The sequence below is a fragment of the Streptomyces sp. NPDC002851 genome, from assembly GCF_053591935.1.
This window is the reverse complement of sequence record NZ_JBSFUT010000001.1, coordinates 1-57,004: the sequence shown is the minus strand read 5'-3', so window position 1 is coordinate 57,004 and position 57,004 is coordinate 1. Positions and strand designations below refer to the sequence as shown.

The 57,004-nt window shown below is 69.3% G+C and carries 52 protein-coding genes and 4 tRNA genes (1 of these 56 cut by a window edge); 17 read left to right on the top strand and 39 right to left on the bottom strand.

All coding sequences use genetic code 11. The features are described from left to right. From rpsJ to rpsL, 5 genes are all read right to left on the bottom strand, one after another. Nucleotides 1-302, bottom strand: the 5' portion of a protein-coding gene (rpsJ, locus tag ACWD10_RS00280; protein WP_004571821.1) for a 30S ribosomal protein S10. Its footprint begins 7 nt before the window's first position; 302 of the gene's 309 nt are visible here — the first part of the coding sequence; it begins with the start codon at nt 300-302; its stop codon lies beyond the left edge, outside the window. Nucleotides 303-883: 581 nt separating this feature from the next. Continuing rightward, entirely contained in the window at nt 884-2,077 is a 1,194-nt protein-coding gene (tuf, locus tag ACWD10_RS00275; protein WP_451085314.1) for an elongation factor Tu, read from the bottom strand. A 156-nt stretch (nt 2,078-2,233) separates the two neighbouring features. Beyond that, entirely contained in the window at nt 2,234-4,354 is a 2,121-nt protein-coding gene (gene fusA, locus ACWD10_RS00270; RefSeq protein WP_451085312.1) for an elongation factor G, read from the bottom strand. A 41-nt stretch (nt 4,355-4,395) separates the two neighbouring features. Further along, on the bottom strand, nt 4,396-4,866 hold the full coding sequence (gene rpsG, locus ACWD10_RS00265) for a 30S ribosomal protein S7 (protein ID WP_111663838.1): 471 nt from the start codon (nt 4,864-4,866) through the stop codon (nt 4,396-4,398). A 2-nt stretch (nt 4,867-4,868) separates the two neighbouring features. Then, nucleotides 4,869-5,240 (bottom strand): 30S ribosomal protein S12, encoded by a 372-nt coding sequence (gene rpsL, locus ACWD10_RS00260; protein ID WP_007265893.1) that lies wholly within the window; start codon nt 5,238-5,240, stop codon nt 4,869-4,871. A gap of 488 nt (nt 5,241-5,728) precedes the next feature. On the opposite strand from rpsL, the gene ACWD10_RS00255 reads away from it, so the two are divergent. From ACWD10_RS00255 to ACWD10_RS00230, 6 genes are all read left to right on the top strand, one after another. Beyond that, a complete protein-coding gene (locus ACWD10_RS00255) occupies nt 5,729-6,463 on the top strand; it encodes a Crp/Fnr family transcriptional regulator (RefSeq protein ID WP_451085859.1) in 735 nt (244 codons plus the stop codon). A 184-nt stretch (nt 6,464-6,647) separates the two neighbouring features. Beyond that, entirely contained in the window at nt 6,648-7,529 is an 882-nt protein-coding gene (locus ACWD10_RS00250) for a hypothetical protein (RefSeq protein WP_451085310.1), read from the top strand. Beyond that, entirely contained in the window at nt 7,526-9,757 is a 2,232-nt protein-coding gene (locus ACWD10_RS00245) for a hypothetical protein (protein WP_451085308.1), read from the top strand. Before ACWD10_RS00250 ends, ACWD10_RS00245 begins: the two co-directional genes overlap by 4 nt. Nucleotides 9,758-9,879: 122 nt before the next feature. After that, nucleotides 9,880-11,334 (top strand): hypothetical protein, encoded by a 1,455-nt coding sequence (locus ACWD10_RS00240; RefSeq protein WP_451085306.1) that lies wholly within the window; start codon nt 9,880-9,882, stop codon nt 11,332-11,334. Beyond that, nucleotides 11,331-11,864 (top strand): Pycsar system effector family protein, encoded by a 534-nt coding sequence (locus ACWD10_RS00235; RefSeq protein ID WP_451085304.1) that lies wholly within the window; start codon nt 11,331-11,333, stop codon nt 11,862-11,864. Before ACWD10_RS00240 ends, ACWD10_RS00235 begins: the two co-directional genes overlap by 4 nt. A gap of 45 nt (nt 11,865-11,909) precedes the next feature. Then, nucleotides 11,910-13,139: a M48 family metalloprotease gene (locus ACWD10_RS00230; RefSeq protein ID WP_451085302.1), complete on the top strand. Its 1,230-nt coding sequence runs from the start codon at nt 11,910-11,912 to the stop codon at nt 13,137-13,139. Between the two features lie 132 nt (nt 13,140-13,271). Here ACWD10_RS00230 and ACWD10_RS00225 read toward each other — a convergent pair whose 3' ends face one another. From ACWD10_RS00225 to ACWD10_RS00180, 10 genes are all read right to left on the bottom strand, one after another. Further along, nucleotides 13,272-17,186 (bottom strand): DNA-directed RNA polymerase subunit beta', encoded by a 3,915-nt coding sequence (locus ACWD10_RS00225; protein WP_451085300.1) that lies wholly within the window; start codon nt 17,184-17,186, stop codon nt 13,272-13,274. Nucleotides 17,187-17,281: 95 nt separating this feature from the next. Next, on the bottom strand, nt 17,282-20,764 hold the full coding sequence (gene rpoB, locus ACWD10_RS00220) for a DNA-directed RNA polymerase subunit beta (protein ID WP_451085298.1): 3,483 nt from the start codon (nt 20,762-20,764) through the stop codon (nt 17,282-17,284). A 585-nt stretch (nt 20,765-21,349) separates the two neighbouring features. Further along, complete coding sequence (rplL, locus tag ACWD10_RS00215) at nt 21,350-21,739, bottom strand: 50S ribosomal protein L7/L12 (protein ID WP_451085296.1); 390 nt, start codon at nt 21,737-21,739, stop codon at nt 21,350-21,352. A 113-nt stretch (nt 21,740-21,852) separates the two neighbouring features. Further along, nucleotides 21,853-22,380, bottom strand: a complete 528-nt coding sequence (gene rplJ / locus ACWD10_RS00210; protein WP_451085294.1) for a 50S ribosomal protein L10 — start codon at nt 22,378-22,380, stop codon at nt 21,853-21,855. 351 nt (nt 22,381-22,731) lie between these two features. Continuing rightward, nucleotides 22,732-23,697 (bottom strand): hypothetical protein, encoded by a 966-nt coding sequence (locus ACWD10_RS00205; protein ID WP_451085293.1) that lies wholly within the window; start codon nt 23,695-23,697, stop codon nt 22,732-22,734. A gap of 199 nt (nt 23,698-23,896) precedes the next feature. Next, nucleotides 23,897-24,619 carry a 50S ribosomal protein L1 gene (gene rplA, locus ACWD10_RS00200; RefSeq protein ID WP_451085291.1) on the bottom strand — a complete coding sequence of 241 codons (723 nt, stop codon included), beginning with the start codon at nt 24,617-24,619 and terminating at the stop codon, nt 23,897-23,899. Nucleotides 24,620-24,703: 84 nt separating this feature from the next. Beyond that, complete coding sequence (rplK, locus tag ACWD10_RS00195; protein ID WP_451085289.1) at nt 24,704-25,138, bottom strand: 50S ribosomal protein L11; 435 nt, start codon at nt 25,136-25,138, stop codon at nt 24,704-24,706. Between the two features lie 186 nt (nt 25,139-25,324). Further along, the gene (nusG, locus tag ACWD10_RS00190) at nt 25,325-26,230 is read right to left on the bottom strand and encodes a transcription termination/antitermination protein NusG (RefSeq protein ID WP_451085287.1); all 906 of its coding nucleotides are present in this window, start codon (nt 26,228-26,230) and stop codon (nt 25,325-25,327) included. A 75-nt stretch (nt 26,231-26,305) separates the two neighbouring features. Further along, nucleotides 26,306-26,593: a preprotein translocase subunit SecE gene (gene secE / locus ACWD10_RS00185; RefSeq protein WP_451085285.1), complete on the bottom strand. Its 288-nt coding sequence runs from the start codon at nt 26,591-26,593 to the stop codon at nt 26,306-26,308. Nucleotides 26,594-26,701: 108 nt separating this feature from the next. Next, nucleotides 26,702-26,774, bottom strand: a tRNA-Trp gene (locus ACWD10_RS00180). Nucleotides 26,775-26,967: 193 nt separating this feature from the next. Here ACWD10_RS00180 and ACWD10_RS00175 point away from each other — a divergent pair. Both ACWD10_RS00175 and ACWD10_RS00170 read left to right on the top strand, forming a co-directional pair. Continuing rightward, the gene (locus tag ACWD10_RS00175; RefSeq protein WP_451085283.1) at nt 26,968-28,191 is read left to right on the top strand and encodes a pyridoxal phosphate-dependent aminotransferase; all 1,224 of its coding nucleotides are present in this window, start codon (nt 26,968-26,970) and stop codon (nt 28,189-28,191) included. 139 nt (nt 28,192-28,330) lie between these two features. After that, a complete protein-coding gene (locus tag ACWD10_RS00170) occupies nt 28,331-29,347 on the top strand; it encodes an adenosine deaminase (RefSeq protein WP_451085281.1) in 1,017 nt (338 codons plus the stop codon). A gap of 6 nt (nt 29,348-29,353) precedes the next feature. Here ACWD10_RS00170 and ACWD10_RS00165 read toward each other — a convergent pair whose 3' ends face one another. Continuing rightward, nucleotides 29,354-29,947: a TetR/AcrR family transcriptional regulator gene (locus ACWD10_RS00165; RefSeq protein WP_451085279.1), complete on the bottom strand. Its 594-nt coding sequence runs from the start codon at nt 29,945-29,947 to the stop codon at nt 29,354-29,356. Between the two features lie 95 nt (nt 29,948-30,042). On the opposite strand from ACWD10_RS00165, the gene ACWD10_RS00160 reads away from it, so the two are divergent. Beyond that, nucleotides 30,043-30,687: an NAD(P)-dependent oxidoreductase gene (locus tag ACWD10_RS00160; RefSeq protein ID WP_451085277.1), complete on the top strand. Its 645-nt coding sequence runs from the start codon at nt 30,043-30,045 to the stop codon at nt 30,685-30,687. A gap of 19 nt (nt 30,688-30,706) precedes the next feature. Here the strand turns inward: ACWD10_RS00160 and ACWD10_RS00155 are convergent, their stop codons facing one another. From ACWD10_RS00155 to ACWD10_RS00125, 7 genes are all read right to left on the bottom strand, one after another. Further along, nucleotides 30,707-31,762 carry a UDP-N-acetylmuramate dehydrogenase gene (locus ACWD10_RS00155; protein ID WP_451085275.1) on the bottom strand — a complete coding sequence of 352 codons (1,056 nt, stop codon included), beginning with the start codon at nt 31,760-31,762 and terminating at the stop codon, nt 30,707-30,709. A 93-nt stretch (nt 31,763-31,855) separates the two neighbouring features. Further along, nucleotides 31,856-32,020 (bottom strand): TetR family transcriptional regulator, encoded by a 165-nt coding sequence (locus ACWD10_RS00150; RefSeq protein WP_451085273.1) that lies wholly within the window; start codon nt 32,018-32,020, stop codon nt 31,856-31,858. A 38-nt stretch (nt 32,021-32,058) separates the two neighbouring features. Continuing rightward, nucleotides 32,059-32,520, bottom strand: coding sequence for a MaoC family dehydratase (locus ACWD10_RS00145; protein ID WP_451085271.1), 462 nt, complete (start codon nt 32,518-32,520; stop codon nt 32,059-32,061). A 2-nt stretch (nt 32,521-32,522) separates the two neighbouring features. Next, nucleotides 32,523-32,975 carry an FAS1-like dehydratase domain-containing protein gene (locus tag ACWD10_RS00140; RefSeq protein WP_451085269.1) on the bottom strand — a complete coding sequence of 151 codons (453 nt, stop codon included), beginning with the start codon at nt 32,973-32,975 and terminating at the stop codon, nt 32,523-32,525. Nucleotides 32,976-33,128: 153 nt separating this feature from the next. Continuing rightward, entirely contained in the window at nt 33,129-33,293 is a 165-nt protein-coding gene (gene rpmG / locus ACWD10_RS00135) for a 50S ribosomal protein L33 (protein ID WP_003956487.1), read from the bottom strand. Between the two features lie 94 nt (nt 33,294-33,387). After that, nucleotides 33,388-33,460: transfer RNA gene (locus tag ACWD10_RS00130), tRNA-Met, on the bottom strand. A gap of 44 nt (nt 33,461-33,504) precedes the next feature. Beyond that, nucleotides 33,505-33,577: transfer RNA gene (locus ACWD10_RS00125), tRNA-Thr, on the bottom strand. Between the two features lie 278 nt (nt 33,578-33,855). Between ACWD10_RS00125 and ACWD10_RS00120 the strand changes: the two genes are divergently transcribed. Next, entirely contained in the window at nt 33,856-35,115 is a 1,260-nt protein-coding gene (locus ACWD10_RS00120) for an amidohydrolase family protein (RefSeq protein WP_451085267.1), read from the top strand. 185 nt (nt 35,116-35,300) lie between these two features. Then, nucleotides 35,301-35,957: an SDR family oxidoreductase gene (locus ACWD10_RS00115; RefSeq protein WP_451085265.1), complete on the top strand. Its 657-nt coding sequence runs from the start codon at nt 35,301-35,303 to the stop codon at nt 35,955-35,957. A 100-nt stretch (nt 35,958-36,057) separates the two neighbouring features. Here ACWD10_RS00115 and ACWD10_RS00110 read toward each other — a convergent pair whose 3' ends face one another. Then, nucleotides 36,058-36,867: a hypothetical protein gene (locus tag ACWD10_RS00110; RefSeq protein WP_451085263.1), complete on the bottom strand. Its 810-nt coding sequence runs from the start codon at nt 36,865-36,867 to the stop codon at nt 36,058-36,060. Between the two features lie 1,231 nt (nt 36,868-38,098). Then, nucleotides 38,099-38,410 (bottom strand): hypothetical protein, encoded by a 312-nt coding sequence (locus ACWD10_RS00105; protein WP_451085261.1) that lies wholly within the window; start codon nt 38,408-38,410, stop codon nt 38,099-38,101. A 300-nt stretch (nt 38,411-38,710) separates the two neighbouring features. Between ACWD10_RS00105 and ACWD10_RS00100 the strand changes: the two genes are divergently transcribed. Then, nucleotides 38,711-38,932: a hypothetical protein gene (locus ACWD10_RS00100; protein WP_451085259.1), complete on the top strand. Its 222-nt coding sequence runs from the start codon at nt 38,711-38,713 to the stop codon at nt 38,930-38,932. 274 nt (nt 38,933-39,206) lie between these two features. Here ACWD10_RS00100 and ACWD10_RS00095 read toward each other — a convergent pair. Then, nucleotides 39,207-39,288 (bottom strand) — tRNA-Tyr (locus ACWD10_RS00095). A 189-nt stretch (nt 39,289-39,477) separates the two neighbouring features. Here ACWD10_RS00095 and ACWD10_RS00090 point away from each other — a divergent pair. Beyond that, nucleotides 39,478-39,966 (top strand): YajQ family cyclic di-GMP-binding protein, encoded by a 489-nt coding sequence (locus ACWD10_RS00090; RefSeq protein WP_451085257.1) that lies wholly within the window; start codon nt 39,478-39,480, stop codon nt 39,964-39,966. 124 nt (nt 39,967-40,090) lie between these two features. On the opposite strand, the gene ACWD10_RS00085 is transcribed toward ACWD10_RS00090, so the two are convergent. From ACWD10_RS00085 to ACWD10_RS00025, 13 genes are all read right to left on the bottom strand, one after another. After that, on the bottom strand, nt 40,091-40,360 hold the full coding sequence (locus tag ACWD10_RS00085; RefSeq protein WP_451085255.1) for a GlsB/YeaQ/YmgE family stress response membrane protein: 270 nt from the start codon (nt 40,358-40,360) through the stop codon (nt 40,091-40,093). 174 nt (nt 40,361-40,534) lie between these two features. Continuing rightward, nucleotides 40,535-40,948: a YccF domain-containing protein gene (locus tag ACWD10_RS00080; protein ID WP_451085253.1), complete on the bottom strand. Its 414-nt coding sequence runs from the start codon at nt 40,946-40,948 to the stop codon at nt 40,535-40,537. Beyond that, nucleotides 40,945-41,805 (bottom strand): zinc metalloprotease HtpX, encoded by an 861-nt coding sequence (htpX, locus tag ACWD10_RS00075; protein WP_451085251.1) that lies wholly within the window; start codon nt 41,803-41,805, stop codon nt 40,945-40,947. The genes ACWD10_RS00080 and htpX overlap by 4 nt, the downstream gene beginning before the upstream one ends. Nucleotides 41,806-42,015: 210 nt before the next feature. Continuing rightward, a complete protein-coding gene (locus ACWD10_RS00070; RefSeq protein ID WP_451085249.1) occupies nt 42,016-43,542 on the bottom strand; it encodes an NADH-quinone oxidoreductase subunit N in 1,527 nt (508 codons plus the stop codon). Continuing rightward, nucleotides 43,539-45,113 carry a complex I subunit 4 family protein gene (locus ACWD10_RS00065; RefSeq protein ID WP_451085247.1) on the bottom strand — a complete coding sequence of 525 codons (1,575 nt, stop codon included), beginning with the start codon at nt 45,111-45,113 and terminating at the stop codon, nt 43,539-43,541. The genes ACWD10_RS00070 and ACWD10_RS00065 overlap by 4 nt, the downstream gene beginning before the upstream one ends. Nucleotides 45,114-45,116: 3 nt before the next feature. Further along, a complete protein-coding gene (locus ACWD10_RS00060; protein ID WP_451085245.1) occupies nt 45,117-47,123 on the bottom strand; it encodes an NADH-quinone oxidoreductase subunit 5 family protein in 2,007 nt (668 codons plus the stop codon). Continuing rightward, a complete protein-coding gene (gene nuoK, locus ACWD10_RS00055) occupies nt 47,120-47,527 on the bottom strand; it encodes an NADH-quinone oxidoreductase subunit NuoK (RefSeq protein WP_451085243.1) in 408 nt (135 codons plus the stop codon). Before nuoK ends, ACWD10_RS00060 begins: the two co-directional genes overlap by 4 nt. Beyond that, on the bottom strand, nt 47,527-48,129 hold the full coding sequence (locus ACWD10_RS00050; protein WP_451085241.1) for an NADH-quinone oxidoreductase subunit J family protein: 603 nt from the start codon (nt 48,127-48,129) through the stop codon (nt 47,527-47,529). The genes nuoK and ACWD10_RS00050 overlap by 1 nt, the downstream gene beginning before the upstream one ends. Next, nucleotides 48,126-48,827, bottom strand: coding sequence for a NuoI/complex I 23 kDa subunit family protein (locus tag ACWD10_RS00045; protein ID WP_451085240.1), 702 nt, complete (start codon nt 48,825-48,827; stop codon nt 48,126-48,128). The genes ACWD10_RS00050 and ACWD10_RS00045 overlap by 4 nt, the downstream gene beginning before the upstream one ends. Next, the gene (locus ACWD10_RS00040; protein ID WP_451085239.1) at nt 48,827-49,795 is read right to left on the bottom strand and encodes a complex I subunit 1/NuoH family protein; all 969 of its coding nucleotides are present in this window, start codon (nt 49,793-49,795) and stop codon (nt 48,827-48,829) included. The genes ACWD10_RS00045 and ACWD10_RS00040 overlap by 1 nt, the downstream gene beginning before the upstream one ends. Then, nucleotides 49,792-51,225, bottom strand: coding sequence for an NADH-quinone oxidoreductase subunit C (locus ACWD10_RS00035; protein ID WP_451085237.1), 1,434 nt, complete (start codon nt 51,223-51,225; stop codon nt 49,792-49,794). Before ACWD10_RS00035 ends, ACWD10_RS00040 begins: the two co-directional genes overlap by 4 nt. Next, a complete protein-coding gene (locus ACWD10_RS00030) occupies nt 51,222-51,971 on the bottom strand; it encodes an NADH-quinone oxidoreductase subunit B (RefSeq protein WP_451085235.1) in 750 nt (249 codons plus the stop codon). Before ACWD10_RS00030 ends, ACWD10_RS00035 begins: the two co-directional genes overlap by 4 nt. Next, complete coding sequence (locus tag ACWD10_RS00025) at nt 51,962-52,354, bottom strand: NADH-quinone oxidoreductase subunit A (protein WP_451085233.1); 393 nt, start codon at nt 52,352-52,354, stop codon at nt 51,962-51,964. The genes ACWD10_RS00030 and ACWD10_RS00025 overlap by 10 nt, the downstream gene beginning before the upstream one ends. Nucleotides 52,355-52,637: 283 nt before the next feature. On the opposite strand from ACWD10_RS00025, the gene ACWD10_RS00020 reads away from it, so the two are divergent. The 4 genes from ACWD10_RS00020 to ACWD10_RS00005 all read left to right on the top strand — a co-directional run. After that, nucleotides 52,638-53,864 (top strand): sensor histidine kinase, encoded by a 1,227-nt coding sequence (locus ACWD10_RS00020; RefSeq protein ID WP_451085231.1) that lies wholly within the window; start codon nt 52,638-52,640, stop codon nt 53,862-53,864. Nucleotides 53,865-53,995: 131 nt separating this feature from the next. Then, complete coding sequence (locus ACWD10_RS00015; RefSeq protein ID WP_451085229.1) at nt 53,996-55,375, top strand: sensor histidine kinase; 1,380 nt, start codon at nt 53,996-53,998, stop codon at nt 55,373-55,375. A gap of 197 nt (nt 55,376-55,572) precedes the next feature. Further along, nucleotides 55,573-56,232 carry a response regulator transcription factor gene (locus ACWD10_RS00010; RefSeq protein ID WP_451085857.1) on the top strand — a complete coding sequence of 220 codons (660 nt, stop codon included), beginning with the start codon at nt 55,573-55,575 and terminating at the stop codon, nt 56,230-56,232. A gap of 299 nt (nt 56,233-56,531) precedes the next feature. Continuing rightward, nucleotides 56,532-57,004: 2-oxoacid:acceptor oxidoreductase family protein (locus ACWD10_RS00005; protein ID WP_451085227.1), on the top strand; the 473-nt coding region annotated here is incomplete at its 3' end.

Here is a 57,004-nt window from a genome sequence, read left to right as displayed (position 1 = left end):
TTGATCTCGATGTCGACACCGGCCGGGAGGTCGAGTCGCATCAGAGAGTCAACGGTCTTGGGGGTCGGGTCGAGGATGTCGATCAGGCGCTTGTGCGTGCGCATCTCGAAGTGCTCGCGCGAGTCCTTGTACTTGTGCGGCGACTTGATGACGCAGTACACGTTCTTCTCAGTGGGCAGCGGCACCGGGCCCGCGACCGACGCACCAGTACGGGTCACCGTCTCGACGATCTTCTTCGCCGACGTGTCGATGACCTCGTGGTCGTAGGCCTTGAGCCGGATGCGGATCTTCTGTCCCGCCATGGCTACTTCGTAGTCCTGTCTCTCGTAACGCTCTGGAACCCGGTGACTCCGGCCCTCTTCTCCGACCCACGCGGTCGGGCGTGTCGCAGTCCCGTCGACATGGATCTCCCAAAGGGATTTCCCTGCTAGGGGTGCGGGCCGTAAGACCGCGAGCCGGGGAAGCCTGCAACGTGAGCGGCTTGGCCACCGGATGCCTGGCTGAAGGCACCCCGCTGACGCTTCCCGGAAGATTCCCGTACGTCCGCCACAGCGCTGCCCTTACGGCAGTTGGGGCGACGAGTACTGTGGGACTCGCTTCCGGTCCTCCCGGCGGGAGGCGCGCAGCATCGGCACTCAACCGAGCAACCTGGACAGTGTGCCATATGGGCCGTGTCGGGCGCCAATCAGGGCGAGGAAGCGTACCCCCCAAGGCCCCCTTGTCAAACCCATGTGCCCGCACGGCGCCGCGCATTCGGCTGCCGACGCGCAGCCGCGTACGAGCCGACGCACAGCCGCACACGACCGGAGCCCCCGTACACACGAGGTGTACGGGGGCTCCGGCTTGAGCTGGTGCTCGGCGAGCTACCAGGTCAGATCGTCAATTACTTGAGGATCTTGGTGACCTGGCCGGCGCCGACGGTCCGGCCACCCTCACGGATGGCGAACTTCAGGCCCTCCTCCATGGCGACGGGCTGGATGAGCTGAACCTTCATCTCAGTGTTGTCGCCGGGCATGACCATCTCGGTGCCCTCGGGGAGCTCCACAACACCGGTCACGTCAGTCGTACGGAAGTAGAACTGCGGGCGGTAGTTGTTGAAGAACGGCGTGTGGCGGCCACCCTCGTCCTTGGAGAGGATGTAGGCCTGCGCCTCGAACTCGGTGTGCGGGGTGACCGAGCCCGGCTTGATGATGACCTGGCCGCGCTCGACGTCCTCGCGCTTGATGCCGCGGAGCAGCAGACCGACGTTCTCACCGGCCTGGCCCTCGTCGAGCAGCTTGCGGAACATCTCGATGCCGGTGACCGTGGTGGTGGTCTTCTCGGTCTTGATGCCGATGATGTCGACGGTCTCGTTGACCTTCAGGACACCACGCTCGATACGGCCGGTGACGACCGTACCGCGACCGGTGATCGTGAAGACGTCCTCGATCGGCATGAGGAACGGCTTGTCGACGTCGCGCTCCGGCTCCGGAATGGCGGTGTCGACGGCGTTCATGAGCTCGAGGACCGAGTTGCCCCACTCCTTGTCGCCCTCGAGGGCCTTCAGGGCGGAGACCTTGACGACCGGAACGTCGTCGCCCGGGAACTCGTACTCGGAGAGGAGCTCACGGACCTCGAGCTCGACGAGCTCCAGGATCTCCTCGTCGTCCACCATGTCGGCCTTGTTCAGGGCGACAACGATGTACGGAACGCCGACCTGGCGGGCCAGGAGCACGTGCTCCTTGGTCTGCGGCATCGGGCCGTCGGTCGCGGCGACCACCAGGATCGCGCCGTCCATCTGGGCGGCACCGGTGATCATGTTCTTGATGTAGTCCGCGTGACCGGGGCAGTCGACGTGGGCGTAGTGACGCGTCTCGGTCTGGTACTCGACGTGCGCGATGGAGATGGTGATACCGCGCTGACGCTCCTCGGGCGCCTTGTCGATCATGTCGAAGGCCGAAGCCTCGTTCAGGTCGGGGTACGCGTCGTGCAGCACCTTGGTAATGGCGGCCGTGAGGGTCGTCTTACCGTGGTCAATGTGACCGATGGTGCCGATGTTGACGTGCGGCTTAGTCCGCTCGAACTTCGCCTTCGCCACTGGGGTCCTCCTGTGGAGTGGTTCTGTACGCCTTACTCATCGGCGCCAGGTGATCTTTGCTGGGATGCCCGGGGCCCAGGGGCATTACCTTCCGGTTGGGGAGGTAATGCCCCCTTAAGGCTCCGGTGACAAGCCTAAAGCTTGAACTCGGGTGAGTTACTCGCCCTTGGCCTTCGCGATGATCTCCTCGGCGACGTTCCGGGGAACCTCGGCGTAGGAGTCGAACTGCATCGAGTAGCTTGCGCGACCCGAGGTCTTGCTGCGGAGGTCGCCGACGTAGCCGAACATCTCCGACAGCGGCACCAGGCCCGTGACGAGCTTGGCACCGTGGCGGTCTTCCATGGACTGGATCTGACCGCGACGGGAGTTGATGTCACCGATGACGTCACCCATGTAGTCCTCGGGCGTCGTCACCTCGACCTTCATCATCGGCTCGAGCAGGGCCGGGGACGCCTTCTTCGCGGCCTCCTTGAAGGCCATCGAACCGGCGATCTTGAAGGCCATCTCCGAGGAGTCGACCTCATGGTAGGCACCGTCGAGCAGGATGACCCGGACACCCGTGAGCGGGTAGCCGGCGAGCACACCGAACTCCATGGCCTCCTGGCAGCCCGCGTCCACGGACGGGATGTACTCCCGCGGGATGCGGCCACCGGTGACCTTGTTCTCGAACTCGTAGCCGTCGCCCTCAAGGGGCTCGAGCGCGATCTGCACCTTGGCGAACTGACCGGAACCACCGGTCTGCTTCTTGTGCGTGTAGTCCAGGCGCTCGACCTGCTTGCGCAGGGTCTCGCGGTACGCCACCTGCGGCTTACCGACGTTGGCCTCGACCCGGAACTCGCGCTTCATGCGGTCGACGAGGACGTCCAGGTGGAGCTCGCCCATACCGGCGATGATCGTCTGGCCGGTCTCCTCGTCGGTCTTGACGCGGAAGGACGGGTCCTCCTCGGCCAGGCGCTGGATGGCGACACCCAGCTTCTCCTGGTCGCCCTTGGACTTGGGCTCGATCGCGACCTCGATGACCGGCGCCGGGAAGTCCATGGACTCCAGGATGACCTGGTTCTTGTCGTCGCAGAGCGTCTCACCGGTGGTGGTCTGCTTCAGGCCCATGACGGCGACGATGTCGCCGGCGCCCACCGACTCGATCTCCTCACGCTTGTTCGCGTGCATGCGGTAGATCTTGCCGATGCGCTCCTTCTTGCCCTTCACGGAGTTCAGCACCGCGGTGCCGGACACCAGGCGGCCCGAGTAGACCCGGATGAAGGTGAGCTTGCCCAGGTGCGGGTCGGAAGCGATCTTGAACGCGAGGGCGGAGAGCGGCTCGTCCTCGGACGGCTTCCGCTTGACGACCTCGTCGGGGTTGTTGACCGCGTGGCCCTCGATCGCCTCGATGTCGAGCGGCGACGGGAGGAAGCGGACAACGGCGTCGAGCAGCGGCTGGACACCCTTGTTCTTGAACGCGGTACCGCAGAACACCGGGGTGACGGTGGTGCCCTCGCTCTTGCCGGACGCGATGGTGATACGACGGATCGCGGCGTACAGCTGCTCCACGGAGGGCTCCTCGCCCTCCAGGTACAGCTCCATGATCTCTTCGTCGTTCTCGGCCACGGCCTCAAGGAGCTTGCCGCGGTACTCCTCGGCGGCCTCCTTGTGGGTGTCCGGGATGTCGACGGTGTCGTACATCTCGCCCTTGGTGGCCTCGGCGGACCACACGAAGGCCTTCATCGTGACCAGGTCGACGACGCCCTTGAAGTCCGCCTCGGCACCGATCGGCAGCTGCATGACCAGCGGCTGCGCGCCCAGGCGGTCGGTGATCATGTCGACGCAGCGGTGGAACTCGGCGCCGGTGCGGTCGAGCTTGTTGACGAAGCAGATACGCGGAACGCCGTAACGGTCCGCCTGCCGCCAAACGGTCTCGGACTGGGGCTCGACACCGGCCACACCGTCGAACACCGTCACGGCACCGTCGAGCACGCGCAGGGAGCGCTCCACCTCAACGGTGAAGTCGACGTGCCCCGGGGTGTCGATGATGTTGATGGTGTGGTCGACGTTTTCGAGCGGCCAGTGACAAGTGGTGGCTGCGGAGGTGATGGTGATACCACGCTCCTGCTCCTGCTCCATCCAGTCCATCGTGGCAGCGCCGTCGTGGACCTCACCGATCTTGTACGAAACACCGGTGTAGAACAGGATCCGCTCGGTGGTCGTCGTCTTGCCCGCGTCGATGTGGGCCATGATGCCGATGTTGCGCACCTTGGCCAGGTCAAGCGAAGTGGTAGCCATAAGGCTTCAGTCTTCTCTCGGTCTCTCGATGTGGGTTTCGACTACCAGCGGTAGTGCGCGAAGGCCTTGTTGGACTCGGCCATCTTGTGCGTGTCCTCGCGCTTCTTCACGGCTGCGCCGAGGCCGTTGGAGGCATCGAGCAGCTCGTTCATCAGACGCTCGGTCATGGTCTTCTCGCGGCGGGCGCGGGAGTAACCCACGAGCCAGCGGAGCGCGAGGGTGTTGGCGCGGCCGGGCTTGACCTCAACCGGAACCTGGTAGGTCGCACCACCGACACGGCGGGACTTGACCTCGAGGGTCGGCTTGATGTTCTCGAGCGCGCGCTTGAGCGTGATGACCGGGTCGTTGCCGGACTTCTCGCGCAGACCCTCCATGGCGCCGTACACGATGCGCTCGGCGGTGGAGCGCTTGCCGTTCAGCAGCACCTTGTTGATGAGGGAGGTCACCAGAGGAGAACCGTAGACCGGGTCGATGATGACCGGGCGCTTCGGGGCGGGGCCCTTACGAGGCATTCTTACTTCTCCTTCTTGGCGCCGTAGCGGCTGCGGGCCTGCTTGCGGTTCTTGACCGCCTGGGTGTCGAGCGCACCCCGGATGATCTTGTAGCGAACACCCGGCAGGTCCTTCACACGACCGCCGCGCACGAGCACGATGGAGTGCTCCTGCAGGTTGTGCCCCTCACCCGGGATGTAGGCCGTGACCTCGATGCCGGAGGTCAGACGCACACGCGCGACCTTACGGAGGGCCGAGTTCGGCTTCTTCGGGGTGGTGGTGAACACACGCGTGCAGACGCCACGGCGCTGGGGCGAAGCCTCCAGGGCCGGCGTCTTCGTCTTCTCGACCTTGTCCTGCCGGCCCTTTCGGACCAGCTGCTGGATCGTAGGCACTACTTCTCCGGTTTCTGTGTGCCGTATGAGTAAAGCTAACCTGGAACTTTGCCGACCCACGCGGTCGGGTGTGTCGAACCCTGCACGCTCCGCTGATAAGGCGGAGGGGATGCGGATTGCGGCGGCCTTGATCGGTACTCACCGATCGGAACTCACCGGGCGGACGATGGGCACGCACGGGAGCCCAGGCACACCCCAGGCACAAGGTCTGAGCGTACCTACCGCATGGACTTCGGTCAAAACAAATGAATGGGCCCTGACACGCCGGAGTTGTCGCCTTCTGCTACGGACGTCGGCCGGACGAATCAGGACGGCTCGGGGTGGCGGCCTTGATGTGATTTCGGCCGTTCCACGGTAGCGCGCCCGCACACTTTCGGCCGTTCACCGGCGACCGCACCTTCAACGCCCGGGTGCCGGCCGTACCTTGATCGACTGGCTGGCCGGTACGGCAACGGCGTCGACGATCGGGGGTTCGACCGGTGCGCAATCTGCCGGAGGGCGACGACGGCCTCCATGACCGGGTGCCGTTCCTCGCCCGGCTCGAACCGGAGGACCGTACGGCGCTGCTCGCCCTCGGCCGGGAGCTGCGGTTCGCCGCCAAGGTGCCGCTGATGCAGCAGCACGAGCCGTCCACGCACGTCCTGGTCGTGCTGCACGGCTGGACCAAGGTGACCGCCACCGCGGACGACGGCTATGAGGCGCTGCTCGCGCTGCGCGGCCCCGGCGACCTGATCGGCGAGTCGGCCGGGCTCACCGGGCGGCCGCGCTCGGCGACCGTGACCGCCCTCGAGACCGTCCAGGCCGTGGCGATCGAACGGGACCGCTTCATGGCGTACCTCGAAGAGCGGGGTCATGTGGGCGTGAAGCTCATGGGCCTGATCGCGGAGCGGACCCGCGCGGCCGACTCGCGCTGGGTGCTCTTCGCCTCGATGACCACCCTGGAGCGGGTCGCGGCGCTGCTCCTGGACCTCGCCCGGGCACACGGCCGGCGGGTGCCCGACGGCATCGACCTCGGGGTGGCCCTGAGCAAACAGGAGCTCGCCGGTGCCGTGGCCGCCTCCCGCGAAATGCTCCAACGGGTGCTCAAGGACCTCCGGGACCGCGGCGTGGTGACCACCGGGAGGCGGACGGTCGTGATCCTGCGGCCGGACATCCTGCGGCGGATCGCTCGACGGGAGCGGCCTTCGGGGGGCGCGGGGGGCGCGGCTTCCGGCAGGTGGTGAGTCCTTCGGAGGGAGTACGGGAGTTCGGGGGTCGCCGCGCCGTTCTGTGCACACGGTCACAGAACGAGTGCGTCATCCGCCCTAACTCCCCGCGGCCCGCGCCCGCCACGCTGCTGCCTGCCGACCCGTCCGGCCAGTCCGGCCGTCCGGCCAGTCCGACCAGTGACCGAGCGAGAGGCAGGGCATGAGCGCCGCCGCGAGCGACCCCGTGAGCAGGACGATCCTTCTGCTCGACATCGAGAAGTACAGCGACCGCGACGACGTCGAGCAGGCGTACTTACGGCGCATGCTCTACGACCTCACCGACGAGACCCTGGAGGCCGCGGGCATCGACGAGACGCTCCGGCTGCGCGCCGACCGGGGCGACTCCGTGATGGAGCTGATCGACGCCAACGCCTCCGTACCGGCCCTGCTCCGGGCCCTGCTCACCGAGGTTCCGATACGCCTCCGGGCGACGAACCGGATGGCCTCGAGCTCGGCCCAGATACGGCTGCGCGCCGTGCTCGCGACCGGGTACGTCGCCGTCGACGGGCACGGCGGCTGGGTGGGCAGCCAGCTCAACCACGCCTGCCGGCTGCTCGACGCCGAGCTGCTGCGGCGGGCGCTGCGGCAGCGGCCGGACGACTTCGCGCTCTGCGTCTCGGACGCGGTGCACGCCGGGATCGTGCGGCAGGGGCACCCGGGCATCCCCGCCGAGGAGTTCCACGCCATCACGGTGGACTCCAAGAACGGTCCGCTCAGCGCCTGGCTGCACGGGCCGGTGCCGGAGGATGCGGACGCCGCGTCGGTGGCGGACGCCACGTCGGTGGCCGAAGCCGAGGCCCCCCGTACCGCCGACGACAAGCAGGGAACCGCAGCCGCACCCCCCGCCGGCCCACCGGCAGCCGCCATCTTCAACGGCAACGTCACCTTCGGCGGCGGCTACGTCGCCGGGGACCAACACGGCGTCAGCGGCGGCCAGGTCACCGGCGACGTACACGTCGGCGGAACCGGAAACACCGGTACCGGCACCGGCACCGGCACCGGCACCACCGGAACCGACCCCGAGCGAGGTGAGCGCCCATGAGTGCCGACGAGGCACCGGGCGGCGCACGCCCCGCGGACGCGGAGGGCAAGCCCGCCGACCCGGCCGCCCCCGGCGCCGAGCCCCCCGAGAGCGGAGCGGCCGAGGACCAGCAGGCCCCGGACGACGCCGACCGGCCGCAGGACGCCTGGGCCGCACGGCGCGACCTCTACCAGCACAGCCCCAAGATCATGGTGGGCGACGGCGCGGGCTTCGGCGGCGGCTTCGTCGCCCGCGATCAGCACGGCGTCAGCGGCGGCCAGGTCACCGGCGACGTCATCATGGGCAGCAAGACGGAGATCTACCACCTGGGCGTGCCCGGGCCCACGCACGCCTCCGGGGAGGTCCCCGAGTCCGTCCTCGCCCGGCTCGAACGGTCCTTCGTCGCCGACGAGTCCGTACTCGACGGGCTCCTCGCGCGGCTGCGCGCCGAGCGCGTCCTGGTGCTCTCCGGGGCGCACTTCACCGGGCGGCGCACCGCGGCCCTCATGCTTCTGCGCCGCCTGGGCGCCTCGCCCGTACGCACCCTCGACCGCACCACCTCGCCGAACGCGCTGGCCGGACAGCTCGACGGCGACACCGGCGGTGGCTATGTCCTGTGCGACCTCAGCACGCGCCGCGACCAGCCGCTGCGCGAGCCGCACCTGCTCGCCATACGCGAGAAACTCGCCGAGAAGGACGCCCACTTGGTGATCACGGTGGGCCCCACGGCGGCGCTCGAGGACATCCCCGTCACGCGCTGGGTGCCGCCGGGCGCCGCCGACGTCCTCACGGCGCAACTGCACGCGGAGACCGACGAGAAGACCGTCGAGCGGCTGCTCGCGCTCGACTCCGTGGCCGACTTCCTCGGCCGCGACCACCAGTTGCGCGAGGTGGCGGCCTTCGCCAGGACCCTGCTGCGGTACGCGGACGGGGCGGCGGGCGAGGCCGACGTGGCGCGCTTCTCGCTCGCCTCCCTGGAGAGCCAGGTGCAGGAGTGGTTCGACGCGGACGAGGCGATCACACCGCTGCGGGACAAGGCGTTCCTGGTCGCGCTCGCCGCCTTCGACGGTGCGCCGTACGCCCTCACCGCCGAGTTGAGCGACGCCCTCTACGCGTATCTCCAGGAGACCGAGAACCGCCTCAAGGTGCCCGAGGTCCCGGTCTTCGGCACCTCGATCGCGGGGCGGCTCCAGCTCGCCCGCGCCACGTCGTACGAGGAGACCGAGGACACCGAGTGGGGGCACGTCACCCAGTCCAAGGCCGCCTACCAGGACGACCGGGCCGCGCTGGTGCTGCTGCGCGAGGTGTGGATCGGGCACCCGTCGGCGCGGCCCGGCCTGGTGCGGTGGCTCCGGCTGCTCGCGGGTGACGGGCGGCCCCTCGTCCGTACCCGCGCGGCCGCCACGGTCGCCGTGCTCGCCGCCACCGATCTGCCGTCCGCCATGGCCCTGGTGGTGGAGCCCTGGGTGCACTCCGAGCGGTTCCGGCACCGCAACGCCGCGGTCAACGCGCTCGCCCTCACGCACATGCTGGGCAGCAGCGCCAACGTGCCGCGGATCCTCGACACCTGGTGCACGGACGACGACCCGCGGCGCTGCTGGGTCGCCGTGCGCGCGCACGCGCTGATCGGCCCGGAGCGCCCGCGCGAGACGCTCGCCGCGCTGCGCCGCGCGGTGCGCAAGGAGTACGGAGCCGACGCGTCGGATCAGCCCGTCGGGCCCGACGGGCCCGACGAGACGATGCTGGCCGAACTCGCCGACTCCGTCGAGCTGCTGCTCCTCTCCCCCGCCGCCGGCGAGGTCCTCGCCGAGCTCACCCGGACCCTCGACGACGACCGTGCCGTGCACGACCTGGCCCTCGGCGGCTTTCTGCGCGCCTGCGGCCGTACGGAGACGGAGAACGACGAGCCGTACGGGCTTCCGCTGCTCCTGTCCCGGTACGCCGAGTCGGCCGCGGCGGGCACGCCGGACGCCCGGCACATCGCGACGCTCTGGCGGGCCGCCCTCGGCGACCGGCAGCACACCGGGCACGCGCTCGACGTGCTGCGCGACTGGGTGCTCAGCGCCGACCGGGACCAGGCGGTGGAGTGGCAACTCGCCGCGCTGCTCCCGGAGTTGGCCGAGCCCGGGCCCGCCCGGCAGCGCCTGGGCCATCTGCTGCGCACCATGCCCGGCGAGGACGGGAGCCCGCCGCCGCGGGTCGCGGAGCGGCTGCTGACCGTACTGCCCGGGGAACGCGCGCCCGCCTGACGCGGTCCGCGTGACGCGGTCCGTCCGGCGATGGCGCGGTCCGTCCGGCGCGGTTCGCGTGGCGCGCCGCGCCCTCCCCTACCCCCTCCACTCGATCTTGATCCTTCGAGGAGACGCCCACCATGGCCGACTTCCGCCGCCGACTGCCCGACTGGCAGCAGTCCGCAGACCGGCACAGTCAGTTGACCGACCCGGTCATCACCGTGCGCCAGCTGTCGCGGCTCGACTTCACCACGCGCAAGCCACCCACCCGTATCGACCACGCCCTCGTCTTCGCGACCGCCCAGGGCGGCTACGAGACGTACCTGCCGCCGCTGCGTCCGACCCGCAGCGAGGCGGCGGGCAAGCGCTACACCGCCGTGTACGAGGTGGACATGGGCGTCCATCCCGTATCGGCCGCACTCGCGCTGCCCAGCGACAACGACGCCTTCGAGTTCGGCGTCGCGGTCGAGCTGTCCTGGCAGGTGGTCGACCCCGCCCGGTTCGTGGCCAGCGGGCACCGCAATGTGCCGGGGCTCCTGATCGGCGAGTTGCAGCAGGCCGCGCGGCCGGTCGCCCGCCGGTTCCCGATCGCGCGCAGCGCCGACGCGGAGCAGGAGCTGCTGCGGACCCTGACCATGGGGGCGCCGCTCGGCGAGACCGCGGGCCTCCGGGTCACCTGGACGGTGCGGCTGCGCAGGGACGACGAGAACATCGCCCACCAGCAGCGCCTGCAGGCCATCGACCACGCCGCCACGGAGGGCGTCCGCACGGCGCAGCGCGGCATGGAGCTCGACGTCGAGCAGGACCGCCGCAGTCGGCAGCAGGACGCGCTCCAGATCGAACGGGCCTCCCAGTACGGCCGCCAGGAGCAGGAGTTGGCGCTCCAGCAACAACAGTGGCAGCACGAACGGGCCCTGCAGCGCGGGCGGCAGGAGCTGGAGCTGCAACAGCTCGAGACCGAGAAGATCAAGTTCTACCAGTGGCATCTGGAGCAGCGCGGGGTGCAGTCGTGGGCCATGCATCTGGCCCGCCACCCCGAGGACACCGAGCTGGTCATGAACAACATGCGCGAGGACCAACTCCGGTTCATCCAGGCTCAGATGGACCTCGTCGGGCAGCTCCTGGGCGGCGATCACGCCGAGGGGTACGAGCTGGAGGGTCCCAAGCAGCTGGCGCTGCGCGCGATGAGCGACATCCTCAGCCAGCGCCTTCCGGGGGTGTCGCCCCCGGACTCCGGGGGCGGACCGGCCTCGCCGCCGTCTCCGCCGTCTCCGCCGTCGCTGGACAAGTCCCCGGCTTCTGCGGGCGGTACGGCAGACGCGGCAGATACAGCGGATAGGGCGGATACGGCGTCGCAGCAACGTCAACGTCAGGAAGCAGCCGCACCACCTGCCGCCCCCAACTCCCCGGGCACCCTCGACGGCTGGCAGCCGCCACCCGGCTACGGCAGCACCCCCGTCATGCCCCCGCCCCCACCCGGCCCGCCACCGCCCCCACCGGCAGCCACCGGCAACGAGCAGCCCGACGGCGAAGGACCCAACAGCCAAGGACCCCACAGCGAAGGGCCCACCGACGAAGGGCCCAACCCCTCATGAGCACCACCCCGACACCCACCACACCCCGCCCCACCGCCGCCACCACCGAAGCCACCGCGGCCCAGCTCCTCACCGACCTGCGCGCCGAGATCGCCCGCGCCGACAGCAAGGCCGCCGTCCTCGTCGCCGCGCTCGGCATGACGGCCGGTGTCCTCAGCGGGCTGCTCGCCGGCCGGTCCTGGTCCCCGGGCGACCTGGGCGCGGCGGGGGCCGTGACCTGGTGGGCCGGTGCGCTCGCCCTGGCCCTCGCGCTGTTCGCCCTGCTCATGGCTGTCGTACCGCGCTACGGCGGCGACACCTGGACCCCCGGCCGACCGCTCACGTACTTCGACGACATCCAACGCGCCGCCCGGCAGGGCGAGTTGGCGGCCGCGCTTGAGGTCACGGCGGGCGCCCCGACCGCGGGCCTGCTCGCCGCCCTCACCGCGAACAGCCGTATCGCCGCCCGCAAGCACCTCTGGATCCGCGCCGGACTGCTCGCCTTCGCCACCGGCGCGGTGCTCCTGCCCGGCGCCCTGCTCATCGGCTGACGAGCCCGCACCCACTCCCCACCCGAACAAACGGGAGCCACGACCATGACGACCCCACCCGAACCCGCCTACCCCGAGCCCAAGCCCGAGCCCGAGCCGGAACCCGGATACCCCAAGGCCGCACCCCCCGAACCCGCCTACCCCGAGCCCGAGTACCCACAGCACTCCCCCACCCCAGAACCGGAACCCACCTACCCACAAGCACCCCCGCACCAGCCCCCACCACAGCCCTCAACACCCCCGACACCTCCGCCCCCACAGCCTCAGCAGCCTCAACAGCCCGAACAACCCCAACAGCCCTCACACCCCCACGACATAAGCTTCGACCAACGCCGCATCCACCTCTCCGACCGCCAGCGCGGAGCGGACGCCGCCACGGTCGGCGGGCTGCTCCTGCACATCCCGAACTTCCTCGGCAGCCTCCTGGTCGTCAGCCTGGTCTCCCTGCTCTTCGGCGGCATCGGCTTCCTCGTCGTCCTGGCCTGGCTGCTCAGCGGGCTGCTCGTCTTCCACCGCCCCACCGAGAGCGTCATCGCCCGCCACCTCCTCCGGCTGCGCTACCCCACCCCCGAAGAGCGCGCCAGGCTGGAGCCCGTCTGGCGCGAGGTCACCGCACGCGCGGGCGTCGACGGCCGTACGTACGAGCTGTGGGTCGAGGACAGCGACGACCTGAACGCGGTCGCGGCGGCCGGCCACATCGTCGGTGTCACGCGCTTCGCCATGAACCGGCTGCCCTCCGGCCAGCTCGCCGCGGTCCTGGCACACGAGTTGGGGCACCACACCGGCGGCCACAGCTGGTCCTCGCTGCTCGGCTACTGGTACGCGCTGCCGGGCCGGTTCGCCTGGCGGCTGCTTCGTGCGGTGGCGTTCGGGATGCTGCGGGTGTCCCGCGCCTTCTCCTGCTTCGGCGTCGGCTTCGTGCTGCTTGTCTTCGGGGCGTTCACCTTCACGACGCTGACCTCGTTGTACGGTCTGCCGCTGCTCCTGCTCGTCATCCCGTATCTGATCGCCGCCGTCGGCCGCCGCGCCGAGCTCCGCGCCGACCAGCAGGCGGCCGCCCTCGGCTTCGCCCCGATGCTCGCGGAGGTGCTCGCCACCATGCACGCCGCCGAGGAGGAGCAACTGCGCGCCGCGGTCCGGGCCGCCCACCCCGGCGTACCGCCGGACCGGCTCCCGCCCCCACAGCAGGCCCCGCTGGCGAAGCTGCTCTCCTCGCACCCGGACTACCACACCCGCCTGCACCACCTGCAGCCGTACCTCGGCCCGAGCCGCTGACCGCCCGAGCCGGCTGACTGTCCGAGCCGCCGAACCCGCACCGGCGGCCCGGTCCCGGAGCCCCCGGACACGCCGAAGGGCGGCCACTCCGTTACCCAACGGAGCGACCGCCCTTCAACTCAAGCTGCTCGCTTACTGGTTGTACGGACCGTAGTCGTAGTCCTCCAGCGGAACGGCCTGGCCGGAGCCCGTGCCGAACGGCGAGTAGTCGATGTCGTCGTAGCCGACGGCCGAGTACATCGCGGCCTTGGCCTCCTCGGTCGGCTCGACCCGGATGTTCCGGTAGCGGGACAGGCCCGTACCGGCCGGGATGAGCTTACCGATGATGACGTTCTCCTTGAGGCCGATCAGGGAGTCGGACTTGGCGTTGATCGCCGCGTCCGTCAGGACCCTGGTCGTCTCCTGGAAGGACGCCGCCGACAGCCACGACTCGGTGGCCAGCGAGGCCTTGGTGATACCCATCAGCTGCGGACGGCCGGAGGCGGGCGAGCCGCCCTCCTGCACCACGCGGCGGTTCTCGGTCTCGAACTTGCCGCGCTCCACGAGCTCGCCCGGCAGCAGCTCCGCGTCGCCGGACTCGATGATCGTCACACGGCGCAGCATCTGCCGGATGATGATCTCGATGTGCTTGTCGTGGATCGCCACACCCTGCGAGTTGTAGACCTTCTGCACCTCGCCGACCAGGTGGACCTGAACGGCCCGCTGGCCGAGGATGCGCAGCACGTCGTGCGGGTTCTCGGTACCCACGGTGAGCTTCTGGCCCACCTGGACGTGGTCGCCCTCGCTGACCATGAGACGGGCGCGCTTCGAGATCGGGTACGCCGTCTCGTCGCTGCCGTCGTCCGGCGTGACAACGACCTTCTTGGTCTTCTCGGTCTCCTCGATCCGGACGCGACCGGCGGACTCCGAAATCGGAGCCATACCCTTCGGCGACCGGGCCTCGAAGAGCTCGACGACACGCGGCAGACCCTGGGTGATGTCGTCACCGGCCACACCACCGGTGTGGAAGGTACGCATCGTCAGCTGGGTGCCGGGCTCACCGATGGACTGGGCGGCGATGATGCCGACCGCCTCACCGATGTCGACCAGCTTGCCGGTGGCGAGCGAACGGCCGTAGCAGTACGCACACGTGCCGACCGCCGACTCACAGGTCAGCACCGAGCGGGTCTTGACCTCCTCGACGCCGTGGGCGACGAGGGTGTCGATCAGGACGTCACCCAGGTCGACATTGGCCGGCGCGATGACCTTGCCGTCGACGACGACGTCCTCGGCGAGCATCCGCGCGTACACCGAGGACTCGACGTTCTCGGCCTTGCGGAGCACACCGGCGGCGTCCTTGGCGGCGATCTTCAGCTTGAGGCCGCGGTCGGTGCCACAGTCCTCCTCGCGAATGATCACGTCCTGCGAGACGTCCACCAGACGACGGGTCAGGTAACCCGAGTCGGCGGTACGCAGAGCGGTGTCCGCCAGACCCTTACGGGCACCGTGCGTGGAGATGAAGTACTCCAGCACGGACAGGCCCTCGCGGAAGGACGCCTTAATGGGACGCGGGATCGTCTCGTTCTTGGCGTTGGACACCAGACCACGCATACCGGCGATCTGACGCATCTGCATCATGTTTCCTCGAGCACCCGAATTCACCATCATGAAGATGGGGTTGGTCTTCGGGAAGTTCTCGGACATCGCCTCGGCGACCTCGTTGGTCGCGCGGGTCCAGATGGTGATCAGCTCGTTGGTGCGCTCGTCCTTGGTGATCAGACCGCGCTCGTACTGCTTCTGGACCTTCTCGTCCTGTGCCTCGTAGTTGGCGACGATGTTCTTCTTCGCCTCGGGCACGACCACGTCGGAGATGGCGACGGTGACACCGGAGCGGGTGGCCCAGTAGTAACCGGCCGCCTTCAGGTTGTCGAGCGTCGCCGCCACGATGGTCTTCGGGTAGCGCTCGGCGAGGTCGTTGACGATCTCGGAGAGCTGCTTCTTGCCGACCTCGTAGTCCACGAACGGGTAGTCCTCGGGCAGCAGCTCGTTGAAGAGCGCGCGGCCCAGGGACGTACGCATCCGGAAGCTGTCACCGGGCTGCCACGCCCCTTCCCCGACGCGGTCGTCCCCTTCCTCGAGCGCAGGCGGGGTCCAGCCACGCGGAGGCATGCTGCCCACCGGGAAGCGGATGTCGATCGGCGCCTGGAGCGAGAGCTCCTTCGCGTCGAACGCCATGACCGCCTCGGCCGTCGACGTGAACGACCGGCCCTCGCCCCGCACGTCCCGGAACTCCGGGTCCGTGGTGAGGAAGAACAGACCGAGCACCATGTCCTGGGTCGGCATGGTGACCGGACGGCCGTCGGCCGGCTTGAGGATGTTGTTCGAGGACAGCATCAGGATGCGGGCCTCGGCCTGCGCCTCCGCGGACAGCGGCAGGTGCACGGCCATCTGGTCACCGTCGAAGTCCGCGTTGAACGCGGTGCAGACGAGCGGGTGAATCTGAATGGCCTTGCCCTCGACCAGCTGCGGCTCGAAGGCCTGGATGCCGAGGCGGTGCAGGGTGGGCGCACGGTTGAGGAGCACCGGGTGCTCCGCGATGACCTCTTCGAGGACGTCGTACACGACCGTGCGGCCGCGCTCGACCATGCGCTTGGCCGACTTGATGTTCTGCGCGTGGTTCAGGTCGACCAGGCGCTTCATCACGAACGGCTTGAACAGCTCGAGCGCCATGTACTTCGGCAGACCGCACTGGTGCAGCTTGAGCTGCGGGCCGACGACGATGACGGAACGCGCCGAGTAGTCGACACGCTTACCGAGCAGGTTCTGACGGAAGCGACCCTGCTTACCCTTCAGCATGTCGCTGAGGGACTTCAGCGGGCGGTTACCGGGACCGGTGACCGGGCGACCGCGGCGGCCGTTGTCGAACAGCGCGTCGACGGCCTCCTGCAGCATCCGCTTCTCGTTGTTCACGATGATCTCGGGCGCACCGAGGTCAAGGAGACGCTTGAGGCGGTTGTTGCGGTTGATGACCCGGCGGTACAGGTCGTTCAGGTCGGAGGTCGCGAAGCGGCCACCGTCCAGCTGCACCATCGGACGCAGGTCCGGCGGGATGACCGGCACGCAGTCGAGCACCATGCCCTTGGGGCTGTTGCTGGTCTGCAGGAACGCGGAGACGACCTTGAGGCGCTTGAGCGCACGGGTCTTCTTCTGGCCCTTGCCGGTACGGATGATCTCGCGGAGACGCTCGGCCTCCTCGTCGAGGTCGAAGGACTCCAGGCGCTTCTGCAGCGCCGCGGCACCCATCGAGCCGTCGAAGTACGTGCCGAAGCGGTCACGCAGCTCGCGGTAGAGCAGCTCGTCGCCCTCGAGGTCCTGGACCTTGAGGTTCTTGAAGCGGTTCCACACCTCGTCGAGACGGTCGATCTCGCGCTGCGCACGGTCACGCAGCTGCTTCATCTCACGCTCGGCGCCCTCGCGCACCTTGCGGCGCACGTCCGCCTTGGCGCCCTCGGCCTCGAGCTCGGCCAGGTCGGTCTCGAGCTTCTTGGCGCGGGCCTCCAGGTCGGAGTCGCGACGGTTCTCGATCTGCTGACGCTCGACCGAGACGTGCGCCTCCAGGGAGGGCAGGTCGCGGGTGCGGCGCTCCTCGTCGACGTACGTGATCATGTACGCCGCGAAGTAGATGACCTTCTCGAGGTCCTTGGGGGCAAGGTCGAGCAGGTAGCCAAGGCGCGACGGAACGCCCTTGAAGTACCAGATGTGGGTGACGGGAGCGGCCAGCTCAATGTGGCCCATCCGCTCACGCCGCACCTTGGCGCGAGTGACCTCGACGCCGCAGCGCTCACAGATGATGCCCTTGAAGCGGACACGCTTGTACTTGCCGCAGTAGCACTCCCAGTCCCGGGTCGGGCCGAAGATCTTCTCGCAGAAGAGGCCGTCCTTTTCGGGCTTGAGGGTGCGGTAGTTGATGGTCTCCGGCTTCTTGACCTCGCCGTGGGACCACTGTCGGATGTCGTCCGCGGTCGCGAGGCCGATCCGCAGCTCGTCGAAGAAGTTGACGTCGAGCACTTGTCGTCAATCCCTCTTTCGGGGTCGTGTCTCAATCATGGTCTGGGGGTCCGGGGTGGGGCCGGGACCTCACGGGGAGGTCCCGGCCAGACCCGTCAGACCTCTTCGACGCTGCTCGGCTCGCGCCGGGACAGGTCGATACCGAGCTCCTCCGCTGCGCGGAAGACGTCTTCGTCCGTGTCCCGCATCTCGATGGACATGCCGTCCGAGGACAGCACCTCCACGTTGAGGCAGAGGGACTGCATCTCCTTGATGAGCACCTTGAAGGACTCGGGGATGCCGGGCTCGGGGATGTTCTCGCCCTTGACGATGGCCTCGTAGACCTTCACGCGGCCGGTGACGTCGTCGGACTTGATGGTCAGGAGCTCCTGAAGGGCGTAAGCGGCGCCGTAAGCCTCAAGGGCCCACACCTCCATCTCACCGAAGCGCTGACCACCGAACTGAGCCTTACCACCCAGCGGCTGCTGGGTGATCATGGAGTACGGACCGGTCGAGCGCGCGTGCAGCTTGTCGTCGACCAGGTGGTGCAGCTTCAGGATGTACATGTACCCGATCGAGATCGGGTCCGGGAACGGCTCGCCCGAGCGGCCGTCGAACAGCTGCGCCTTGCCGGACGGGAGGACCATGCGGTCACCGTCGCGGTTGGGCAGAGCGTGCTCGAAGAGGCCGGCGAGCTCGTCCTCACGGGCGCCGTCGAAGACCGGGGTCGCGACGTTGGAACGCGCGGGCACCTCGTCGGCGCCGATGTTCTTCAGACGCTCCATCCACTCCTCGCTGCCCTCGACCTTCCAGCCCTGGCTGGCGAGCCAGCCGAGGTGGATCTCGAGGACCTGTCCCGGGTTCATTCGGGACGGGACACCCAGCGGGTTGAGGATGATGTCGACCGGGGTGCCGTCCTCCAGGAACGGCATGTCCTCGACCGGCAGGATCTTCGAGATGACGCCCTTGTTGCCGTGCCGGCCGGCGAGCTTGTCACCGTCGGTGATCTTGCGCTTCTGCGCCACGTACACGCGAACCAGCTGGTTCACGCCCGGCGGCAGCTCGTCGCCCTCCTCGCGGTCGAAGACGCGGACGCCGATGACCTTGCCGGTCTCGCCGTGCGGCACCTTCAGGGAGGTGTCACGGACCTCGCGGGCCTTCTCACCGAAGATCGCGCGCAGCAGGCGCTCCTCGGGGGTCAGCTCGGTCTCACCCTTGGGGGTCACCTTGCCGACGAGGATGTCACCGGCGACGACCTCGGCACCGATCCGGATGATCCCGCGCTCGTCGAGGTCCGCGAGAACCTCTTCCGACACGTTCGGGATGTCCCGGGTGATCTCCTCCGGGCCGAGCTTGGTGTCACGGGCGTCGACCTCGTGCTCCTCGATGTGGATCGAGGAGAGGACGTCGTCCTGCACGAGGCGCTGCGACAGGATGATCGCGTCCTCGTAGTTGTAGCCCTCCCACGGCATGAACGCCACGAGCAGGTTCTTGCCGAGGGCCATCTCGCCCTCATCGGTCGAGGGACCGTCGGCGAGGACCTGGCCCTCGATGACGCGGGCGCCCTCGTCGACGACGACCTTCTGGTTGAAGGACGTGCCCTGGTTCGAGCGGGAGAACTTGGCCACGCGGTACGTGGTGTAGGTGCCGTCGTCGTTGGCCACCGTCACGTAGTCGGCGGAGACCTCCTGGACGACACCGTCCTTCTCGGCCTTGATGACGTCACCGGCGTCGACCGCGCAGCGGTACTCCATGCCGGTGCCGACCAGCGGCGCCTCGGCCTTGATCAGCGGTACGGCCTGGCGCATCATGTTCGAGCCCATGAGCGCGCGGTTGGCGTCGTCGTGCTCGAGGAACGGGATCATCGCGGTCGCGACCGACACCATCTGGCGCGGCGAGACGTCCATGTAGTCCACGTCGTCGCCGGCGATGTAGTCGACCTCGCCGCCACGGCGGCGGACCAGGACGCGGGCCTCGGCGAAGTGCATGTCGTCGGTGAGCGGCGCGTTCGCCTGCGCGATGACGAAGCGGTCCTCTTCGTCGGCGGTCAGGTAGTCGACGTCGTCGGTGACCACACCATCGACGACCTTGCGGTACGGCGTCTCGACGAAGCCGAACGCGTTGACGCGGCCGTACGAGGCGAGCGAACCGATCAGACCAATGTTCGGGCCTTCAGGGGTCTCGATCGGGCACATGCGGCCGTAGTGAGACGGGTGCACGTCACGGACCTCGAAGCCGGCCCGCTCACGGGAGAGACCACCGGGGCCGAGCGCGGACAGACGACGCTTGTGCGTCAGACCCGAGATCGGGTTCGTCTGGTCCATGAACTGCGACAGCTGGCTGGTGCCGAAGAACTCCTTGATGGAGGCGACGACCGGCCGGATGTTGATCAGGGTCTGCGGCGTGATCGCCTCGACGTCCTGGGTGGTCATGCGCTCACGCACGACGCGCTCCATACGGGCGAGACCCGTACGGACCTGGTTCTGGATCAGCTCGCCGACGTTCCGCAGGCGGCGGTTGCCGAAGTGGTCGATGTCGTCGGTCTCCACAACGACATCGCTGCCGCTGTCCCCGACGGTCTCGGTCTCACCGGCGTGCAGCTTCACCAGGTACTTGATCGTCGCGATGATGTCCTCGACGGTCAGGATCCCGGCGTCCAGCGGAGCGTCCGCGCCCAGCTTCTTGTTGACCTTGTAGCGGCCGACCTTGGCGAGGTCGTAGCGCTTCGGGTTGAAGTACAGGTTCTCGAGCAGCGTCTGCGCGGCCTCACGCGTGGGGGGCTCGCCCGGACGCAGCTTGCGGTAGATGTCGAGCAGCGCGTCGTCCTGGCCCTGGGTGTGGTCCTTCTCCAGGGTGGCGCGCATGGACTCGTACTCGCCGAACTCCTCGAGGATCTGCTCGGTCGTCCAGCCGAGCGCCTTGAGCAGTACGGTCACCGACTGCTTGCGCTTGCGGTCGATGCGGACACCGACCATGTCGCGCTTGTCGATCTCCATCTCCAGCCAGGCACCCCGGGACGGGATGATCTTGGCGGAGAAGATGTCCTTGTCCGACGTCTTGTCGATGGAGGAGTCGAAGTAGACACCCGGCGAGCGGACCAACTGCGAGACGACGACGCGCTCGGTGCCGTTGATGCAGAAGGTGCCCTTGTTGGTCATGAGCGGGAAGTCGCCCATGAAGACCGTCTGGGACTTGATCTCGCCGGTCTCGTTGTTGGTGAACTCGGCCGTGACGAAGAGCGGCGCGGCGTACGTGAAGTCGCGCTCCTTGCACTCGTCGATCGAGTTCTTCGGCGGCTCGAAGCGGTGGTCGCGGAAGGTCAGCGACATCGACCCGGAGAAGTCCTCGATCGGGGAGATCTCCTCGAAGATCTCCTCCAGACCGGACTTGGTGGGGACGTCCTGTCCACTGTCCAGAGCGGCCTCGACGCGAGCCTTCCAGGCGTCATTGCCGAGCAGCCAGTCAAAGCTCTCGGTTTGCAGCGCAAGAAGGTTCGGAACCTCGAGGGGCTCCTTGATCTTTGCGAATGAGATGCGCAGCGGGGCGGTGCTGGCGCCGTTGTTCGTACTGGCGGTCGAGGCGTTGCGCGAGGCGGCCAAGAGGGGGTCCTTCCGAGGGCTCGGACTCACTACGCGCGTACCGGTCCCACGCCGAGCCATGCCGAGTAAAATCCCAGGTCAGGAACGATCACTCAACGATGCTCAAACGGTGGGCATGCCCCTGGTGACGGGCAGGAGGCAGCTAACAGGCAGCGCAAAGGGTCAGTGTAGCCACTCGGCCCACTGATGTCCAGAGCGGGTTTTTCTCAGACCCACGAACACCTCTACGTCTTGCTGTTGTCGGCACCCTCGGCAGACCCCTCGCCGCTGGGCGCATATCCACACTGCCCTCTTTGCCGCCGATCCATGCCTCGGATCTCGGATCGATGCGACGACGCGTCCCGAGAATTGCGCGCTGCGTGCGGTTCGTCAAGGCCCCCCTGCCCAAACCGGGCCGCCACGATCGTCACCAAGGAGGCGCCGGAGGCACAACGAAGATCACCATACTCGGCCGCACCGACAGTGCAAGGCAGCCGTCACGGCAACGCCGAAGGGCGACCACCCGTATGGGTGATCGCCCCTCAGTGTGTGCGCGTTACAGCGCTCGAGCCACAAGGCCCGGAAGAGTCAGGAGACTCGCTGAGGTCACTTGACCTCGACGGAGGCGCCGGCGCCCTCGAGGGCCTCCTTGGCCTTGTCCGCGGCGTCCTTGGCGACCTTCTCGAGGACCGGCTTCGGGGTGCCGTCGACGAGGTCCTTGGCCTCCTTCAGACCCAGCGAGGTCAGCTCACGCACGACCTTGATGACCTGGATCTTCTTGTCGCCGGCGCCGGTGAGGACGACGTCGAACTCGTCCTGCTCCTCGGCGGCCTCGGCGCCCGCACCCGGGGCACCCGGGGCGGCGGCCACGACGGCGGCCGGGGCGGCAGCCTCGACGTCGAACTTCTCCTCGAAGGCCTTCACGAACTCGGAGAGCTCGATGAGGGTCATCTCCTCGAACTGCGCGAGCAGGTCTTCCTGGCTGAGCTTCGCCATGATGGCGGTCCTTCCACTAATTCGGCTGGTGCCGGATGTACATGAGAGGCGGGCGTACGTTCGGGCCCGCTGCGACCTCCGCCCGACGGGCGGGGGTCAATACGCGAGCCGAATTACTCGGCACCGCCCTGCTCGGCCTGCTTGGCGCGCAGCGCGTCCACGGTGCGGACGAGCTTCGTCGGCAGCGCCTGGAAGAGCGCGGCAGCCTGCGACTGCTTGCCCTTCATGGCACCGGCCAGCTTGCTGAGCAGAACCTCGCGGGACTCGAGGTCCGCAAGCTTCTTGATGTCGTCCGCGGACAGCGTCTTGCCGTCCAGGACGCCGCCCTTGATGACGAGAGCGGGGTTCTCCTTGGCGAAGTCACGCAGACCCTTCGCCGCCTCCACCGGGTCACCGGTGACGAAGGCGACAGCCGTCGAGCCCGTGAGGTGCTCGTCCAGCTCGACCCCGGCCTCCTTGGCCGCGATCTGGGTCAGCGTGTTCTTCACCACTCGGTACTGAGCGTTCTCGCCGAGAGAACGGCGGAGCTGCTTGAGCTGCGCCACGGTCAGTCCGGTGTAGGAAGTCACAACAGCTGCGTTGGAGTCACGCAGCTTCGTCGTGATCTCTTCCACAGCTGCGACCTTGTCGGACGTCGCCATGAGCCTCGGCCTCCTTCCGGGGTGATGATCCTCGACCGACCTTGCGGCCGGCCGCGTACGCCGGGGACCGTCTGAATCAGGCACGTAGAAGGGGCGTCTGCACAAAACGAAACGCCCCGGCGCAGGCGCACGGGGCGTGAGCTCGACCGGACAGAATCCACCCGGGAGCACTTCCACAGTCACCTGCGCGGGTCGTCCGCAGTTCAGCGGATCCTTCGGCCACCGCACCCTCTTGAACGAGCGCACAGCAACGACCAGCGGTCTTTGGCTTCCGTGGAAGAGTACGCGAACGGTGTCACGGCAAGCAAATCGGTCCCGGCGGGCCAGGGCCGATAGGTCAGAGTCCGTACGTCAGAGCGCGGGGTCGGCCCCCAGCGCACCCGCGTCGGCACCGGCACCGGCACCCGACTTGCCGATCTCCTCCAGCATCTTGAAGAGGTCCATGGTGTCCTTGGCCGGCGGCTCCTGGACGTCCACGGCCGCGCCGTAGTCGGAGTAGCGCGCCGACAGGTCGACCTTGCCCTCGGGGCTGTCGATGCCGACGTCCATGCGGACCGGGTAGCTGTCCTTGTTGACCCAGAACTCGGTCTCGTAGCCCTTGATGCCGGCCTTCTCGACGCTGGCGAGGAACTCCTTGCGCTCCTTCTCCGTGAGCAGGTCGGAGGCCTTGTTGGCCTTCAGCATCTCCTCGACCGTCAGCATGCCCTTGTAGTGGTCGGCCATGACGCCGTCGACCTTCTCGGCGCCCACGTGCTTCAGGCTGGGCGATTCCAGGAGCAGGGCGAGCTGCTGCGCGGGGTCCTGGTTCATGTTCTCCAGGCCCTGCGTCATCTTCTCCATGGCCTTCTCGTCACCGGAGGCCTTGGCCACGGCGGCGAGGTCCAGCTTCATCCAGCGCTTGCCGTCCATGTTCTGGGCATTCTTCTCGCCCATGTCCATGTACATGACGTTGTCCTGCCAGATCATGCGCATCTTCTCCGGGCCGCCCTGGCCGCCCTGGCCCGCGGCGAGCGCCGAGCTGTCCATGGTGACGTCCATCACCATCGGGTCCCAGCCCATGACGCCGGATATCTTCATGTCGCCGCCCTGGCCGGGCACGGACATCGTCATCGAGACCTTGGCGGACTTGGCCTCGGCGGTCTTCTTGTACGCCGCGGTGAGGACCTCTGTGGCAGCGGCGCGGGACTGGATCTTCCGTCCGGCCTTGTCCCCCGCCTTGTCGCTCTTGTCGTTCTCCCCCGACTGACACCCCGCGGCACCCACGAGAGCCGCCGCCGCCAGCACCGCCGTGCCGATCCGCTTCGACGTACGCACCATGATCCCCACCCTTGTATGCATATGTAAGTTATGAACTCACTGTGAGTTCTCCCTGATTGACGTGGACGGTATCGCATTGCTCTGACAATCAGGGATTCGGCCATACGCGCCGACTCCCCGGCGCAAAACACCGGACCCCCGGCACCTCCGCGAGGAGGTACCGGGGGTCCGGGGAACGCGTTCAGCGCACCGATCCGGCTCAGACGGCGGCCGGGTCCTCCTCGACGAGGAGGTTGCGGGTGCGGTTCGGGTCGACCGGAATGCCGGGGCCCATCGTGGTGGTGAGCGCGGCCTTCTTGATGTAGCGACCCTTGGCGGCGGACGGCTTCAGACGAAGCACCTCCTCCAGGGCGGCACCGTAGTTCTCCACCAGCTTGGCGTCGTCGAAGGACACCTTGCCGATGATGAAGTGCAGGTTCGCGTGCTTGTCGACACGGAACTCGATCTTGCCGCCCTTGATGTCGTTGACGGCCTTGGTGACATCGGGGGTGACGGTGCCGGTCTTCGGGTTCGGCATCAGACCACGCGGGCCGAGGACGCGGCCGAGGCGGCCGACCTTGCCCATGAGGTCCGGCGTCGCGACGACGGCGTCGAAGTCCAGACGGCCCTTCGACACCTCGTCGATCAGTTCGTCGGCGCCGACGATGTCGGCGCCCGCGGCCTCCGCGGCCGCAGCACGGTCGCCGGTCGCGAAGACCAGGACCCGGGCGGTCTTACCGGTGCCGTGCGGAAGGTTCACGGTGCCACGCACCATCTGGTCGGCCTTGCGCGGGTCGACACCCAGGCGGAAGGCGACCTCGACGGTGCCGTCGAACTTGGTCGCGGAGGTCTCCTTGGCGAGACGGACGGCCTCGAGCGGGGCGTAGAGCTTGTCCCGGTCGATCTTGGCGTCCGCAGCGCGGAGAGTCTTGCTGCGCTTCACTGCTACTCCTGAGGTTCAGGTTTGGAGTTCGTGGTCCGGGCCAGCGCCTGGCCCTTCCACTGAGGAGGTCTTACGGGGGTGAGGTCAGTCCTCGACCGTGACGCCCATGGAACGGGCGGTGCCGGCGATGATCTTGGACGCGGCGTCCAGGTCATTGGCGTTGAGGTCGGGCATCTTGGTCTCGGCGATCTCGCGGACCTGCGCCTGGGTGATCTTGGCGACCTTGGTCTTGTGCGGCTCGCCGGAGCCCTTCTCCACGCCCGCGGCCTTGAGGATCATCTTGGCGGCCGGCGGAGTCTTGGTGATGAAGGTGAAGGAACGGTCCTCGTAGACCGTGATCTCCACCGGGATGACCCAACCGCGCTGCGACTCGGTCGCGGCGTTGTAGGCCTTGCAGAACTCCATGATGTTGACGCCGTGCTGACCCAGCGCGGGGCCGACCGGCGGGGCCGGGTTGGCGGCGCCGGCCTGGATCTGGAGCTTGATCAGCCCCGTGACCTTCTTCTTCTTGGGAGGCATTGCTCTCTCCGGGTCCTAGTGAGAGTTGATCGCCGCCACCCGGTCATCCGGATGGAGGCATACCGCACAACGATAACGGGTATCCATTCGCGGCTAAAAACCGAGCAGGTCAGACCGGCCGCGAAGCCTGCCTGACCTGTTCGGAAGCGTACGTTCCAGAGGAACCGGCGATCTCCTTACGGAGCGTCAGTTCTTCTGGATCTGGTCGAAGCTCAGCTCGACCGGGGTCTCGCGGCCGAAGATCTCGACGAGGCCCTTGACCTTCTTCGAGTCGGCGTTGATCTCGTTGATGGTCGCCTGCAGCGTCGCGAACGGGCCGTCGGTGACGGTGACCGAGTCGCCCACCTCGAAGTCCAGGACCTGGACCTCGACCTTGCGCTGCGGCGCGGGCTTGCCCTCGGCCTCGGCGGCCTCCTTGGCGGCCTTCTCCTCGGCCTCCGGGGCGAGCATCTTGACGATCTCGTCCAGCGTCAGCGGGTACGGGTCGTAGGCGTTGCCCACGAAGCCGGTGACGCCGGGGGTGTTACGGACGACGCCCCAGGACTCGTTCGTCAGGTCCATGCGCACCAGGACGTACCCGGGGAGCTTGTTCTGACGGACGTTCTTGCGCTCGCCGTTCTTGATCTGGACGATCTCTTCCTCGGGCACCTCGGCCTGGTAGATGAAGTCCTCGACGTTCAGCGAGACGGCGCGCTGCTCCAGGTTGGCCTTCACGCGCTTCTCGTAACCGGCGTACGTGTGGATGACGTACCACTCGCCGGGCAGGAACCGGAGCTCCTCGCGCAGAGCGGCGATCGGGTCGACCGGCTCGGCCTCCTCCTCGGCGGCCTCGGCCTCGGTCTCCTCAGCAGCCGACTCCGCCGCGGCGGCCTCTTCGGCCTCCGGGGCCTCTTCGGCTTCGGCGGCCTCCGCGGCCTCGTCCTCGATATGCAGGGCGGCCTCTTCGGCGGGCTCGCCAGCGGCGGCGTCGGCAGCCTCAACCTGGTCCGGGTCCTCGGCGTCCGCCGCCTCGACGATGTCGAGCTGGTCCTCGACGGACTCGACAGCGTCCCCGCGAGGCTCAGTGGCGTCGTTCAGGTTCGGGTCAGACACGGTGGCTGCTTCTTCCTGGATACATAGGGGTGGAACGCGCGAAAGGGGCGCCAATGGGCGCCCTTCGCTCGGCTGCTAGCCGAAGACGTACTTGACGGCCTGCGAGAAGCCATAGTCAAGCACGAACACCAAGCCGATCATGATGACAACGAAGACAATCACCACTGTGGTGTATGTCGTGAGCTGGCCGCGAGTCGGCCAGACGACCTTGCGGAGCTCAGCGACGACCTGGCGGTAGAAGAGCGCAAGCTTGCCCAGCGGGCCCTTTTTGCCGCGCTTGCCGCCCTTGCGGCCCTTCTTCTTCGACTCGGTCGCCTCGTCCGGGGCATCAGGCGTGTCGATCGAGCCCACGGCGTCCGTCACTCGTTCTCACCTGATTCCGGGTCGTGGCCGTGCCGCGCCCGGTGGAGCCGCACGGCGGTGCTTTGCAGTACGTACATGCGCACACATCCTGGCGAAAGGTGTGTGTAGCAGGGCCGGAGGGACTTGAACCCCCAACCGCTGGTTTTGGAGACCAGTGCTCTACCAATTGAGCTACGACCCTTTGACTTCCCCCAACGTACCGCATCCGACCAGGTGCACCGAGTGCGCCGGAGAGTGCGGGCCGTTGAAGGCCAACGAGCGATGAGTGTACGTGGTCCTGGGCCCGGCGTCGAACAGAAAGCAACCGGACGCGAACCGTCCGGTACCCGAAACCCATGTGTCCGTGCCATTGCGGGTCTGGAACGATGGGGCGCATGAGCGCTGCAACCTCACCCACCGAACGCCGCATCTCCGCCCGCATCGGCGCGATCTCCGAGTCCGCCACCCTCGCCGTCGACGCCAAGGCCAAGGCCCTCAAGGCCGCCGGCCGTCCGGTGATCGGCTTCGGCGCGGGCGAGCCGGACTTCCCGACGCCTGACTACATCGTCGAGGCCGCCATCGAGGCGTGCAAGAACCCGAAGTTCCACCGCTACACGCCGGCCGGCGGGCTCCCCGAGCTCAAGGCCGCCATCGCCGCGAAGACGCTGCGCGACTCCGGTTACGAGGTCGAGGCCGCCAACGTGCTCGTCACCAACGGCGGCAAGCAGGCCATCTACGAGGCGTTCGCCACGATCCTCGACCCGGGCGACGAGGTCATCGTGCCGACCCCGTACTGGACCACGTACCCCGAGTCCATCCAGCTCGCGGGCGGCGTACCCGTCTACGTGACCGCCGACGAGACCACCGGCTACCGCGTGTCGGTCGAGCAGCTCGAGGCCGCCGTCACCGAGAAGACGAAGGTGCTGCTCTTCGTCTCCCCGTCGAACCCGACCGGCGCCGTCTACACCCGTGCCCAGGTCGAGGAGATCGGCCGCTGGGCCGCCGCGAAGGGCCTGTGGGTCCTCACCGACGAGATCTACGAGCACCTGGTGTACGGCGACGCCGAGTTCACCTCGCTGCCGGTGGTCGTGCCCGAGCTGCGCGACAAGTGCGTCGTGGTCAACGGCGTGGCGAAGACGTACGCCATGACCGGCTGGCGGGTCGGCTGGGCCATCGCCCCGAAGGACGTCATCAAGGCCGCGACGAACCTCCAGTCGCACGCCACGTCCAACGTGAGCAACGTGGCGCAGGCCGCCGCCCTCGCCGCCGTCTCCGGCGACCTGGCCGCCGTGGCCGAGATGCGCAAGGCCTTCGACCGGCGCCGCCAGACCATCGTGAAGATGCTGAACGACATCGAGGGCGTGGTCTGCCCCGAGCCCGAGGGCGCCTTCTACGCGTACCCGTCCGTGAAGGGCCTGCTCGGCAAGGAGATCCGCGGCAAGCGCCCGGAGACCACCGTCGACCTCGCCGCCCTGATCCTGGAAGAGGTCGAGGTCGCCGTGGTGCCGGGCGAGGCCTTCGGCACGCCGGGCTACCTGCGGCTGTCGTACGCCCTGGGTGACGAGGACCTGGTCGAGGGCGTCTCGCGGATCCAGAAGCTGCTCGCCGAGGCGCGCTGATTCCGCTTCGGCGTTTTCGCGCTGCACGCGCGCGTACGGGCCTCCGGCTGTTGCCGGGGGCCCGTTTGTGCGTTCGGAGGCGTAATCCGTGAGGAAAAGCGGCTACCGGTCAGGCACATCCGTACGGCAGGATCTTGGGATGGAGCGCGTCCGTGACCTCAGCCTGTTGCCGAAAGCCCATCTGCATCTGCACTTCACCGGGTCGATGCGGCCCTCGACGCTGCTCGAGCTGGCCGACAAGTACGGCGTCCATCTGCCGGACGCGCTGACCGGCGGCCAACCGCCGCAGCTGCGCGCCACGGATGAGCGCGGCTGGTTCCGTTTCCAGCGGCTCTACGACATGGCGCGGTCCTGCCTGCGGCAGCCGGAGGACATCCAGCGCCTGGTGCGCGAGGCCGCGCAGGAGGACCTGAGAGACGGCTCCGGATGGCTGGAGATACAGGTCGACCCGACCTCGTACGCCCCCAGGCTGGGCGGGCTCATCCCCGCCCTGGAGGTCATCCTGGACGCGGTGGAGACCGCGATGCGCGAGACCGGGCTCGGGATGCGCGTCCTGATCGCCGCCAACCGCATGAAGCACCCGCTGGACGCCCGGACGCTCGCGCGCCTCGCGGTGCGGTACGCCGACCGCGGCATTGTCGGCTTCGGGCTCTCCAACGACGAACGGCGCGGCATGGCCCGGGACTTCGACCGGGCCTTCGCCATCGCGCGCGACGGCGGGCTGCTCGCCGCGCCGCACGGCGGTGAGCTCACCGGGCCCGGCTCGGTCCGGGACTGCGTGGACGACCTGCGCGCCTCCCGGATCGGGCACGGCGTGCGGGCCGCCGAGGACCCGCGGCTCCTTGAGCGGCTCGCCAGGAAGGGCGTGACCTGCGAGGTCTGCCCGGCCTCCAATGTGGCGCTCGGCGTGTACGAGAAGCCCGAGGACGTGCCGCTGCGGACCCTGTACGACTCCGGGGTGCCGATGGCGCTCGGCGCCGACGACCCGCTGCTCTTCGGCTCGCGGCTCGCCGCGCAGTACGAGATCGCGCGCAAGCACCACGGCTTCGACGACTTCGAACTGGCCGAGCTGGCCCGGCAGTCGGTGCGCGGCTCGGCCGCACCCGTCGACGTACGCGAGAACCTGCTCGCGGGGATCGACGCCTGGCTCAACTGACGAGGGTCAGCACAGCGCCCGCATGAGCGTGCGGACCAGGGCGGCGGCGAACGCGTCGACGGGCGGCGGCGGGTGCGGGCCGTCCTCGTCGTAGGCGAAGGCGCGCTGCGCGCAGGCGCCGAGGAGCATCGAGGCGGCGGCGAGGGTGTCCGCGTCCTGGGAGATGCGACCGGCCCGCTGCTCGGCGCGCAGATAGCTGTCGAGGTGCTCGATCGGCAGGTGCGGGCCCGTGCCCAGCTCCCACATGGCGGCCATGTGCCGGTTTCTGAGCTGGGTCTCGGCGTAGAGCGAGGCGGCGATCGGGAAGCTCTCTTCGTAGAAGTACGCCGCCGCGCGGGCGATCTCGGTGAGGTTCTCCTCGACGCCCTTCCGGTACGGGTCGGCGATCAGGCCCTCCAGAAGCGGCGTGAGCCGAGGCATGCGCTCCTTCAGTACCGTCACGAAAAGCTCTTCCTTGCTCGCGAAGTGCTTGTAGAGCGCCGCTTCCGAGCAGCCCGCGCCTCGGGCGATCTCCTTGGTGGTGGCGCGGACGAGGCCGACGGTGCGCATCAACTCGTGGGCCGCGTCGAGTATGCGCTCCCTTGCGGGCGGTTTCCGCATGCGTGCTCCGCTCCGGGCTTGACTGGTGAGTGAATACTTACCCACTCTAGGGGTGAGTGAACACTTACCCGGCGCCCGGGTGGACGGAGGAGCTCATGGATCTCACGGTTTTCGGCGCGACCGGAGGCATCGGCCAGGAGGTGGTCCGGCAGGCGCTGCGGGCCGGTCACCGGGTCACCGCAGTGGTGCGCGATCCCTCCCGGCTGTCGGTCACGGGTGAGGGGCTGCGGGTGGTACGGGCCGACCTGACGCGGGATGCCGAGGCGCTGCGGGAGGCGGTGGCGGGGCGGGACGCGGTGCTCTCCGGGCTCGGGGCGCGCAACCTGAAGGACGCGCGGGCCGGAGTCGCGGCCACCCTGACGCGGCCGGTGCTCCGTGCCCTGGAGGAGTCGGGCACACGCCGCTTCGTGGCCGTGACCGCGGGGCCGCTGGCGGCCGAGCCGCCGGACCAGGCGTTCCTGCACCGTCGGGTGATGTTCCCGCTGGTGAGCAGGGTGCTCCGGGCCGTGTACGCGGATCTGCGGGTGCTCGAGGACGAGGTCCGGCGCAGCGGCACGGACTGGACGATCATGCGCCCGCCGAAGCTTCTGAACCGCCCGGTGACGGGGACGTACCGGACCGCCCTGAACGTGAATCTGCCGGGCGGCAGCACGATCGGGCGGGCGGATGTGGCGCACGCGATGCTGGCCGTGCTCGATGACCCGGCCACTGTCCGGCAGGCCGTAAGCGTGGCCTACTGAAGAAGCGCCCGCCAGCGGCTCAGAGGCTGACGCCCACCGTCACCGGCTCGTTGACGAGCGTGACCCCGAAGGCCTCGTGCACGCCGGAGACCACCTCACGGGCGAGGGCGAGCAGGTCCTCCGTGGTGGCCTCGCCGCGGTTGGTGAGGGCCAGGGTGTGCTTGGTGGAGATACGGGCCGGGCCGCTGCCGTATCCCTTGGTGAAGCCCGCCCGGTCGATGAGCCAGGCGGCCGAGGTCTTCACGTTCCCCTGCCCGTCCGGGAAGGCGGGCGGGGCGGTGTCCGGCCCCAGGCGCTCGGACACACGCGCGTGGAAGGCGGCGAACTCCGCCTCGCTGAGGATCGGGTTGGTGAAGAACGACCCGGCCGACCAGGTGTCGTGGTCCTCGGGGTCGAGCACCATGCCCTTCCCGGAGCGCAGCTTGAGGACCGTCTCGCGGGCGACGGTCAGCGGGACGCGCTCGCCCTCCTCGACGCCGAGGGCGTGTGCCGTCTGGGCGTAGCGCAGGGGCGCGCTCAGGCCCTGCGCGTCCTCGAGCCGGAAGCGGACGCGCAGCACCACGTAGCGGTGGGGGTCGGCCTTGAAGCGGCTGTGCCGGTACGAGAAGGCGCACTCGGCGTTCGCCAGGGTGACCGTCTCCCCCGCCTTGCGGTCGTACGCCACTACTTCAGTAAGCGTCGACGCGACCTCCTGGCCGTACGCGCCGACGTTCTGGATCGGCGTCGCGCCCGCGGAGCCGGGGATTCCGGCGAGGCACTCGATGCCCGCGAGCCCGGCCTCGACGGTGCGGGCCACGGCGTCGGTCCACACGTCACCGGCCGCGAGCTCGAGGTCGGTGCCGTCGAGCGTGAAGCCCTTGGTGGCGATGTGCAGCGCGGTGCCGGGGAAGCCGTGGTCGCCGATGACGAGGTTGCTGCCACCACCGATGATCAGGAGCGGCGTGCCCGATGCGTCGGCCTCACGGACGGCGGCGATCACCTCGGCGTCGGTGGTCGCGGTGATGAGGCGGCGCGCGGGCCCACCGAGCCTGAAGGTGGTCAGCGGGGCGAGGGGGGCGTCGTGGAGTTGCTGCACGGGCACAAGGGTACGAGAACGGCCCCACCGCTTCGGGTGGGCCCGTTTCAGGTGGGACGTTCTGCCCGCCGTCCCCCGGAGGGGAACCGGTTTTCAGCTTGTTCTTGAACAGGCGGAATTGTTCTTGAACAGGCGGAAGAGATACGGCTGGCAGACCCCCGCGTGCTTCGCGATCGCCTCGGTGGACGTCCGGCGATACCCGCCCGCGGGCGGACTCGACGATCGTCGCGCGAAGGACGCGTAAGGGGCACCCGCCATGGACGGGTGCCCCTTACAAACGTCCTGTGCGCCCGGACTCAGGCGAGCCGCACGACCGCCCGGGACATGCCGAGCACCTTCTTGCCGTCGCTCATCGCGGTGAGGTCGATGCGCACCGTGCGCGCCTCGTCGTCGAGCTTGGCCGCGACCTTGCCGCTGACCTCGATCAGCGCGCCCGCGTCGTCGTTCGGGACCACGACGGGCCGGGTGAAGCGGACGCCGTACTCGGTCACCGCGCCCGGGTCACCGACCCAGTCGGTGACCACGCGGATCGCCTCGGCCATGGTGAACATGCCGTGCGCGATGACGTCCGGAAGCCCGACCTCCTTCGCGAACGTCTCGTTCCAGTGGATCGGGTTGAAGTCGCCGGAGGCGCCCGCGTACCGCACCAGGGTGGCGCGGGTCACCGGGAAGGACTGGGCCGGCAGTTCGGTGCCGACCTCGACGTCCGCGTACTGGATCTTCGCCGAAGGGTTCAGCGGTGTCGACGGGGTGCTCATCGTCATGCCTCCTCTGCCGCGCGCGCCACGAGCTTGGTCCAGGCGGTCACGACGTGCTCGCCGCTCTCGTCGTGCACCTCGCCGCGGACGTCCAGGACGTCATTGCCCGCGAGGGACTTGATCGCCTCGACCGTCGAGGTGACGGTGAGCCGGTCACCGGCGCGCACCGGACGCGAGTACGCGAACTTCTGGTCGCCGTGCACGACCCGGCTCCAGTCGAGGCCGAGCTGCGGGTCCTCGACGACCTGCCCGGCCGCCTTGAATGTGATCGAGATGACAAAGGTGGGCGGGGCGATCACATCAGGGTGGCCGAGCCTTTTGGCGGCCTCGGGGTCGGTGTAGGCGGGGTTGGCGTCACCCACCGCCTCCGCGAATTCCCGGATCTTCTCCCGGCCGACCTCATAGGGGTCGGTGGGCGGGTAGGACCGTCCCACGAAGGACTGGTCGAGCGCCATGACCTCGGCACCTCCTGTGCTCTCCGCGGCCGTCCGCGGTCTGCCTGTAATCGCGCGGCGGCCGTACGACAACGGTGGCGTCTCGGCGGTCACGCGGGTGACAACGACGCAAGGCCGCCCCCCAAAGGGGACGGCCTTGCATACGAGCCTGATTCAGCGCGTCTCGCGGTGTGCGGTGTGCGAGTTGCAGCGCGGGCAGTGCTTCTTCATCTCAAGACGGTCCGGGTTGTTACGCCGGTTCTTCTTGGTGATGTAGTTCCGCTCCTTGCACTCCACGCAGGCCAGCGTGATCTTCGGGCGGACGTCGGTGGCAGCCACGTGAGTGCTCCTTGGACGAACAGATGGATGAAAACGACGAACGCAGAAAAGAGTAGCCGACCGGAGGACCGACCCCACAATCGGCTACTGTTCGTAGCGGTGACCGGACTTGAACCGGTGACACAGCGATTATGAGCCGCTTGCTCTACCGACTGAGCTACACCGCTTTGATGCGAGCCCCTGCCGTAAAGGCAAGGGAGCCGCACATCAGAGCCCCAAAACGGAATCGAACCGTTGACCTTCTCCTTACCATGGAGACGCTCTGCCGACTGAGCTATTGGGGCGAGCGATGAAGACATTACACGGTCGGCTGCCGAACGCCCAAATCCGTTCCCGGAGTCCAGCTCGCCGCCGATCAAGCGGCCACCACAAGGGCCCCACCCGTACCGCGCACCACACCGGTACGACTATTTCGCTCCTCCTCGAAGCGCGGTGAGGGGCGTCCTAGGCTCGGAACACGCTGCGTGATCTTGCCCGCCGGGCCGCCGGAGTCCCGCCTTCCGGTCCCCCGCCGTCGCCCTCGCGGCCTCGCTCTCGCCCTCGCCCGAGCCTCAGGAGCCCGATGCCCGACAGCCAGCCGCAGCCGCCGCACCGCGACGGTGCCGCCGAGGACACCGCCTCGCTGCTGCTCTGCGGCGCCATGCTCACCGACGGCAGGACCGTCGACGTACGGCTCGGCCGGGGGCGCATCGAGGCGGTCGGCACGGCCGGGAGTCTGACCGCGCACGCCACGCGCGTGGACCTGAGCGGCTATCTGCTCCTGCCCGCGCCCGTGGAGCCGCACGGGCACGGCGACACGGCGCTCACCGCGGACGAGAACGGCCCGGTGTCGTACGCCCTCCAGGACATCCAGCGACGGACCACCGAGGCCGCCCTGCTCCAGCTCGGGCACGGGGCGACGGCGCTGCGCTCGCACATCCGGATCGGGGACGTCCAGGGAATCGTCGGGATGGAGGCGGCGCTCCAGGCGCGCAGCTCGCTGCGCGGCCTCGCCGACCTGACCACCGTGGCCGTGCCCCGGCTGCTCACCGGCGTCGCCGGGGCCGACGGGCTCGCGGCGCTGCGCGACGCGGTGAAGATGGGTGCGGGCGCCGTGGGCGGCTGCCCCGACCTGGACCCCGACCCGACCGGCTATACGGAGGCCGTCCTGGAGGTCGCCGCGGAGTACGGCTGCCCCGTCGACCTGCACACGGACGGCGCCGACCCGAAGCGGCTCACCCGGCTCGCGGCGATGGCCGGCGGGCTGCGGCCCGGGGTGACGGTCGGGCCGTGCGGCGGGCTCGGGCGGGTGCCGACCGAGGTGGCGGCGCGCACGGCCGAGGCACTGGCGGCGGCCGGGGTGTCGGTGGTCTGCCTGCCGCAGGGCGATTGCGGGGGTCTGGAGCGGCGCGGGACGGGCGCGGCGCCGGTGCGACTGCTCCGGGCCGCTGGGGTACGCGTCGCGGCGGGCAGCGGGGCGCTGCGGGACGCCGCCAACCCGGTGGGACGGGGCGATCCGCTGGAGGCCGGGTACCTCCTCGCCACCCAGCACGGGCTGGCAGCCGCGGAGGCGTACGAAGCGATCAGTTCGGTGGCACGGGCGGCGCTCGGTCTTCCCGAGGTCCGTGTGGAGGCGGGCTTCCCGGCCGAGCTGCTCGCCGTCCGCGGGAACCGGCTCTCGGGGGCGCTTTCGCTCGCGTACAGCCGGATCGTGGTGCACCGGGGGCGGGTGGTGGCACGGACCAGCGCGGTACGGGAGTACTGCGACTCGGCGGCCGCGGTGGCCCTGGACCTGCCTCGACAAGGGCGGTCCAAGGGAGTTGGGGACGCCGGGCACGCCTGAGCGTGCGGGGCAACGGCCAACCGCCCGCCCTGGGAACCGACTTCCGTGAGCGGAACCTCCCCTGGCGGAACACGGGCTGTCGGTCACGCCACCGCGACGCCCCATGGAGGTGAACGTTCCGTCGGCTCGGCGGGCGCACTGGCGGCCGTACGGCGAGGGCGCGCGGCCCGGCGTACGGTCGAAACATGCGCATTGTCATCGCTGGAGGACACGGTCAGATCGCGCTGCGGCTGGAGCGGCTGCTCGCCGCGCGCGGCTACGAGGCGGCGGGCCTGATCCGCAACCCGGATCAGGGCGACGACCTGCGGGAGGCCGGCGCCGAACCGGTGCTGTGCGACCTGGAGTCGGCCTCCGTGGAAGAGGTCGCCGCTCATCTGCAGGGCGCCGGGGCCGCGATCTTCGCGGCGGGCGCCGGGCCGGGCAGCGGCACGGGCCGCAAGGAGACCGTGGACCGGGGCGCGGCCGTGCTCTTCGCCGACGCCGCGGAGCGGGCCGGGGTGCGCAGGCACATCGTGGTGTCCACGATGCGCGCGGATCCGGCACACGAGGGCGACGACGTCTTCGACGCGTATCTACGGGCCAAGGGCGCGGCCGACGCGCACGTACGCGGCAAGGAGTCCCTGGACTGGACGATCCTGCGCCCCGGCATGCTGACCAACGACGCCGGCACGGGCCTGGTCCACCTGTCGGCCTCGACCGGCCGCGGCCCGATCCCCCGGGACGACGTGGCCGCGGTCCTCGCGGAACTGGTCGACGCCCCCGGAACGGTCGGCCTGACGCTGGAGCTGGTGAGCGGGTCGACGCCGGTCACGGTGGCGGTGAAGAACGTGGCGGGGAACTGAGGCGGGGGGCTGGTGCGGGTTCGGGTGCGGGTTCGGGTGCGGCCCACCACTGGCCCGCAGGCCAGGCCGACATCGCTGCGCCGGCCTCCAGGAGAACGCCCTACCATCGCGCCGGGGTGACCGGCCAAGCCCGCTCCTCTGATACCCGCGCACGGGCTTCTCGCAAGGCCCAGAGGTAGTGCCGTAGCCACTTCCCGATGGCCCACAGACCGGCGGCGGCAAACACTGCGCCCGCTCCCGCCATTGCCACCTGTGCCATCTGTGCCACCTGGACGACGGGGCCGTTGCCCTCCTGCCCAGCGTCCCGTGTCAGCGCCGCGAGCGCCATGACCACCCCGAACATGAGGGGAACGAGCGGCACGATCATCCACGCGAGCGACTTCCCGGACAGGAACACCAGGTAGCGGCGTCCGCCATAGAGACCGGGTCCGCCCAGCGGACCGGTGTTCTCCTGCCAGGGCTGCCCGGCACGCATAAGGTCCCACGTGGAGGCGAGCGGCTGCGGGATGTTCCCGGGTGGAAGCGAGCGTGCAAGCGGCTGGCGGTCGAGCGCCGTCCACGCCTCAAGCAGCCTCTGCGCGGCCCGGCCCCTTCGCGCCACAAGCACGCAGACCACCAGGCCCAGGCCCATGGCGAGCACCGAGACGGTTACGACCATGAAGACCACAAGGAGCGCGGCCCCTCCGCGGTCGTCAAGGTCGAGGTACCAGCCGACGGTGGCGCTGGATACACCCCAGCCTGCCGCGACCACCGCTGTGGCCAACAGGACCCACAGCATGTCCCGCAGGGCCATAGCGCGTCCGGACAGGACCTCGACCGCCGCAGCACGACTGGTCAGGAGCCCAGCGCGATCAGCCCACCCCACGGTCTGCGGGTCGGGCGGAAGAGTCCCCTTGTTCCCGGTCCTCACGACGATGCACCAACTTGATCAGAATCCGGCTCTTCAAAGAACGTGGACTTCCCCGCCATGAGTGCGCCGATGCTCGCCATCGCGACCCCCTGCTCGGCGTCCAGGTCCCGCGGCTCGAGAAGTCTGTCATCACGCGGCCGGTCACGATGGCCTGGGTATCTTCGCGCCGGGGCATCTGGGCGAGAGGCGGTTGCGCCTGCTGCCCTCGCGGGTGGTGTCATTTCGTCCTCGCGCCAGCTCTGTTCGAGGACGCGTCGTACCGGACGGCGTGGGAGACGGAGCGTGAGTGAGTGACAGGCCGTACCCCATCCGTGCCCGCTTGACCGGGAATTGACGGGGAGTCACGAAAAGCTTCGGGAAGCGAACAAGGCAAGAGCCTCCAACCGATGTTGCTGGTCAGAGACTCTTAACCATGGCGGTGGGTGCGGGATTTGAACCCACAGTGACTCGCGCCACGACGGTTTCAAGAGGTCGCGTTGAACGCCAACCGCCCGTCCTGACCTGCCCCGATGTCTTCTCCTTAGGAGGATCGGCCCCTGTGGGCCACAGGGGACTCGAGGCCGACCACCTCAGGGAGCCGCGAGGGTCCCTACGATTCGTCACTCGGCCCCTTGCGGGCGCCCTACCCATCACGGCCCAGCCGCTGGGCAATCGGCACGAGCACGGCCACAACGCCAACTGCGAGTCCTGACCGCTGCTGTCCCAGCCTCGGCAGACGGGGACCATGACGGGACTCACCAGGCTGAACAGAAGGGCTGGCCCGATTCTGTGGCCAACTCCGGAGACAGCAACCCCACGACGATCAATATGGAAAAGGATCCGGTCAGCGACCTCAACGGGGGGGATCCTTCCGCGCCTCGGGGCCTGGTGCTCTAGCGGTACCTGAGTGACGCGGAGCCGGGTAAAGGCGGGCTGCTGCGTCCCCGCCGACGGCCGCTCATCGTTGCGCCTAGGCCCGATGACCTGAGTCGGGGCGATTACGACTGCGGCTTCTACGCCTGAGCCTGTGAACTCACCCGGTGCGGGCCTCTGACCTGCGCGCTCAATCTTCGGTGTCACGAACTCGCGTCCGTCAAGGTCCGATGACAGGAGCTCAAGGTCCTGTGTCACCGGACACCCCATGTGACTTAGCGGTTCACCTGGCCACTGAGCGTTCCAGTTGGCCCGTCCCGTGCTCAGACGTATCGAGGGGCGCCCGAGCACGGGCGGGCTGTGTGGCCTCGAACGTGGTCTAGGACCGGCCCGATGGCTGGTTCTCGCCCTCTCGCTGCCCCTCGCCGTAACGCTTCTCTTGGCACGCGGCAAGCAGCTGCGCGACCTGCGCGTAGAACCAGCTCACTGGGTGCTTATGGCCAGTAGCGACGAGTCCACCGGAGCGACCACAAGCGAAGGGATCCACCAGCACCCGGCACAGATCGACGTGGTGGTTACTGCCGCCACCGAAGCCCGCGACCAGCTGCTGCACGCGATCGGCCAGGAAGCTCAGCGCGCGGTGGAGAAGTCCGGGCGCCAGGCGTCCACGGCGCTGGAACAGCTTGCCCACCCTTACGCCCTGGTGGTTTCCGGAGCAGCGCCGGGGCCCTCGGTTCCCAGCTCTGGCGCCGCGCCGGTCCAACCACACAGCCGTGCCGAATGGGGCATTGAATAGGTAGGTCTTGACTGATCTCGGCAGGGAGGGCCGTAGCCCTGTACCAGCCCGCGCAGCGGGGCTTTCAGCGAACCCCAGCAAGACTCGAGAAGACTTGGACTTTGCGGTGAGCGGTATAGCTGGCCCGCTGGAGGGGCCGGTCCGCGCCCGCGTCTCGACGTGACCAGAAAATCGAACACATGCTCTACTGGCGCCATGGAGCCCACCGACCTCCCCCGCGACCTGGTGCAGGCCCAGCACGACTGGAACCGCACCTACGAAGCACTCGCCGTCACACCGCCCACCCAGGGCACGACAACGCTGCGCCGCCGCCTGCTGCGGCTGTCCAACCAGATCGCGCGCCATCACGCCAAGACCTCCGCACCCGCCGGCGAACTACGGCGTCAGGCCCGCGAGTCCGGCAACGGGAGTACGTGATGGAGGGCGTCGTCCACAACGGGCACCGACACCGCGGCTGGAAGCCGCATCGACGAAGCTGGGCCCTGGATCTCGACGCGCAGAGCCCTGGCCGCCCGCCGGGCCAGGGGACTGGTCCGCGCCTGGTCCGAAAACGCTGATCGGCGGCGGGATCGAGGCGAAATCGAGTGAGACAAGTCACTCGATTTCGATTCTCTTCGAGAGATCATCTTCGAGCACGAAGAAGCCCCCTCCGTGCTGCGTTTCCGCAGTTCGGAGGGGGCTTTCCCAAGTGTGGCGGCGCCAGGATTCGAACCTGGGAAGGCTGAGCCGGCAGATTTACAGTCTGCTCCCTTTGGCCGCTCGGGCACACCGCCTGGGATGTCGCCGTGGAGTGGCCTTGCGGCTGCTCCCTGGCAACGACGTAAACGATACCTGATGCCTGGGGGTGCTTCGCCACCCGATAGATCGGCGCCCGGCGCGGGCTCGGTGGCTAGGCTTTGCGCGTGCGGTCCGGGGATACCGGCCGTACCCCTTACGCACCCCGATACAAGGAGCCACAGGACATGGCCGACTCCAGTTTCGACATCGTCTCGAAGGTCGAGCGGCAGGAGGTCGACAACGCCCTCAACCAGGCCGCCAAGGAGATCTCGCAGCGCTACGACTTCAAGAACGTGGGCGCCTCGATCTCCTGGTCCGGCGAGAAGATCCTGATGGAGGCGAACTCGGAGGAGCGGGTCAAGGCGATCCTCGACGTCTTCCAGTCCAAGCTGATCAAGCGCGGGATCTCGCTGAAGGCGCTGGACGCGGGCGAGCCGCAGATCTCCGGCAAGGAGTACAAGCTCTTCGCGTCCATCCAGGAGGGCATCTCCCAGGAGAACGCGAAGAAGGTGGCGAAGATCATTCGCGATGAGGGCCCGAAGGGCGTCAAGGCGCAGGTACAGGGTGAGGAGCTGCGGGTCACCTCCAAGAGCCGGGACGACCTGCAGTCCGTGATCGCGCTTCTGAAGGCGCAGGACTTCGACTTCGCGCTGCAGTTCGTGAACTACCGGTGATGGTGCGTGCGTTGAGCGCGTGAGGCGCCGCAACCAGGCGCCACGACTGGGCGCCACAACTGGAGAAGGGAAGGGCGGGCCGTGTGGCCTGCCCTTCCCTTCTCCAGTGGAGAGTGATTAGCGGTCAGCGTGAACGCGAGTGGCCGAAGAGGATGCGGTAGACGATCAGGAGAGCGAGGGCGCCTGCGATCGCGGAGACCCATGTCGCGGCGTCGTAGAAGTCCTTGGCTATGGGGCGGTCCAGGAAGTGCGCGGACGCCCAGCCGCCGATGAAGGCTCCGGCGATGCCGATGAGGGTGGTGCCGATCAGGCCGCCCGGATCGCGGCCGGGCAGCAGGATCTTGGCGATGACTCCGGCGATGAGTCCCAGGATGATCCAGCTGACTATGCCCATGGTGCCGTGACCTGCCCTTCGTGCCTGTTTGCGGTCTTGTCGAGTAAGACGCCGGGCGGGGGCGGGGTGGTTGCGGTGATCGGTTGAGTGCGGCTCACGACACAGCAGGACACCGGACACAGGACACAGGACACAGGACACCGTGGGAGCCAAGAGGCTTCGGCGCGGGCCGTGTTACCAGGATGGGCCGTAGTTTCCGCCCTGGCGGGCCGCCTGGTCCGTGGTGACGATCTCGCGGCCCAGCGGCATCAACGAGACCGGGATCAGCTTGAAGTTGGCGATGCCCAGGGGGATGCCAATGATCGTGACGCACAGGGCGATGCCGGTGACGATGTGCCCGAGGGTGAGCCACCAGCCGGCCAGGACCAGCCACAGGACATTGCCCAGGCACGAGGGGGCGCCCGCGTCCCGGCGCTCCACCGTCGTATAGCCGAAGGGCCACAGCGCGTACACGCCGATGCGGAAGGCCGCGATCCCGAAGGGGATGCCGATCACGGTGATGCAGAGGAGCAGACCCGCCAGCATGTAGCCGAGGAAGAGCCAGAAGCCGCTCAGGACCAGCCAGATGACGTTGAGGATGGTCTTCACCGCTGTCGCCCCGCCATCTGCTCGAGGCGGGCGATGCGTTCCGCCATGGGCGGGTGCGTCGAGAACATTTTGGACATGCCTTCCCCCGGACGGAACGGATTCGCGATCATCATATGGCTGGCCGTCTCGAGCTTCGGTTCGGTCGGCAGCGGGAGTTGCTTGGTGCCCGCGTCGAGCTTGCGCAGAGCGCTGGCCAGGGCGAGCGGATCGCCGGTGAGCTGGGCGCCGGACGCGTCCGCCGCGTACTCACGGGAGCGGCTGATGGCCAGGCGGATCACCGAGGCCGCGATCGGGCCGAGGAGCATGATCAGCAGCATGCCGAAGATGCCCGGGCCCTCTCTGTCGTTGTTGCCGCTCGGGATCAGCCACGCGAAGTTGACCAGGAACATGATCACCGAGGCGAGGGCGCCCGCTACTGAAGAGATCAGGATGTCTCTGTTGTAGACATGGCTGAGCTCGTGGCCGATGACGCCGCGGAGCTCGCGCTCGTCCAGGATGCGGAGGATCCCCTCGGTGCAGCAGACCGCCGCGTTCCGCGGGTTGCGGCCGGTGGCGAAGGCGTTCGGCGCCTCCGTGGGCGAGATGTAGAGGCGGGGCATGGGCTGGCGGGCCTGCGTGGAGAGGTCGCGGACCATGCGGTAGAGCGCGGGGGCCTCGAACTCGCTGACCGGGCGGGCGCGCATGGCTCTGAGGGCCAGCTTGTCGCTGTTCCAGTACGCGTACGCGTTGGTGCCGAGCGCCACGAACAGGGCGATGAGCAGGCCCGTACGCCCGAAGAGACTGCCGATCACGAGGATGAGTGCGGACAGTCCCCCGAGGAGCAACGCGGTCTTCAGGCCGTTGTTGTGGCGGTGCACTGTACGCCCTCCAGGTGGTGCGGTGAGGGGAAGCTGTTCTCGCTGGATTCCCGCTGGATTCCACTTCCAGTGGACCCTCCCCACCTGGTCAACGCCAGGCGGAGGGCCCTGGTTCCCTGGTGCACACACCGGGCGGAGTCGGCCGTACGAAGCCCTGCGACGCCGTACGAGTGCGCGGCAGGCGTTCGTACGGCCGAGTGCCGGGCGGGCTCAGAACAGTGCGGTGGCCGAGAAGCGCAGCACCATCTGCGGGGCCCCGGACAGCGCGATGCCGAGGACGGCCGTGAGGGCGACCGCGGCGGTGAGCGGGACCGGCACGGCTTGCCGCTGGGGTGCGCCCTCGGGGGCGCGGAAGAGCACCGCCGTCCACTTCAGGTAGTAGACGAGGGCGATCACGACGTTGACCGCCATGACGACCGCGAGCCAGCCCAGGCCCGCGTCGACGGCCGCGGAGAAGACCGTGACCTTGGCGAACAGGCCGATGATGCCCGGCGGCAGACCGGCCAGGCAGAGCAGGAAGAAGCCGAGCGCCAGGGCGGCGAGCGGGCGGGCGGCGTACAGGCCGCGGTAGTCGGTGAGGCGGTTGAGCGGCTGCACGCGCGCGACGAGGGCGGCGACCGCGAAGGCGCCGAGGTTCACGGCCGCGTACATGAGGGCGTACGCGATGGTGGCGCCGATGGCCTTCTGGGCGTCCGCCGCGCTGTCGGCGTACCCGGCCGCGGCGATCGGCACCAGGAGGTACCCGGCCTGGCCGACGGACGACCAGGCGAGCAGGCGTACCGCGCTGTACGCGCGCGTGGCGCTCTGCCGCAGGGCGGCGACGTTGCCCACGGTCATGGTGAGGGCGGCGAGCACGGCGAGGACCGGGCCCCAGACGTGGGCGTAGGACGGCATGGCCACGACGGTGACCAGGATGAGGCCGGAGAAGCCGACCGCCTTGCCCACGACGGAGAGGTACGCGGCGACCGGGAGCGGGGCGCCGATGTAGGTGTCGGGCACCCAGAAGTGGAACGGCACGGCGGCCGTCTTGAAGGCGAAGCCGACGAGGGTGAGGGCCACGCCGACCTGCGCCAGGGTGTGCAGCTGCCCGTCGAGGTCGGCCAGCTTCGTGGCCACCTCGGTGAGGTGCAGGGTGCCGGTGGAGGCGTACACGAAGCTGACGCCCATCAGGCTCACGGCGGTCGCGGTGACAGACGAGAGGAAGAACTTCAGGGCCGCCTCGGAGGAGCGCCGGTCGCCGCGCTTGAGGCCGACCAGGGCGAAGGCGGGCAGGGACGCCACCTCCAGGGCGATGATCAGCGTCGCCAGGTCGCGCGATGCGGGCAGCAGGGCGGCACCGGCCGCGGAGGAGAGCAGCAGGAACCAGAACTCCCCTTCGGGGAGTTCCTTGGACTGCCGGGAGTCCTTGAGGGGGCTGACCGACAGGAGTGCGGTGACCAGGGCCGAGGCGAGCACCAGGAACTGGACGACCAGCGTGAAGCGGTCCGCCGTGTAACTGCACACGCCGGGGGCGTCGGTGAGGCAGAAGGTGGAGCGGTCGCCGTCCAGGAGAGGTGCGAGCGACACCGTGGCGGCGACGAGTCCGGCGACCGAGATCCAGGCGAGGAGCGTCTTGTTGGTCTCGCGTACGAACAGGTCGGCGACAAGGACGACCAGGGCGACGACCGCCGCGATGGTGGGCGGCGCGATGGCGAGCCAGTCGACGGACTGGACGAGGCTCGGGATGGCTGAGGTCATGCCTTGCCTCCTGCGAGGAGCTGCTGCACGGCCGGGTCGGTGAGGCCGAGCAGCAGCGCGGGCCAGAGTCCGGCTAGGACGGTGAGGGCGACGAGCGGGGTCCAGGCCGCGTATTCGTAACCGTGGACGTCCGGAAGCTTGGGCTCGCGCTCGGGGGCGGCGCCCATGCAGACGCGGCGGACGACGACGAGCAGGTACGCGGCGGTGAGCAGGGTGCCGAACCCGCCGATCGCCATGAAGGTGAGGAAGGCCGGGCGACTGAGCCCGGGCGCCGGGTCGAACGCGCCGAACAGGGCGAGCATCTCGCCCCAGAATCCGGCGAGTCCGGGCAGGCCGAGGGAGGCGACGGCGGCGAAGGCGAGCAGGGCGCCGAAGCGCGGGGCCCGGCCGTAGAGCGCGGCGCCGGTCTCCTGGGCGAGGGCGTCCAGGTCGGTGGAGCCGGTGCGGTCCTTGAGGGCGCCGACGAGGAAGAAGAGCAGGCCGGTGATGAGGCCGTGGGCGATGTTGGCGAACAGCGCGCCGTTCACGCCGGTCGGGGTCATCGTGGCGATGCCGAGCAGGACGAAGCCCATGTGGCCGACGGAGGAGTACGCGATGAGGCGCTTGAGGTCGCCCTTCGCGCCGCGCTTGGCCAGGGCCAGGCAGGCGAGCGACCCGTAGATGATCCCGACGACGGCGAAGGCGGCGAGGTAGGGCGCGAACTCCCGCATCCCGTCCGGCGCGACGGGCAACAGGATGCGCACGAACCCGTACGTGCCCATCTTCAGCAGGACACCGGCGAGGAGGACCGAGCCGACGGTCGGGGCGGCGGTGTGGGCGTCCGGCAGCCAGCTGTGCAGCGGCCACATCGGGGTCTTCACGGCGAGCCCGATCCCGATCGCCAGAACGGCGATGACCTGCACCGTTGTGGTCAGCCCACGGCCGTTGTCAGTGGCGAGTGCCATCATGTCGAACGTGCCGGACTTCAGGCCTACGAGCAGGAGTCCGAGCAGCATGACGACGGAGCCGAGCAATGTGTAGAGGATGAACTTCCAGGCGGCGGGGCCGCGTTGGTCGCCTCCCCACCGGGCGATCAAGAAGTACATCGGGATGAGCACCATCTCGAACGCCAGGAAGAACAGCATGAGATCGAGGACGGCGAAGGTCGCGAGCGTGCCGGACTCGAGGACGAGCAGCAGGGCCACAAAGGCCTTCGGGGACGGGCCCGTCGGCATCTTGAAGTAGCTGTAGAGCGCGCAGAGGAAGGTCAGGAGCGCGGTCAGGACGAGGAGGGGGAGCGAAATGCCGTCGACACCGAAGTGGAGCCGCACGTCGAGCGCCGGGATCCAGCTGATGTCGGTGGTCGCCTGCATACGCGCGGGCTCATCGTGAGCGAACCCGGCCGCGAGGGCGAGCGCGGCCAGGAACACGGCGCCGGTGACGGTGACGCCGTGGCGGAGCACCGCCTGCTCCGGTGACCTGCCCCTCAACCCGGGCGGGGCCGGGAGCAGCGCCGCGGCCGCGCCGACGAGGGGGGCGGCCACCACGAAGACGAGGAGGAACTGCATGACGGTGTCGTTGATATGGATCACGGCTCAGGCTCCCGCTGCGACGAGGACGGCGGCGACGGCGATCACCACGGAGCCGCCGAGGAGCACGCTCACGTAGGTCTGCACATTGCCGGTCTGGGCGCGGCGGACGACCGCGCCGAGGAGACCGGGTGCGGCACCCGCGCCGCGGACGTAGGTGTCGACGACCGTGCGGTCGAGGAAGCTGACCAGGTCGGCGGCGGCCCGGACGGGGCGGACGAACAGCGCGCTGTAGACGGCGTCCAGGCGGAAGCCGGCGGCCGCGTGCCGGTGCAGCGGGCCGAGCAGCAGGCGGCCCGGGTCCGCCGGGTCCGGCGCGGCGGAGATCGAGCCGTACGCGGCGGTGTGCGTGGCGATGACCTCGGCCTCCGAGACGGCCGGTTCGGCTTCGGGGTGTGCGGCCACCGCGCCGAGCGGGACACGGGCGGCCAGGGCCGAGGTGTGGCGCCAGGCACCGTACGTGACGAGGCCGCCGACGAGCGCGAGACCGGTACCGAGAACGGAGGTGGTGAGGGTCGGGGTGAGCGAGCGGCCGTCGAACCAGCCGGGCAGCACGCCGACGCTGACCCCGAAGGCGAGCGAGGGCACGGCAAGGACCCACAGCACGGCGTTCATGGCGACCGGCTCCTTGCGGTGCTCCGGGGCCTCGCCGTCGATGCCCCGGAAGGCGAGCAGCCAGAGGCGGGTGGCGTACGCGGCGGTGAGCAGGGCGGTGACCAGACCGGAGACGAGGACGATCCAGCCGGCCGAGCCGGGAATCGACTCGGCGTGCCCGGTGGCCGCGTGCTCGGCGGCGCCGAGGACGGCCTCCTTGGAGAAGAAGCCGCTGAACGGCGGGATCGCGGCGAGGGCGAGCAGGGCCACGGTCATCGTCCAGTAGGCGTCCGGCACGCGGTCGCGGAGGTTCCGCATCCGGGCCATCGCGGCCAGGGAGTTGGTGCCCGCGGCGTGGATGATCACGCCCGCGGCGAGGAAGAGCAGCGCCTTGAAGGCGCCGTGAGAAAGGAGGTGGAAGACGGCGGCGCCACGGTCGCCGACGGCGAGGGCGCCGGTCATATAGCCGAGCTGGCCGATCGTCGAGTACGCCAGGACGCGCTTGATGTCGTCCTGCGCGAGCGCGGCGAGCGCGGAACCGGCCATGGTGACGGCGGCCATCACGGCGAGGACGACGAGCGCGGCCGCGGAGGCGGCGAAGACCGGAAGGAGACGGGCGATGAAGTAGACACCGGCGGCGACCATCGTCGCGGCGTGGATCAGCGCGGAGACCGGGGTGGGGCCGGCCATCGCGTCGGGCAGCCAGGTGTGCAGCGGGAACTGCGCGGACTTGCCCGCCACGCCCGCGAGGAGCAGCAGCGCGATCAGCGTCGGGTGGTCGAGGCCGCCGTTCGCGACGGTGGCCAGGACCTCGGTGATGCGGAACGAACCGGTGTCGGCGGCGAGCGCGAACAGACCGATCAGGAAGGGGACATCGCCGAGCTTGGTGACCAGGAAGGCCTTGAGCGAAGCGGCCCGGGCCTCGCGGGTCTCCCAATAGTGGCCGACGAGGAAGTACGAGCAGATGCCCATGACTTCCCAGCCGACGAGCAGCACCATCAGGTCGCCGGAGTAGACGACGAGCAGCATCGCGGAGGTGAACAGCGAGACCAGAGCGGCGTACGAGGGGTAGCGCGGGTCGTCCCGCAGATAGCCCGTCGAGTAGATCTGCACACAGGACGCGACGACGCCGACGAGCACCGCGGCCAGGATGGCGAAGCCGTCGAGGTGCAGGGCGAGTTCGATCGGGACCGAGCCGGTGGGGGTGAGCTCGGTGGCCGCGTCGACCGGCCTGATCCCGGCGCCGGTGCCGCCGCCCTGGCGCAGGGCGATCACCGCGGCGAGCACCGCCGAGGTGAGGGTCGGCAGCACGGCGAGGGGGCGGACGAAGCCGGGGGCCTTGCGCCCCAGGAGCAGCCCGGTGGCGGCGCCCAGGAACGGAAGGAGGGGAACGAGGACGGCGAGGGTCGTGGTGGTCACGCGGTGGCCTCGGCCTTCTGCGCCGGGGTGGTCGCTTCGGGGGTCTCTTCAAGGGCTGCCGCCGCTGCGTCGGACCCGTCGGGCCCGTCGTGTCCATGGGTCTCCGCGGTGTCGCGGAGGCGGTCGATGTCGGCGGTGCCGCGGTTGCGGTACACCATCAGCACGATGGACAGGCCGATGCCGATCTCGGCGGCGGCGACGGCGATGGTGAAGAGCGTGAGTGCCTGACCTGCGTGGAGGGCGTCGCGGAGCCAGACGTCGAAGGCGACCAGGTTGAGGTTGACGGCGTTGAGCATCAGCTCGACGGACAGCAGGACCAGGATCGCGTTGCGGCGGGCGAGGACTCCGTAGAGGCCGGTGCAGAAGAGCAGGGCGGCGAGCACGGCGGGATAGGCGAGGTGCATCAGCGCTGCTCCTTTTCTCCGGCGGTCGTGGTTTCCGCTTCTCCGGCCGCCGTGGTTTCCGCCGCGGCCGCCTTGCGGGAGAGGACGATCGCGCCGACGAGGGCGGCGAGCAGGAGCACGGAGAGCGCCTCGAAGGGCAGGACCCAGTACCGGAAGAGGATCTGGCCGGTGACCGAGGTGGTGCCCTGAGGGGTCTCGAGGTCGATCCACGTGGTGCGGAACGCGTCCACGACCACCCACACCAGGGCGACGGCCGCGGCCACCGCGACGGTGAGCGCGACCCAGCGGTTGCCGGAGTCGGCGTCCGGGGAGCGGCCGATGGGGGCCCTGGTGAGCATCAGCCCGAAGAGAAGGAGGACGACGACCGAACCGACATAGATGAGGACCTGCACCCAGGCCACGAACTCGGCCGTGAGCAGCAGGTATTCGACGGCCAGGCCGCCGAGCGCGACGACCAGCCAGAGGGCGGCGTGCACCAGCTGCTTGGACGTGACGGTGACTATGGCTGCGCCCAGGGTGACGAGGCCGACGAGGACGAAGGCGATCTCCACGCCGGTGGGCGAGAGAAAGCCGTGCGGCGCGGCGGCTGCGGTGAGGGTCACTCTTGGCCCTCCTGCTTGTGGTCGGGCTGGCCGGGCTGGCCGGGCTGGCCGGGCTGGTCAGCTTGCCGGGCCTGGGCTGCCGGGTCCGTTTGTCCGGTCCGCTCGGCCTGGGCTTCCTGTGCGGCCTGTTCGGCCTGTTCGGCCTGGGCCTGCTCGGCGGCGAGCTTTTCGGCGGCCTTGCGGGCGGCGGCGAGTTCCTTGGGTTCCTCGGCGGCGGGGTCCAGGGCGGGCGGGGCCGGGACGGTCCACATCCACTCGCGGAGCTTGTCGCGCTCGTGGGTGAGTTCGTGGATGTCGGTCTCGGCGTACTCGAACTCCGGGGACCAGAAGAGCGCGTCGAAGGGGCAGACCTCGATGCAGATACCGCAGTACATGCAGAGGGAGAAGTCGATGGCGAAGCGGTCGAGCACATTGCGGCTGCGCTCGCGCCCGCCGGGCGTGGCGGCCGGGACCGTCTCCTTGTGGGAGTCGATATAGATGCACCAGTCCGGGCACTCGCGGGCGCACAGCATGCACACCGTGCAGTTCTCCTCGAACAGGCCGATGACGCCGCGGGTACGGGGCGGCAGTTCGGGCTGGACGTCCGGGTACTGCGCGGTGACGGACTTCTTCGTCAGCGTGCGGAGGGTGACGGCCAGGCCCTTGGCCAGGCCGCTGCCAGGGATGCCGGGCCGGGAGGGCGGAAGCGAAGACGTCACTACTGGATCACCACCTTGACGACGCCGGTGAGGGCGATCTGGGCGAGGGCGAGCGGGACGAGCGTCGTCCAGGCGAGCTTCTGCAACTGGTCCTCGCGGAGCCGGGGGTAGCTGACGCGCAGCCAGATGATGATGAAGGCGAGGACCGCGGTCTTGAGCAGGGTCCACACCCAGCCGAGCCCGTCGGCGCCCCACGGGCCGTGCCAGCCGCCGAGGAAGAGGACGGTGGTCAGGCCGCACAGGACGACGATGCCCGCGTACTCGGCGAGGAGGAACAGCGCGAAACGGAGGCCCGTGTACTCGGTGTACGCACCGAAGATGATCTCGGAGTCGGCGACCGGCATGTCGAAGGGGGGCCGCTGCAGTTCGGCCAGGCCCGCGATGAAGAAGACGAGCGCGCCGACGATCTGCCAGGGCAGCCACCACCACTCGAAGGCGTCGAGGATGCCGGGCAGGGAGACCGTTCCCGCGGCCATGGCCACGGAGGCGGCGGCGAGCAGCATCGGGAGTTCGTACGCGAGCAGTTGGGCGGCGGTGCGCAGGCCGCCCAGGAGGGAGAACTTGTTGGCGCTTGCCCACCCCGCCATGAGTGAGCCGAGGACGCCCACACCCATGACGGCGAGTACGAAGAAGATGCCCGCGTCGACGAGCACGCCGACGGCACCTTCGCCCGGGCCGATCGGGATCGCGACCAGGACGAGCAGGTACGGGATGAGGGCCACGGCCGGGGCGAGCTGGAAGATACGGCGGTCCGCGCCCGCGGGGACGACGTCTTCCTTCTGGGCGAACTTGACGCCGTCGGCGACGAGCTGGGCCCAGCCGTGGAAACCGCCCGCGTACATAGGGCCGAGGCGGCCCTGCATATGGGCCATCACCTTGTGCTCGGTCTGACCGATGATCAAGGGCAGGGTGAGGAAGACGACGAAGACGACGAGCAGTCGCAGGGCGACGTCAAGGGCGTCGTTCATGCGGGGTCGCCTCCGGCGGGGGTGTCGGGGGTGGCGGGGGGCTCGGGGGCTTCGGAAGTCTCGGGAGCCTCGGCGGTAGCAGGGGGCGCCGTGCCTTCGGTGGCTTCCGGCTGCTGCTCCGTCGGTTCCGGGCGCTTCGCCGGGGCGGCTTGCTCTGCTTGCTCTGCCGGTGCGGCCTGCTCCGCTGGTGCGGCCTGCTCTGTCGGTGCAGCCTGTTCGGCCGGTGCAGCGTCTTGGGCCGGTGCGGCTTGTTCCGCCTGTTCCGTGCTCTTCGACTGCTCAGCCGCTTGATCCGTCGACTCGGCGAAGGCCGGGCGCGGGTTGTGCCAAGGGGCGTCCGTGCTCCGGGGCGAGGTGGGCCTGGCCGGAGGCGTGGGCTCGGACTCCGGCTCGGGGGCGGAGCGTTCGGCTGCCCGTTCCTCGGCGGCGGCCGGAGGTGCCGTTTCCGGGCGCTGCGAGGCGGAGCCCTGGCTTGCGCTGCGGGTACGGCGGGCGGCGGGGCGTTCCGGCTTGTCGGCCTGACCCGACTTGTCGGCCGAGGCGTCGCCGGAGGGCGCAGTCGGCTCAGTCGCCTCAGTCGGCGCAGAGGGCTCAGTCGGCTCAGACGGCGTCGCCTGGCTCGCCGAGCCGTCGGCGGACGAGCGGGTGCGGCGCGCAGGCGTGGCCGGGCCCGCCTGGCCGGCCGAGCCGTCCGCGGCGGTGCGGGTGCGGCGCGGGGTGGTCGGGCCTTCAGTGGTGGGGGCCTCCGGCTGGCTCACCGAGCCCTCGCCCGCCGTGCGGGTGCGGCGGGCCGGGCGGTCGCCGGCGGCTCCGGCCGCACGCGCGCCGCGCGCCGGGCGGGCCGGGGCGGGCGGGAGTTGGCCCTTCAGGGGGCCCCACTCGTTGGGGTCGGGGACGCCGGGGGGCAGCATCTGGCGGCGCTTGGGTCCGCCGTGCGCCGCACCCGCCGCAGACTCCCCCGGCTCCTTCGCGCCCGGCCAGGCCTTCGCGACCCGGGCCGCGAGGACGAAGTCCTTGCGCAGCGGGTGGCCTTCGAAGCTCTCGGGCAGGAGCAGCGGGTCGAGCCCCGGGTGGTCGGTGAAGTCGACGCCGAACATTTCGTGGGTCTCGCGCTCGTGCCAGGCGGCACCGGCGTACACCCCGACCGCCGAGGGCAGCGTGGGTGCCTCGTGCGGCACCGTCGTACGGACGAGCAGGCGGCGTACCGGGTCGAGCGCCACCACATGGGCGGAGACGCGGAAGCCGGTGCCGGGCTCGTCGACGGCGCTCAGCCAGTCGAAATAGGTGCAGCCGAGGTCGTCGCGCGCGGTTGTCAGGGCCGCGAGCCAACTCGTCGGGGGTACGTCGACGGTGAGGAGGTCGTACGACTCCTCGGCCGTCGCCTCCGGGCCGAAGAGCTCGGTCACCTCACCGGGCAGCCAGCCGGTCACCGCTCACCCTCCTCTCCCGAACCGTCCTTCGCCGAGTCACTCTTAGCCGAGTCACCCTTGCCTGTACCGGACCCCTCCGTTCCGGCCCCCTCCGTACCGGACTCTCCCGTACCGGCCGCCGTCACGGCCGCAGCCGCAGCCGCAGGAGGCGCAACGAGCCCGCTCTGCAGTGCCGCGACCGAAGGCCGACCGGAGCCCGAGTACCGCTCCTCGAGCGACTCCCGCGCGATCTTCTCCTGGAGCTTGAGGACGCCCTGGAGCAGTGCCTCGGGGCGGGGCGGGCAGCCGGGGACGTACACGTCGACCGGGATGATCTGGTCGACGCCCTTGGTGACGGAGTACGAGTCCCAGTAGGGGCCGCCGCAGTTGCTGCACGCGCCGAAGGAGATGACGTACTTGGGCTCGGGCATCTGCTCGTACAGGCGCTTCACGGCCGGGGCCATCTTGTCCGTGACCGTGCCGGAGACCACCATCAGGTCGGCCTGGCGCGGGCCGGGCGCGAAGGGGATGACGCCGAGCCGGATGAAGTCGTGGCGGGCCATGGACGCGGCGATGAACTCGATGGCGCAGCAGGCGAGTCCGAAGTTGAAGACCCACAGGCTGTATCGGCGGCCCCAGTTGAGGACCACCTTCATGGGTTCGGGGGCGAGCCGGGCCAGCGGGCCGAGCCGCGAGCCGTTGCCCTTGCCCTTCCCGTTGGCGTCGCCGGTCCCGCTGCCGGGCCTGGGTTCGATCGTCACGTCCATGCGAGGACGCCCTTCTTGTATGCGTACAGCAGTCCCACGGCCAGGAAGCCGAGGAAGATGAACATCTCGACGAGGGTCGTCGCGCCGTATCCGGGAGCGGCGAAGATCGTCGCCCAGGGGAACAGGAAGATCGAGTCCACGGCGAAGATCACGTACAGGAAGGCGTACACGTAGTAGCGGACCTGGGTGTGCGCCCAGCCCTCGCCGACCGGGTCGACGCCGCACTCGTACGTCAGGAGCTTCTCCTGCGTCGGCACCACGGGGCGGAGCAGTCGGCCCGCGCCGAAGGCGATGGCGACGAAGAGCACGCCGATGACGCCGAGCAGCCCGACTACCGAGTAGCTCTGAAAGTAGTCCGCTCCGAGAACGGTCGGTTCCGGCACGTCGGCCCCTCGCTCCCTGATCTCGCCGCGCTGCTTCCCGCGCCGCGCCGCTTCGGCTCTGTTCGCCCTGTTCGACGATCTGTACGCACGGGAGTCTAGGCCCTGCTAAAGAACTGGTAAGCGGCCGTCCTAAAGAATGGATAAGCCGCCCGTCGCACAGCCCTTCGCACGGCCCTGCGCACGGCCCTGCGCACGGCCCGTCGCAGCAGGTGGGGTTTTCCCTACTTCTTCCTGGCGGCTGCCCTCATGGCGCCGGGCGGCGCGAACCGGCACGCTGTGCGCCATGACCGCACCACCCGCCCCCGGAGGGGACTCCGAAAACCCCGCCGAGGACCCCGTCACTCCTTCTAGGGCGAGCTTCGCGCTGTCCCGTTGTACCTGGAAGGAGATCGTGTATCTCCTTCTCGATCTTCCCTTCGCGCTCTTCGGGTTCTTGTACGTCGTCTCCGTTCCGCTCCTGGGCGTGGTGCTCTCCGTGACGGTGATCGGCGTTCCGCTGCTCGCGGCGGGGCTCGCGGGTGCGCGGCTGCTCGGGCGGGCGGAGCGGGCGCGGGCCCGGGCGCTGCTCGGGGTGCGGGTGGAGGAGCCGAGTCCGTTTCCGTACCGGCGGCCGCGGAACGCTCGTCGGAACGCTCATGACGGGCTGGTCGCGCGGCTGTGGTCCCGCGTGAAGGACCCGGTCGGCTGGCGGACCGTGCTGTACGCGTTCGTGCGGCTGCCGTGGGGGGTGTTCGCGTTCACGGTAACTCTGGTCTCGCTGTTCGTGCTGTGGCCGGTGCTTCCGTTCATCAGCCGGGGCCTGAGCAATGTCGACCGGGTGCTCGTGCGCGGGCTGCTCTCCCCCTCGGACGAGCTGGAGCGGCGGATCGCCGAACTGGAGGCGGACCGGGGCGTCGTGGTGGACACCGCGGCCGCCGATCTGCGCCGGATCGAGCGCGATCTGCACGACGGCGCCCAAGCCCGCCTGGTCAACCTCGCCATGGGGCTCGGCCTCGCCAAGGAGAAGCTGACCGAGGGCCGGGCCGACGACGCGGTGGCGGCGATGGTGGACGAGGCGCACGGCGAGGTGAAGCTCGCCCTCCAGGAGCTGCGCGACCTGGCCCGCGGCATCCACCCGGCGGTCCTCACCGACCGCGGCCTGGACGCCGCCCTCTCCTCCCTTGCCTCCCGTTGCACGGTGCCGGTGACGGTCACGGTCGACCTGCCCGCACGGCCCGCACCGGCCATCGAGGGCATCGCGTACTTCACCGTCTCGGAGCTGCTCCAGAACGTCAGCAAGCACAGCGGGGCGCGGGCCGCGACCGTACACGTCCGCCGTACGGACGACCGGCTCCTCATCCAGGTCGACGACGACGGCCACGGCGGGGCCTCGCCCGACGGCGGCACGGGCCTGGCCGGACTCGCGGAGCGCCTCGACGCGGTCGACGGTCTCTTCGCCGTGACGTCGCCGGTGGGCGGCCCCACGACGGTGACGGCGGAACTGCCGTGGCGGGGGCGGGAGCAGCCGTAACCGGCTGTCGAGGGGGGTGGGGAAAACCCCCGCCCCAAGACGGAGACGTACCGCATGGTCCCGGCCGCCCGCTCCGAGGAGCCTTGACGTAGTCGAGGTAACCAACGAGGACCAAGGAACGGACCACGCCGATGGCCACGGAGTACGGACATCAGACCCTGCCGGAGTTCCGGGGCGGTGACGCCCAGGGCAGCCCAAGGCCACGTCGGCATCTGCTGCCCCCCGCGTTGCGCGCCCCGGTCGAGGCGCGCACTTGGGGCGAGTTCGGCTACGTACTCCTGAGCCTGCCGGTGAGCATCCTGATGTTCGCGTACGCCGTCACGATGATCTCGCTCGGCGCCGGACTGCTCGTCACCTTCATCGGCCTCCCGGTGCTCGCCGCGGCCCTGCTCGGCTGCCGCGGCTTCGGCGCGATGGAGCGGGCCCGGGCCCGGGCGCTGCTCCGTCTCGACGTCGGCGAGCCGCGGCCGGTGCGGGCGCGCAAGCGCGGCGCGGTGGCGTGGACGGTCGCGGTGCTCAAGAGCGGTACGTCCTGGCGGAGCCTGCTGTACGCGGTGCTGCGCTTTCCGTGGGCGGTGTTCGCGTTCGTGGTGGCGGTGACGTTCTGGACGCTCGGCTGGTCGCTGCTCAGCTATCCGCTGTGGCAGTGGGTCTTTCCGATGTACGCGGGTGTGGACGGGCTCCAGGTGTACGGGAGCGAGGACGGCCGCACCATGTTCTACCTGGACTCCCCCTTCGAGATCGGCGTGACGGCGTGCGTCGGGCTGCTGATCACGCTGGCGACGCCGTGGCTGATCCGCGGCCTGACCACCGTGGACCGGCTCCTGGTGGCCGGGCTGCTCGGGCCTTCGCGGCTCGACGCCCGCGTGGTCGAGCTGGAGTCCGACCGGGGCGTGGTGGCGGACACGGCCGCCGACGACCTGCGCCGGATCGAGCGTGATCTGCACGATGTGGCCGAGGCCCGCCTGGTGGACCTCGCCATGGACCTGGGCCTGGCCAAGGAGAGGCTGCGGGACGACCCGCAGGCCGCGGCCCGGATGGTGGACGAGGCGCACGGCGAGGCGAAGACGGCGCTCAAGGAGCTGCGCGACCTGGCCCGCGGCATCCACCCGGCCGTCCTCACCGACCGCGGTCTGGACGCCGCCCTCTCCTCTCTCGCCTCCCGTCGCACGGTGCCGGTGCGGGTCGAGGTGCACCTGCCCGACCTGCCCGATCTACCCACGCGGCCGGCGCCCGCCATCGAGGGCCTCGCGTACTTCACGGTCTCGGAGCTCCTTGAGAACGTCGACGCGCACGCGCGCGCCCGGAGCGCGACCGTGCGCGTATGGCGGGCCGAGGATCGGCTGATGCTGCGGGTCATGGACGACGGGGTGGGCGGGGCCCAGGCCGCACCCGGTTCTGGGCTCGCGGGGCTCGCCGCACGGCTCGACGCGGTCGACGGGAGCCTGGTGGTGGAGTCCCCGGATGGAGGCCCGACGCGGATCACGGCCGCGCTGCCCTGGCGGGGGTGAGCCGCGCTGACCTGGCGGGAGTGAGAGGCCCCCCGCCCCCGCACCCCGCTCCCTCGTTTTCCACAGCCCCCACCCTCAGGTTTTCCACAGCCCCGCCCCCTCGGGCCCGAATGCTGAGATGCTGGATCGTGCATGGGGCACGGGCGGCGCAGGGCAGCCGCGGCCCCCAGGGGGATGGACGGAACGTGGAGGACACCGTGCGGGTGGTCATCGCCGAGGATTCTGTGCTGCTCAGGGAGGGCCTGACCCGCCTGCTCACCGACCGCGGACACGAGGTCGTCGCCGGAATAGGGGACGCCGAGGCGCTGCTCAAGACCGTCGGCGAACTGGCCGACCAGGAGGCCTTGCCCGACGTGGTCGTGGCCGACGTACGCATGCCGCCGACGCACACCGATGAAGGGGTCAGGGCGGCGGTGCAGCTGCGCCGGGCGCATCCAGGGCTCGGGGTGCTTGTGCTTTCGCAGTACGTCGAGGAGCGGTACGCCACCGAGCTGCTTGCCGGGTCCAGCCGCGGTGTCGGGTATCTGCTGAAGGACCGGGTGGCCGAGGTCCGCGAGTTCGTGGACGCGGTGGTACGGGTAGCCCAGGGCGGCACCGCACTCGACCCCGAGGTGGTGGCGCAGCTGCTCGGCCGCAGCCGTCAGCAGGACGCGCTCGCCGGGCTCACCCCGCGCGAGCGCGAGGTCCTAGGCCTGATGGCCGAGGGCCGGACGAACTCCGCGATAGCCAAACAGCTGGTGGTCAGCGACGGCGCGGTGGAGAAGCACGTCAGCAACATCTTCCTGAAACTGGGGCTCTCCCCGAGTGACGGAGATCACCGTCGCGTCCTGGCGGTCCTGACGTACCTGAATTCGTAAAGAGACTCCGAAGCGACTCCGAAACTACTTGAGAGAGTCCAACGCGCTGACACTCAGTCAGGCATCTAGTGTCGGCCTAGTCCTAGAACCAGAGAATGAGCGGGGAGCGTCTTCACATCTGAACGAGGGGGCGATGAGAAGGATGTTAAACGGGGCAAATCGGGGCGACAGACCGTCTCAAACACCCGTCCAGCATGTGAGCGCCCCAGGGAAGGCGACCCTTACCGACGTAGGGTGGCTTTGGGAGGTCCGGTGGGCCGGATACTCCCGTGCCGCAGCCTCGAGGGAGGTCCAGTTCAGTGACCAGCCAGGTCAGTAGCCCGGCCGAGCAGACCGAATCCGCAGTCGTGGGTGAGCAACGCGGGCCGTCGGAGAAAGAGGTCCGCCGCCTTGACCGGGTGATCATCCGCTTCGCGGGTGACTCCGGCGACGGCATGCAGCTCACGGGTGACCGGTTCACCTCGGAGACGGCGACATTCGGCAATGACCTCTCGACGCTGCCGAACTTTCCGGCCGAGATCCGCGCCCCCGCCGGCACCCTGCCCGGTGTCTCCAGCTTCCAGCTGCACTTCGCCGACCACGACATCCTCACGCCGGGCGACGCTCCGAACGTCCTGGTGGCGATGAACCCGGCCGCGCTGAAGGCGAACATCGCCGATGTGCCGCGCGGCGCCGAGATCATCGTGAACACGGACGAGTTCACCAAGCGGGCGATGCAGAAGGTCGGATACGAGAACTCGCCCCTGGAGGACGGCTCCCTGGACGGGTACAG

What these genes read in the sequence shown, in the direction of transcription:
- rplJ (WP_451085294.1), bottom strand. Translation starts at nt 22,380, where the DNA reads ATGGCGACGTCCGACAAGGTCGCAGCTGTGGAAGAGATCACGACGAAG.
- ACWD10_RS00150 (WP_451085273.1), bottom strand. Translation starts at nt 32,020, where the DNA reads ATGGCGGGTGCCCCTTACGCGTCCTTCGCGCGACGATCGTCGAGTCCG.
- ACWD10_RS00170 (WP_451085281.1), top strand. Translation starts at nt 28,331, where the DNA reads ATGGAGCGCGTCCGTGACCTCAGCCTGTTGCCGAAAGCCCATCTGCAT.
- ACWD10_RS00030 (WP_451085235.1), bottom strand. Translation starts at nt 51,971, where the DNA reads ATGGACGTGACGATCGAACCCAGGCCCGGCAGCGGGACCGGCGACGCC.
- ACWD10_RS00085 (WP_451085255.1), bottom strand. Translation starts at nt 40,360, where the DNA reads ATGGGCATAGTCAGCTGGATCATCCTGGGACTCATCGCCGGAGTCATC.
- ACWD10_RS00120 (WP_451085267.1), top strand. Translation starts at nt 33,856, where the DNA reads ATGCCCGACAGCCAGCCGCAGCCGCCGCACCGCGACGGTGCCGCCGAG.
- ACWD10_RS00165 (WP_451085279.1), bottom strand. Translation starts at nt 29,947, where the DNA reads ATGCGGAAACCGCCCGCAAGGGAGCGCATACTCGACGCGGCCCACGAG.
- ACWD10_RS00235 (WP_451085304.1), top strand. Translation starts at nt 11,331, where the DNA reads ATGAGCACCACCCCGACACCCACCACACCCCGCCCCACCGCCGCCACC.
- ACWD10_RS00100 (WP_451085259.1), top strand. Translation starts at nt 38,711, where the DNA reads ATGGAGCCCACCGACCTCCCCCGCGACCTGGTGCAGGCCCAGCACGAC.
- ACWD10_RS00145 (WP_451085271.1), bottom strand. Translation starts at nt 32,520, where the DNA reads ATGAGCACCCCGTCGACACCGCTGAACCCTTCGGCGAAGATCCAGTAC.
- nuoK (WP_451085243.1), bottom strand. Translation starts at nt 47,527, where the DNA reads ATGCACCTCGCCTATCCCGCCGTGCTCGCCGCCCTGCTCTTCTGCACC.
- fusA (WP_451085312.1), bottom strand. Translation starts at nt 4,354, where the DNA reads ATGGCTACCACTTCGCTTGACCTGGCCAAGGTGCGCAACATCGGCATC.
- ACWD10_RS00015 (WP_451085229.1), top strand. Translation starts at nt 53,996, where the DNA reads ATGGCCACGGAGTACGGACATCAGACCCTGCCGGAGTTCCGGGGCGGT.
- ACWD10_RS00140 (WP_451085269.1), bottom strand. Translation starts at nt 32,975, where the DNA reads ATGGCGCTCGACCAGTCCTTCGTGGGACGGTCCTACCCGCCCACCGAC.
- ACWD10_RS00240 (WP_451085306.1), top strand. Translation starts at nt 9,880, where the DNA reads ATGGCCGACTTCCGCCGCCGACTGCCCGACTGGCAGCAGTCCGCAGAC.
- rplL (WP_451085296.1), bottom strand. Translation starts at nt 21,739, where the DNA reads ATGGCGAAGCTCAGCCAGGAAGACCTGCTCGCGCAGTTCGAGGAGATG.
- ACWD10_RS00040 (WP_451085239.1), bottom strand. Translation starts at nt 49,795, where the DNA reads ATGAACGACGCCCTTGACGTCGCCCTGCGACTGCTCGTCGTCTTCGTC.
- rplK (WP_451085289.1), bottom strand. Translation starts at nt 25,138, where the DNA reads ATGCCTCCCAAGAAGAAGAAGGTCACGGGGCTGATCAAGCTCCAGATC.
- ACWD10_RS00020 (WP_451085231.1), top strand. Translation starts at nt 52,638, where the DNA reads ATGACCGCACCACCCGCCCCCGGAGGGGACTCCGAAAACCCCGCCGAG.
- ACWD10_RS00160 (WP_451085277.1), top strand. Translation starts at nt 30,043, where the DNA reads ATGGATCTCACGGTTTTCGGCGCGACCGGAGGCATCGGCCAGGAGGTG.
- ACWD10_RS00115 (WP_451085265.1), top strand. Translation starts at nt 35,301, where the DNA reads ATGCGCATTGTCATCGCTGGAGGACACGGTCAGATCGCGCTGCGGCTG.
- ACWD10_RS00230 (WP_451085302.1), top strand. Translation starts at nt 11,910, where the DNA reads ATGACGACCCCACCCGAACCCGCCTACCCCGAGCCCAAGCCCGAGCCC.
- ACWD10_RS00175 (WP_451085283.1), top strand. Translation starts at nt 26,968, where the DNA reads ATGAGCGCTGCAACCTCACCCACCGAACGCCGCATCTCCGCCCGCATC.
- ACWD10_RS00245 (WP_451085308.1), top strand. Translation starts at nt 7,526, where the DNA reads ATGAGTGCCGACGAGGCACCGGGCGGCGCACGCCCCGCGGACGCGGAG.
- rpsG (WP_111663838.1), bottom strand. Translation starts at nt 4,866, where the DNA reads ATGCCTCGTAAGGGCCCCGCCCCGAAGCGCCCGGTCATCATCGACCCG.
- ACWD10_RS00205 (WP_451085293.1), bottom strand. Translation starts at nt 23,697, where the DNA reads ATGGTGCGTACGTCGAAGCGGATCGGCACGGCGGTGCTGGCGGCGGCG.
- ACWD10_RS00250 (WP_451085310.1), top strand. Translation starts at nt 6,648, where the DNA reads ATGAGCGCCGCCGCGAGCGACCCCGTGAGCAGGACGATCCTTCTGCTC.
- ACWD10_RS00090 (WP_451085257.1), top strand. Translation starts at nt 39,478, where the DNA reads ATGGCCGACTCCAGTTTCGACATCGTCTCGAAGGTCGAGCGGCAGGAG.
- ACWD10_RS00070 (WP_451085249.1), bottom strand. Translation starts at nt 43,542, where the DNA reads ATGACCTCAGCCATCCCGAGCCTCGTCCAGTCCGTCGACTGGCTCGCC.